This is a genomic window from Nocardia amikacinitolerans NBRC 108937, assembly GCF_001612615.1.
Classification (GTDB): Bacteria; Actinomycetota; Actinomycetes; order Mycobacteriales; family Mycobacteriaceae; genus Nocardia; species Nocardia amikacinitolerans.
On the sequence record NZ_BDAU01000012.1, the window covers coordinates 1 to 57,671 of the forward strand.

General features: G+C 69.6%; 37 protein-coding genes and 1 pseudogene (1 of these 38 running past the window's edge). 26 read left to right on the forward strand and 12 right to left on the reverse strand.

Annotated features, from left to right (window positions below; all coding sequences use genetic code 11):
- Positions 1 to 116 precede the first annotated feature (116 nt).
- Positions 117 to 485 carry a VOC family protein gene (locus tag NAM01S_RS12115; protein ID WP_067784007.1) on the reverse strand — a complete coding sequence of 123 codons (369 nt, stop codon included), beginning with the start codon at positions 483 to 485 and terminating at the stop codon, positions 117 to 119.
- Between the two features lie 86 nt (positions 486 to 571).
- Between NAM01S_RS12115 and NAM01S_RS12120 the strand changes: the two genes are divergently transcribed.
- The gene (locus NAM01S_RS12120; RefSeq protein ID WP_067784009.1) at positions 572 to 775 is read left to right on the forward strand and encodes a hypothetical protein; all 204 of its coding nucleotides are present in this window, start codon (positions 572 to 574) and stop codon (positions 773 to 775) included.
- 26 nt (positions 776 to 801) lie between these two features.
- Here the strand turns inward: NAM01S_RS12120 and NAM01S_RS12125 are convergent, their stop codons facing one another.
- Complete coding sequence (locus NAM01S_RS12125) at positions 802 to 1,293, reverse strand: SixA phosphatase family protein (RefSeq protein WP_067784011.1); 492 nt, start codon at positions 1,291 to 1,293, stop codon at positions 802 to 804.
- A 190-nt stretch (positions 1,294 to 1,483) separates the two neighbouring features.
- On the opposite strand from NAM01S_RS12125, the gene NAM01S_RS12130 reads away from it, so the two are divergent.
- Positions 1,484 to 3,154 (forward strand): FAD-dependent oxidoreductase, encoded by a 1,671-nt coding sequence (locus tag NAM01S_RS12130; RefSeq protein ID WP_067784013.1) that lies wholly within the window; start codon positions 1,484 to 1,486, stop codon positions 3,152 to 3,154.
- Between the two features lie 87 nt (positions 3,155 to 3,241).
- Here NAM01S_RS12130 and NAM01S_RS12135 read toward each other — a convergent pair whose 3' ends face one another.
- From NAM01S_RS12135 to NAM01S_RS12145, 3 genes are all read right to left on the reverse strand, one after another.
- The gene (locus NAM01S_RS12135) at positions 3,242 to 4,015 is read right to left on the reverse strand and encodes an acyl-[acyl-carrier-protein] thioesterase (protein ID WP_067784015.1); all 774 of its coding nucleotides are present in this window, start codon (positions 4,013 to 4,015) and stop codon (positions 3,242 to 3,244) included.
- A 192-nt stretch (positions 4,016 to 4,207) separates the two neighbouring features.
- Positions 4,208 to 5,347, reverse strand: coding sequence for a transglycosylase SLT domain-containing protein (locus tag NAM01S_RS12140; protein ID WP_067784016.1), 1,140 nt, complete (start codon positions 5,345 to 5,347; stop codon positions 4,208 to 4,210).
- Positions 5,344 to 5,670, reverse strand: coding sequence for a type VII secretion target (locus tag NAM01S_RS12145; protein WP_067784017.1), 327 nt, complete (start codon positions 5,668 to 5,670; stop codon positions 5,344 to 5,346). The genes NAM01S_RS12140 and NAM01S_RS12145 overlap by 4 nt, the downstream gene beginning before the upstream one ends.
- 111 nt (positions 5,671 to 5,781) lie before the next feature.
- On the opposite strand from NAM01S_RS12145, the gene NAM01S_RS12150 reads away from it, so the two are divergent.
- Both NAM01S_RS12150 and NAM01S_RS12155 read left to right on the forward strand, forming a co-directional pair.
- Positions 5,782 to 6,756, forward strand: a complete 975-nt coding sequence (locus NAM01S_RS12150; RefSeq protein WP_067784018.1) for an NADPH:quinone oxidoreductase family protein — start codon at positions 5,782 to 5,784, stop codon at positions 6,754 to 6,756.
- Positions 6,757 to 6,772: 16 nt separating this feature from the next.
- Positions 6,773 to 7,885: a winged helix DNA-binding domain-containing protein gene (locus tag NAM01S_RS12155; RefSeq protein WP_067784020.1), complete on the forward strand. Its 1,113-nt coding sequence runs from the start codon at positions 6,773 to 6,775 to the stop codon at positions 7,883 to 7,885.
- Position 7,886: 1 nt separating this feature from the next.
- Here NAM01S_RS12155 and NAM01S_RS12160 read toward each other — a convergent pair whose 3' ends face one another.
- Positions 7,887 to 8,411 carry an Lrp/AsnC family transcriptional regulator gene (locus NAM01S_RS12160; protein WP_067784021.1) on the reverse strand — a complete coding sequence of 175 codons (525 nt, stop codon included), beginning with the start codon at positions 8,409 to 8,411 and terminating at the stop codon, positions 7,887 to 7,889.
- A 161-nt stretch (positions 8,412 to 8,572) separates the two neighbouring features.
- Here NAM01S_RS12160 and hppD point away from each other — a divergent pair, with 161 nt between their 5' ends.
- The 11 genes from hppD (at position 8,573) to NAM01S_RS12210 (ending at position 17,772) form a co-directional block, all read left to right on the forward strand.
- Positions 8,573 to 9,748 carry a 4-hydroxyphenylpyruvate dioxygenase gene (hppD, locus tag NAM01S_RS12165; RefSeq protein WP_067784023.1) on the forward strand — a complete coding sequence of 392 codons (1,176 nt, stop codon included), beginning with the start codon at positions 8,573 to 8,575 and terminating at the stop codon, positions 9,746 to 9,748.
- A gap of 39 nt (positions 9,749 to 9,787) precedes the next feature.
- Positions 9,788 to 10,315, forward strand: a complete 528-nt coding sequence (locus NAM01S_RS12170) for a DUF3558 domain-containing protein (RefSeq protein ID WP_067784025.1) — start codon at positions 9,788 to 9,790, stop codon at positions 10,313 to 10,315.
- A gap of 10 nt (positions 10,316 to 10,325) precedes the next feature.
- Positions 10,326 to 10,880 (forward strand): DUF3558 domain-containing protein, encoded by a 555-nt coding sequence (locus tag NAM01S_RS12175; RefSeq protein ID WP_067784027.1) that lies wholly within the window; start codon positions 10,326 to 10,328, stop codon positions 10,878 to 10,880.
- 273 nt (positions 10,881 to 11,153) lie between these two features.
- Positions 11,154 to 11,528 (forward strand): 30S ribosomal protein S12, encoded by a 375-nt coding sequence (rpsL, locus tag NAM01S_RS12180; RefSeq protein WP_014353064.1) that lies wholly within the window; start codon positions 11,154 to 11,156, stop codon positions 11,526 to 11,528.
- Between the two features lies 1 nt (position 11,529).
- The gene (gene rpsG / locus NAM01S_RS12185; protein WP_011211611.1) at positions 11,530 to 12,000 is read left to right on the forward strand and encodes a 30S ribosomal protein S7; all 471 of its coding nucleotides are present in this window, start codon (positions 11,530 to 11,532) and stop codon (positions 11,998 to 12,000) included.
- A gap of 150 nt (positions 12,001 to 12,150) precedes the next feature.
- Positions 12,151 to 14,253 carry an elongation factor G gene (gene fusA, locus NAM01S_RS12190; RefSeq protein ID WP_067784029.1) on the forward strand — a complete coding sequence of 701 codons (2,103 nt, stop codon included), beginning with the start codon at positions 12,151 to 12,153 and terminating at the stop codon, positions 14,251 to 14,253.
- A gap of 127 nt (positions 14,254 to 14,380) precedes the next feature.
- Complete coding sequence (gene tuf / locus NAM01S_RS12195; protein WP_067784031.1) at positions 14,381 to 15,571, forward strand: elongation factor Tu; 1,191 nt, start codon at positions 14,381 to 14,383, stop codon at positions 15,569 to 15,571.
- 131 nt (positions 15,572 to 15,702) lie between these two features.
- Positions 15,703 to 16,059 (forward strand): hypothetical protein, encoded by a 357-nt coding sequence (locus NAM01S_RS12200; RefSeq protein ID WP_157107717.1) that lies wholly within the window; start codon positions 15,703 to 15,705, stop codon positions 16,057 to 16,059.
- A 63-nt stretch (positions 16,060 to 16,122) separates the two neighbouring features.
- Positions 16,123 to 16,341, forward strand: coding sequence for a DUF433 domain-containing protein (locus NAM01S_RS33975; protein WP_084482886.1), 219 nt, complete (start codon positions 16,123 to 16,125; stop codon positions 16,339 to 16,341).
- Complete coding sequence (locus tag NAM01S_RS12205) at positions 16,338 to 16,646, forward strand: DUF5615 family PIN-like protein (RefSeq protein ID WP_067784036.1); 309 nt, start codon at positions 16,338 to 16,340, stop codon at positions 16,644 to 16,646. Before NAM01S_RS33975 ends, NAM01S_RS12205 begins: the two co-directional genes overlap by 4 nt.
- 310 nt (positions 16,647 to 16,956) lie before the next feature.
- A complete protein-coding gene (locus NAM01S_RS12210) occupies positions 16,957 to 17,772 on the forward strand; it encodes an alpha/beta fold hydrolase (protein WP_067784038.1) in 816 nt (271 codons plus the stop codon).
- A gap of 41 nt (positions 17,773 to 17,813) precedes the next feature.
- Here the strand turns inward: NAM01S_RS12210 and NAM01S_RS12215 are convergent, their stop codons facing one another.
- The 4 genes from NAM01S_RS12215 to NAM01S_RS12230 form a co-directional block, all read right to left on the reverse strand.
- Complete coding sequence (locus NAM01S_RS12215; protein ID WP_067784040.1) at positions 17,814 to 18,224, reverse strand: type II toxin-antitoxin system VapC family toxin; 411 nt, start codon at positions 18,222 to 18,224, stop codon at positions 17,814 to 17,816.
- The gene (locus NAM01S_RS12220) at positions 18,211 to 18,429 is read right to left on the reverse strand and encodes a hypothetical protein (protein WP_067784041.1); all 219 of its coding nucleotides are present in this window, start codon (positions 18,427 to 18,429) and stop codon (positions 18,211 to 18,213) included. Before NAM01S_RS12220 ends, NAM01S_RS12215 begins: the two co-directional genes overlap by 14 nt.
- Positions 18,430 to 18,465: 36 nt before the next feature.
- Positions 18,466 to 19,122, reverse strand: coding sequence for a TetR/AcrR family transcriptional regulator (locus NAM01S_RS12225; protein WP_067784203.1), 657 nt, complete (start codon positions 19,120 to 19,122; stop codon positions 18,466 to 18,468).
- A gap of 73 nt (positions 19,123 to 19,195) precedes the next feature.
- Positions 19,196 to 19,567 carry an SPW repeat domain-containing protein gene (locus NAM01S_RS12230; RefSeq protein WP_067784047.1) on the reverse strand — a complete coding sequence of 124 codons (372 nt, stop codon included), beginning with the start codon at positions 19,565 to 19,567 and terminating at the stop codon, positions 19,196 to 19,198.
- A gap of 190 nt (positions 19,568 to 19,757) precedes the next feature.
- Between NAM01S_RS12230 and NAM01S_RS12235 the strand changes: the two genes are divergently transcribed.
- The 3 genes from NAM01S_RS12235 to NAM01S_RS12245 all read left to right on the forward strand — a co-directional run bounded on the left by NAM01S_RS12235 (position 19,758) and on the right by NAM01S_RS12245 (position 22,999).
- Entirely contained in the window at positions 19,758 to 20,954 is a 1,197-nt protein-coding gene (locus NAM01S_RS12235; RefSeq protein WP_067784050.1) for an NAD(P)/FAD-dependent oxidoreductase, read from the forward strand.
- 42 nt (positions 20,955 to 20,996) lie between these two features.
- Positions 20,997 to 21,758: a glutamate racemase gene (locus tag NAM01S_RS12240; RefSeq protein ID WP_067784205.1), complete on the forward strand. Its 762-nt coding sequence runs from the start codon at positions 20,997 to 20,999 to the stop codon at positions 21,756 to 21,758.
- 497 nt (positions 21,759 to 22,255) lie between these two features.
- Complete coding sequence (locus NAM01S_RS12245; protein WP_067784053.1) at positions 22,256 to 22,999, forward strand: DNA alkylation repair protein; 744 nt, start codon at positions 22,256 to 22,258, stop codon at positions 22,997 to 22,999.
- Positions 23,000 to 23,205: 206 nt separating this feature from the next.
- Here NAM01S_RS12245 and NAM01S_RS12250 read toward each other — a convergent pair whose 3' ends face one another.
- A complete protein-coding gene (locus NAM01S_RS12250) occupies positions 23,206 to 24,261 on the reverse strand; it encodes a ferredoxin--NADP reductase (RefSeq protein ID WP_067784054.1) in 1,056 nt (351 codons plus the stop codon).
- A 76-nt stretch (positions 24,262 to 24,337) separates the two neighbouring features.
- Positions 24,338 to 24,976, reverse strand: a complete 639-nt coding sequence (gene mftR2, locus NAM01S_RS12255; protein WP_245910086.1) for a mycofactocin system transcriptional regulator MftR2 — start codon at positions 24,974 to 24,976, stop codon at positions 24,338 to 24,340.
- Between the two features lie 260 nt (positions 24,977 to 25,236).
- Between mftR2 and mftA the strand changes: the two genes are divergently transcribed.
- The 8 genes and pseudogenes from mftA to NAM01S_RS12295 form a co-directional block, all read left to right on the forward strand.
- Positions 25,237 to 25,341 (forward strand): mycofactocin precursor MftA, encoded by a 105-nt coding sequence (gene mftA, locus NAM01S_RS12260; protein ID WP_067784055.1) that lies wholly within the window; start codon positions 25,237 to 25,239, stop codon positions 25,339 to 25,341.
- Between the two features lie 13 nt (positions 25,342 to 25,354).
- Positions 25,355 to 25,546, forward strand: a pseudogene (gene mftB / locus NAM01S_RS36530) (mycofactocin biosynthesis chaperone MftB); the annotation flags it as partial.
- Between the two features lie 213 nt (positions 25,547 to 25,759).
- The gene (gene mftC / locus NAM01S_RS12265) at positions 25,760 to 26,941 is read left to right on the forward strand and encodes a mycofactocin radical SAM maturase (protein ID WP_067784209.1); all 1,182 of its coding nucleotides are present in this window, start codon (positions 25,760 to 25,762) and stop codon (positions 26,939 to 26,941) included.
- Between the two features lie 230 nt (positions 26,942 to 27,171).
- On the forward strand, positions 27,172 to 28,575 hold the full coding sequence (gene mftF, locus NAM01S_RS12270) for a mycofactocin biosynthesis glycosyltransferase MftF (RefSeq protein ID WP_067784057.1): 1,404 nt from the start codon (positions 27,172 to 27,174) through the stop codon (positions 28,573 to 28,575).
- A gap of 71 nt (positions 28,576 to 28,646) precedes the next feature.
- Positions 28,647 to 30,119, forward strand: coding sequence for a mycofactocin dehydrogenase MftG (mftG, locus tag NAM01S_RS12275; RefSeq protein WP_067784058.1), 1,473 nt, complete (start codon positions 28,647 to 28,649; stop codon positions 30,117 to 30,119).
- A gap of 125 nt (positions 30,120 to 30,244) precedes the next feature.
- The gene (locus NAM01S_RS12280) at positions 30,245 to 31,615 is read left to right on the forward strand and encodes a GAF domain-containing protein (protein WP_067784059.1); all 1,371 of its coding nucleotides are present in this window, start codon (positions 30,245 to 30,247) and stop codon (positions 31,613 to 31,615) included.
- A gap of 427 nt (positions 31,616 to 32,042) precedes the next feature.
- Positions 32,043 to 50,408: a non-ribosomal peptide synthetase gene (locus tag NAM01S_RS36130; RefSeq protein WP_084482890.1), complete on the forward strand. Its 18,366-nt coding sequence runs from the start codon at positions 32,043 to 32,045 to the stop codon at positions 50,406 to 50,408.
- Positions 50,409 to 50,411: 3 nt separating this feature from the next.
- Positions 50,412 to 57,671: the beginning of a non-ribosomal peptide synthetase gene (locus NAM01S_RS12295; protein ID WP_084482891.1), read on the forward strand. It continues 18,906 nt past the right edge of the window; only the first 7,260 of its 26,166 coding nucleotides appear in the window; its start codon is at positions 50,412 to 50,414; its stop codon lies off the right edge, out of view.

Below are 57,671 nucleotides of genomic sequence, written 5' to 3' on the forward strand. Positions count from 1 at the left end.
TGAACTCACCCCTCTCGTCGAACACGGACGACGCTAATCACCTGGAGTGCACTCCAAGCAACACCGATTCTGCCGACCGTGCGTGGCGTGCGGCACGACGTGGGGAAGGGCGCGGGTCAGTTGTACTTCGGCAGTTCCTGGACGGCCCACTTGTTGCCGTCGGGATCGCTGAAGAAGGTGAACAGGCCCCAGCCCATGTCCTGCACGGGTGTGGCGTCCACGCCCGCCTCGATCAGCTGCTGATAGGCCTTCTCGGCGCTGGCGACCACCATCTGCATGCCCTCGACGCTGCCGGGGGCTGCCTCGGTGATGCCGCGGCCGATGCAGATCGAACAGCCCGAACCGGGCGGTGTCAGCTGCACGAAGCGGATGTCCTCGCTCGGCGAGTGGTCGTGGTCGGCGTTGAAGCCGATGCGGGTGTAGAAGTCCTTGGCCCGGTCGACGTCGGTGACGGGAATCGCGACGAGTTCGATTTTCCAATCCATCGGGTCAGCATCCCACCGCCCACCGACATGTCGGCCGATATCGGCGGTACCGAGTCGGCGGGCCGAAACGGGCTTACCCTGGTGGCATGCCTGGAAAGGAAATCGACCGGATCCGGGCCCGCTCGGCCTGGGCCACGGTCAAGGAGAGTCCCGTGATCACCGCGATCGCGGTGGCGCCGTTCGTCGTCGCGCTAGGCGTCGTCTGGTGGCTGACAAACGGATTCGTGGCGTTCCTGCTACTGATCCTGCTCGGCGTCGGCGTCGTGGTGGGCGGCAAACTGCTGAAATGACCGGCGTCCGCCGACGCCGGGGTAGCTCAGCGGGGAATGTGGAAGCGCACGAGTTCGCCGGTGCCCGCGTCGATGTCGGACCACGGGCGGTCGAATTCGAGCACGGCGAGCGCCGACGTCGGGAACTTCCTGCTCAGCTCGACAGCCTGATTCGAATTGCGATTGGCCGCGAGTTCCCATGCGGTCCACGGCATTCCGGGTGCGTGGCCGATCAGCAGCAGGGTCTCGACGTCGTCGTCGCTGAGCTGGATCAGTTCGATGAGGGTCCGCGGCGACGCTTCGTAGATGCCGCGTTCGTAGACGACAGGGGCGGTGATGCCGGTGGCGGCCAGTGTTTCGCGGGTCCGTACGGCGGTCGAGCAGCGCACCGCGTCGATCGGCGGCTGGGTCTCGCGCAGCCAGTCGCCCGCAAGCCCGGCCTCCCGTTGTCCGCGCGGCGCGAGCGGGCGCTCGTGATCGCCGACGCCGTCCGGGTAACTGGACTTGCCGTGCCGCATCAGGATCAGGGTCCGAACCATGGCAATACCGTAAGCCTCCGCCTGTGACCGGGGTGTGATAGGCACGTAGGCAGTCCGAAGAGAGGCGTACGCCACTCTCGAGGCACACTGAAAGCGGCGTCACATATCGCTATCCGCTCGCTGTGACACCGCGGCCCACCGCAACCCAGGGTGGCACCAGCCCACGTACATTTTCGAGGATCTGCACAATATGGCCTACGTAATCACGCAGCGTTGTTGCAACGACGCCAGCTGCGTCTCCGAGTGCCCGGTCGACTGCATTCGTCCCACGCCGGACCAGCCGGAGTTCGCGACGACCGAAATGCTCTACATCGACCCGGACACCTGCATCGACTGCGGCGCCTGTGTGGACGCGTGCCCGGTCGAGGCCATCTTCCCCGAGGACGATCTGGCGGCCTCGCTCGCGCGGTTCCGCGACATCAACGCGGCCTACTTCGAACGGCACCCGCTCGAATCCAACTTCGACCCGATCGTGCCGCCGCAGCGCCCGCCGAAGGAACTCGGCACCCTGCGCGTCGCCATCGTCGGCGCCGGGCCCGCGGCCTGCTACGCCGCCGACGAACTGTTGCGCCGCTGCGATGCCGAGGTCGAGATGTTCGACCGGCTGCCGACGCCGTGGGGTCTGGTGCGCGCGGGCGTCGCCCCCGACCACCCGGGAACCAAGACGGTCTCGGGCATGTTCGAGTCCGCGTTCCGCCGCGAGACCCTGCAGTACTACCTGAATGTCGAGGTTGGCACACACATCTCGCACGAGGAGCTGCTCGGGCACCACCACGCGGTGATCTACGCGGTCGGCGCGGCCAGCGATCGCCACATGAACATTCCCGGCGAGGACCTGCCCGGCAGCCACTCGGCGACCGAGTTCGTCGCCTGGTACAACGGCCACCCCGACTACGCCGACCGGCAGTTCGACCTGTCCGGCGAGCGCGCCGTGATCGTCGGCAACGGCAACGTCGCGCTGGACGTGGCGCGCGTGCTCACCGTCGACCCCGACGAACTCGCCAAGACCGACATCGCCGACCACGCGCTGGATGCCCTGCGCGGCAGCAACATCCGCGAGGTCGTCGTGCTCGGCAGGCGCGGTCCGCTGCAAGCGGCCTACACCTCGCCGGAGTTCCTCGCGCTCGCCCACCTGAAGGGCGTCGACGTGATCGTCGACGAGGCCGAACTCGACCTCGACCCGGCCAGCCAGGCGCTGCTGGACGACCCGGAGGTCGAGCCGTCGTTGCAGCTGAAGTACACCCTGGCGAAGGAGTACGCCGCCGGTCGCCGCGATCCCGCCAACAAGCGGATCGTCTTCCGCTACCTGGCTTCGCCGACCGCGGTCACCGGCGCCGAGCGCGTCGACGGCATCGAATTCGTGCGCAACGAACTGGTCGAGGAAGGTGGCCAGCTGGTCGCCCGCGCCACCGACCGGACCGATCGGCTGGACGCCTCGCTGGTGCTGCGCTCCATCGGCTACCGCGGCGAGCCCGTCGCCGGACTGCCGTTCGACGAGCGCCGCGCAGTAGTGCCGAACGAGCACGGCCGGGTGCTGGGTGAGGACGGCGTCCCGCTGCCCGGCGTGTACGTCAGCGGCTGGATCAAGCGCGGTCCGCGCGGGGTCATCGGTTCGAACCGCGTCGACTCCGAGGAGACCGTCGAGCAGCTCGTCGCCGACTTCATCGCGGGCAAACTCGCTGCGCCGCAGGGTGATCGGGGCGCGCTGAAGGCGCTGATCGCGCAGCGGCAGGCCGACCTCGTCGACCGCGCCGGTTGGAAGTCCATCGATCAGGCGGAGAAGGCGGCGGGCAAGGCCGCTGGCCGTCCGCGCGTCAAGTTCACCACCCGCGAGGACCTGCTCAAGGCGGCGCGGGGCTGAGCGCCGAGGCCGTCGGGCGGGTCCGCGTGATCTGCCCGGCGGTCGGATCGTCTGGCGTACGGGTTCGGCCGGAGGGCGTTCAGCGCGTCAGCCGGGCAGCGGCATGATGCGCACGACGGTCGTGGTCGTCCCGCCGACCACGAACCACAGCCGCAGCACCGGCCGCCCGTTGCGGTCGCCCGGTTCGTAGCGGCTGCGCACACTGATGTGCTGGCGCGCGAGCACCGGGGCGACGTACTCGATCACCGCGCGGTGCGGGCCCGCGACCAATTTCGGATAGTCCACGAGGAACTGCTCGACGGCCTGCCAGTAGCAGGCGTTGTTCACGTGGTTGTACTGGTCGATGTCGGTGGCCCGCACCGGAAATGGTAGGTCGGTGTCCGATTCCGGGGGAGTCGAGTCGGTCAGGTACGGCCGCCACCGCAGCCGGTGCTCGCTCGCGGTCCTGGCCAGGTAGGAAAGGCCCTCGTCGCTGATCCTGGTCGGCCGGTTGGTCGACTCGTTGATATTGATCCAGAAGCCCTCTGTCTCGATCAGCCCGCCGTTGTCGCTGGTGATCCGCACCCGCATGTTCGTCCACCTGGTCGACATGCTCGAACACCAGCGCAGCAGGTGTACCTGGTCCGGCCAGACGATCGGGCGGATGACGTCGATGACCGTGCGGCGAACGATCCAGCTCGGATCAGACCGGTGCAGGAACGTGTGATGCAACTGTTCCCAGGCGATATCCTGCAGGTATCTGGCGACGGCGTCGAACCTCAATCGGTCGTACGGATCCACATCGCCAGCCCGTACCGGCCACGCCGAGGCATAGCCCATGCCCTCCTGGGTCAGCGGGGCGAGTGGCTGATCGAGTGACACTTGTGCTCCTCGCGCTGCACGTTGTGCCGCGTCTTCTTGCGGTGCTGTTGTGAGACGACTTTACGGGGCGTACGTCACACCCTCGCGTCGAGCCGCCTGTACTCACTGGTATACGAACCCCCGCACCACACCCCGAATCGTCCGCGGGCCGGGCCGCCCGGTGAAACGCCCGAGCCGCGAAACCGCCGGTGATCAGTAGCCGACGTACCCCTCTCCCCGGCTCATCGCCGCGATACCTGGAACATTGCTGAGCGATCCGTAGCGCTCGATGGCGTAGCGCGTTCCGGCGATGATGTTGTCGACCGGGTTCCAGATGTCGTCGTGGCCGGGCAGCTTGTAGGAGTTGAACGTCGGGTCGATGGTCTGCATGATGCCCTTCGACGGAATGCCCGCCGCGGCGTTGCTGTCCCAGAGGTTGATCGCGTGCGGGTTTCCGCCGGATTCCTTGTCGATGATCATCGAGATGATCGCGGCGTCGCTGTCGCTGATGTCGTATCCCTTGGCGCGCAATGCCTGGATCGCCTCTTGGATCCACTTGGCCTTGTCCCCGGTCGGCATCGGGCCGGTGGGGGCGCTCGAACTCGGCCCGCCCGAATACGAGGAATCGGAGGGTGAGCCGGAGTAGCTGTTGTTGCCGCCGGACATCACGTAGTTCGGCTTGCTCGGGGATTGCGTGGTGGGTGGGGTTGTGGCGGCCGGGGTGGTGGTGGTCGATGGGGGCGGGATGAGGTTGGGGTCGGCGAGGCCGTCGAGGGCCGACTGGAGTTTGGTGATCGCGGTGTCGACCTTGCGTTGTGCTTCGGTGGCCACGTTCTCGGCGGTTTGCAGCGCGGTGGTGATCTGGGTTTCCCAGTTCGCGGCGTCGGCGCGGATGCGAAGGCGCAGGTCGTCGGCGGCTTGGCCGGTGAGGTCGCGGAGCAGCTCCTCGGTGCGCGCGGTGGCGTCGACGGTGCCGTTGTCGTTCACGGTGAACCCGGTGATCAGGCCCATGCCCGCGGCCGGGACCGGACCCGCGCTCGCCGCTTGGTCGCGCAGCCGCAGCACGTTGGATTTGGCTTCGTTCAGGTTGCCGACCTCGGCCTCGAAGGCGGTGGCGAGCTCGAGCAGGGCGGCGCTCACCGCGCCGGACCGGCTCTTCTCGGTGTCCATCCGCTGGTTGGCGGCGTCGGCGGCCGCGCCGGACCACACCTTGTCGGTGCCGAGCCGTGCGGTGTCGTCGGAGCCCTTGCGCACCGCGGCGTCGAGTTGCTCGGAGAGCTTGCGGGCGTTCGCCCCCGCGGTGCCGATCTGGTCGGGCTGCCATGCGGAGACGTTCGCGATGGTGAGCGTCATGGCAGCTCGAGTGCGATGGTGCGGAGGCGGGCCGCGAAGTCGTTCTCGGCGACTTCGTAGGCGCCTGCCGCGGTGCGGGTGCTCTGGGCGACCTTCTCCAGCCGGTCGGCGATGCGGTGCAGGCACTGGTTGGTCAGGTCGGTCGCGCGGCCCGCGGAGTTGCCGAAGGGGGTGCCTTGCAGGGCCGAGACGGCCGGATTGAATCCGTTGCCGATGTTGAGCCCGCGTATCAGCCCCGCCTCGGCGCCCAAATTGTTCGCGAACGTCTGTAGCGCTTGCGGATTCACCTGCAACTGTGCGGCAGGCTGTGCGCCGTCGACCATGGAAAAGCCCCCTTCTCCCCGACCTGAAAGTCGCGCCCAGCTTAGCGTTATGTTGGTCACGGTGTCATCGACGACGACCGATGTCGTCGAATCGGACAGAGAGGTCGGCACATGCGCGCAGCCCAGGTCAGCAAGCTGGAAGGACCGGAAGCGGTCGAGGTCGTCGAGATTCCCGAGCCCGCTTCGTATCCGGGCGGTGTGGTGATCGACGTGCACGCCGCGGGTGTCGCGTTTCCCGATGTGCTGATGACGCGCGGGCTGTACCAGATGAAGCCGGAATTGCCGTTCGTCGTGGGCGGCGAGGTCGCGGGCGTGGTGCGCGAAGCGCCCGCCGACGCGCATGTCGCGGCCGGTGACCGGGTTGTCGCGCTGACGCTGCTCGGCAACGCCATGGCCGAGGTCGCGGTGGCGCCCGCGCAGATGGTGTTCAAGCTGCCGGACAACATCTCCCTGGAGGCAGGCGCCGGCATCCTGTTCAACGATCTGACGGTGCACTTCTGCCTGCGCAACCGCGGCAGGCTCGCCGAGGGCGAGACGGTGCTCGTGCACGGCGCCGCCGGCGGCATCGGCACCTCGACGCTGCGGATGGCCGCGGCGCTTGGCGCGGGCCGAGTGATCGCGGTGGTGAGCACGCCGGAGAAGGCCGAGGTGGCCAAGGCCAACGGCGCCACCGACGTGGTGCTCACCGACGGCTGGCTCGCCGCGGTGAAGGAGCTGACCGGCGGCCGCGGCGTCGACATCGTGCTCGACCCGGTGGGCGGCGACCGCTTCACCGACAGCATCCGCTCGCTGGCCTCGGCCGGTCGGCTGCTCGTCGTCGGCTTCACCGCGGGGGAGATCCCGACGGTGAAGGTGAACCGCCTGCTGCTCAAGAACGTCGAGGTGACGGGCGCGGCGTGGGGCGAGTGGGTCATGACGCACCCGGGCTACCTGGCCGAACAGTGGGCCGAGGTGGAGCCGCTGCTGGCCTCCGGCAAGATCGCGCCGCCGCAGCCGGTGCTCTACCCGCTGGACCGGGCCGCCGAAGCCGTTGCCTCGCTGGACAACCGCACCGCGACCGGCAAGGTCGTCGTCACCCTGCGCTGATCGCTGCCACCGCGTCATGACGCTTTCCCACCGGGTGTTGAACCGGACCTTGTTGCAGCGCCAGCACCTGCTGGAGCGATCGTCGCTGACGGTGGCGCGGATGTGCGATCACCTGGTCGGCCTGCAGGCGCAGGATGTGCCGCCGCCGTTCGTCGGATTGTGGAGCCGCCTGGCGGATTTCGATCCCGAGGTGGTCTCGGCGGGGCTGGAGGACCGTTCGCTGGTCCGAATCACGTTGATGCGCGGCACCATTCACCTGGTGACGCCGCCGGACGCGCTGCGCATCGCGCCGCACATCCAGCCGGAGTTGGAGAAGGTCCCGTTCCGCAAGGGCTTCAACTTCGGCGCGATGGTCGGCCTCGACCCGGACGAGGTACGGGCTCGCGGTGAGGAGGCGCTCGGCGACGAGCCGACGCCCGCCGCCGAGCTGCGGGCCCGCGCCGCCGCGTGCTTTCCGGACCGCGATCCCGGCGCGGTGGTGCAGACCTGGCTGTATCAGCTGCCGGTCTTGCAGACGCCGCCGCGCGGGAAGTGGAAGGACAGCAGCCGTCCGGTGTGGTCGCGGGTGGAGCCGTGGCTCGGCGCGCCGCTGGACCCGGACTACCCGCTCGCGGAGCTGCTCGTCCGGTATCTGCGCGCGTTCGGCCCCGCGACGACCATGGACATGCAGACCTGGTCCAAGCTGACCGGGTTGAAGAAGGCCGTCGACGCGCTCGGCGACCGGCTGCGCACCTACACCGACGAGCGCGGCCGCACCCTCTACGACCTCGCCGACGCCGAACTGGCCGACCCGGACCTGCCCGCGCCGGTCCGGCTGCTCGGTTGGTACGACAATGCCGTTCTCTCGCACCAGGATCGGAGCAGGATCGTGCCGAACGGTGCGACGCCGACCCTGCGCGCGTACGCGACGGCGGTGGCTCCGGTGCTGGTCGACGGTTTCGTCGCGGGTGTGTACAAGATCTTCCCGCAGTCCGGGGTCGCGCGGCTGCGGATCAGCCCGAGTCGCGCGTTGTCGTCCGCCGAGCGCGCCGAGGTGGAGGCGGAAGCGCTTGCGCTGCTTGCCTTCCTGGAGGACGACAAGCGGCCGAGCGTGGAGATTCTCGAGGTCGGCGCGGACCTGCGGCCGTGAGTCAGCGCTCGTGGGAGTCGCGGTAGGCGGGGGCCTTGCTGCTTCCGGTCGGCGTCAGCGTGCGCAGCAGCGGCAATGTCCGGCGCGGCACCACCGTGGACAGCACGATGACGCTGTGCGACCGGTCCACCGAACTGGTCCGGTCGATGCTGAGCAGTACCGCTTGCAACCCGGCGTGCGAGTCGGCGCCGATGCGGCACAGCACATCACCCGATCCGGTCGTCGCGTACGCCTCGAGCACGCCGGGGATGGCGTCGAGTTCGGCGGCGACGGTGTCGAGCGCGCCCTGGGCGATCTCCAGCGTGACGAAGGCCTGTACGTCGAATCCCGCTGCGGTGACATCGATCTGCGGGTCGTAGGAGGCGATCACGCCGGCCTCCTCCATGCGCCCGATGCGCGACTGCACGGTCGCCCGCGCCACCCGGGTGCGCCGGGAGAGCTCCAGGATTCCGGCCTTCTGGTGCTCGTGCATCGCGGTCAGGATGGCGAGGTCGAGCTCGTCCAGCTTCGCCGGGGTGCGTGACATGGCGACCTCCTGTGGGGGCGCGGGCGGGGGCAGCGTGGTGTCCCGTGAGTACTATTCAAATTGTCCAGCATCTCGCGGGCTTTGCTAGCCGAATCCGCCACTGTGTCTACAGAAAATCGGAGCGGTTGCCTACCGGTCGGCGGCGGATATTTGCTTGATCCATGACCATCGAACTGCCGACCGACGGCGAGTTGCGCGGGCTCGTCGGACTCGTCGACCACGACGACAGCGTCGACCCCTTCCCAGTCATCGGCTGGGACGCGCTGGTCTGGGTGGTCGGCAACGCGACGCAGACCGCGCACTTCCTGGAATCGGCCTTCGGGATCCGGCTGGAGGCGTACTCCGGCCCCGAGACCGGCAACCGCGACCACAAGGCCTTCGTGCTGCGCAGCGGCGCGGCGCGGTTCGTCGTCACCGGCGCGGTGCACCCGGACAGCCCGCTCATCGCCCATCACCAGCGGCACGGCGACGGCGTCGTCGACATCGCGCTCGAGGTGCCCGACGTGGACCGCTGCATCGAGTGGGCCCGCACGCACGGCGCGACGGTCCTGGTCGAACCGCACGACGAGAGCGACGAGAACGGCACCATCCGCACCGCGGCGCTGGCGACCTACGGGGAGACCAGGCACACCTTGGTCGACCGTTCCAACTATTACGGTCCGTACCGACCGGGCTATGTGGCGCGGCGCTCCGGCTACCAGCCGCCAGAGGGCGCGCCGAACCGGCTGTTCCAGGCGATCGACCACGTCGTCGGCAACGTGGAGCTCGGCATGATGGACCGCTGGGTCGAGTTCTACCGCCGCGTCATGGGTTTCACGAACATGGCCGAGTTCGTCGGCGACGACATCGCCACCGAGTACTCGGCGCTGATGAGCAAGGTCGTCGCGAACGGAAACCACCGGGTGAAATTCCCGCTGAACGAGCCCGCCGTCGGCAAGAAGCGCTCCCAGATCGACGAGTACCTGGACTTCTATCGCGGGCCGGGCGTCCAGCACATCGCACTGGCCACCAGCGACATCCTGACCTGCGTCGACCACCTGCGCCGGGCGGGCGTCGAATTCCTCGAGACTCCCGACACCTACTACGAGGACCCGGAACTGCGCGCCCGCATCGGACGGGTGCGCGTGCCGGTCGCCGAATTGCAGCGCCGCGGCATCCTCGTCGACCGCGACGAGGACGGCTACCTGCTCCAGATCTTCACCAAGCCGCTGGCCGACCGACCCACCGTCTTCTTCGAACTGATCGAGCGCCACGGCTCCCTCGGCTTCGGCAAGGGCAACTTCAAGGCCCTGTTCCAGGCGATCGAACGCGAGCAGGCCGCCCGCGGGAATCTTTGACCAGGAGGCCGCGCCCGCCGAACAAGTAGAGTTCGAATCATGCGGATCGCGTCGGCGCTCATCACTTGTCTCGCCCTGACATTGACGCTGTCGGCGTGCGGTTCGGACGACGATTCCGGGTCGTCGAACACCCCGCTTCGCCCGCCGCCGAAGGTCGCGACGCTCGGTCCGTTCGTCGGCGAATGCGGGCACGTCACCGACGACGAGGTGCGCGAGATCGCGGGGCTCGGCCAAATCTCGACCGTGTTCAAGAACTCGGTCGGCTGCAACTACCAGTCGGCCGGATTGGCTTCGCCCAGCGTCACCTTCGCGTCCTACCGTGGCAGCCCGATCGACCGGGAGAAGGCATGGGTGGCGAGCGTCGGCCGGGAGCCGGACAAGATCGAGGTGGGCGGCAAGCCGGGATTCCAGGCGCTGGATCCCAGTGGCACGGTCTGCGATCTGGCCGTGCAACTCGACGACGACTTCTTCGAATGGTCGATGTCGTACGGGGCGTTCGCGCCCGCGGGGAATCCGTGCGAGAAGACGCGCAAGCTGGCCGAACTCACCGTGCAGCGGCTGAAGTGAGGGGACGGGCATGAGTGCACATTCGAAGACGCGCAACGCGGTGCTCGCCGCGACGGCCGCCGCGCTGGCGCTCACGATGACGGGCTGCGGTAAGACCATCGAGGGCGAGGCGTTCCCGGCGGGCGGCAGTCAGCAGATCAACACGAATTTCGACAAGCTGCTGCGCGAATGCGAGGTGGTGGAGCCAACCAAGATCGGCAAGGCGGTCGGCGACGCGCGGTTCGTGCAGGGCTCGTTCAACGGCGCGGTGTGCATGTGGGACGTCGAGGACGCGCCCGGCGGGCGGGCCATGGTCACCCTCAACTGGTACGAGATCGGCTCGCTGAACAACGAGAAGGCGACCAACGACAAGCTCGGCTACCTCTCGGAGAACACCACCGTCCAGAGCAGTCGCGCGTTGCAGACCCGCCGCCCCGGCGACCCCGATTCGTGCGGCGTCAGCGCGAGCGCGGCCGACAGCGGCGTGGTCGGTTGGTGGATCAACTACCGCGCGGGTTCGACGCATCCCGATCCGTGCGCGGCGGCCAAGCAACTGGTGGAGCTGACCCTGAATCTGGCCAGGTAAACGCGCCCACGCCGGACCCCGCTTTGACCCTTCGCGAAGCCCGCGAGTATCGTGGATCGCTGTGCCCGGAAGCATGCGGGCAAGTTCGTGCGTTCGACGTAGGCCAGCGAAAGCGGCCGACCTCCCCGGCGTGCCCGGAATCAGGGTCCTGTCTCACGCACGACACGCCCGACCTCGGGACGCGAGAAACGTGGTTGGACGTGCGAGTGAAGACTCGATGAATACAAGACATAAGTTCCAGACACCGCGTTAGACAACAAGGAAAGCCGGTCTATGCCAACCATCAACCAGCTGGTCCGCAAGGGTCGCCGTGACAAGGTCGCCAAGACCAAGACCGCGGCCCTCAAGGGGAGCCCGCAGCGTCGTGGCGTGTGCACCCGCGTGTACACCACGACCCCGAAGAAGCCGAACTCCGCGCTGCGTAAGGTCGCGCGTGTTCGCCTGACCAGCGCGGTCGAGGTCACGGCTTACATCCCCGGCGAAGGCCACAACCTCCAGGAGCACTCGATGGTGCTCGTCCGTGGCGGTCGTGTGAAGGACCTCCCCGGTGTCCGCTACAAGATCATCCGTGGCTCGCTGGACACCCAGGGTGTGAAGAACCGCAAGCAGGCCCGCAGCCGCTACGGCGCGAAGAAGGAGAAGAGCTGATATGCCGCGCAAGGGCCCCGCTCCCAAGCGTCCGTTGATCAACGACCCGGTCTACGGGTCGCCGCTGGTCACCCAGCTGGTCAACAAGATCCTGCTGGACGGCAAGAAGTCCACCGCCGAGCGCATCGTCTACGGCGCGCTCGAGCAGGCGCGCGAGAAGACCGGCACCGACCCGGTCGTCACCCTGAAGCGCGCGCTGGACAACGTCAAGCCGTCGCTCGAGGTGAAGCCTCGCCGCGTCGGTGGCGCCACCTACCAGGTTCCGGTCGAGGTTCGTCCCGGCCGTGCCAACACCCTGGCGCTGCGCTGGCTGGTCAACTTCGCCCGCGCGCGTCGCGAGAAGACCATGGTCGAGCGTCTGGCCAACGAGCTGCTCGACGCCAGCAACGGCCTTGGCGCTTCGGTGAAGCGTCGCGAGGACACCCACAAGATGGCCGAGTCGAACCGGGCGTTCGCGCACTACCGCTGGTGATTGTCGGCCGGCCCGTCGCTCCGTGTCGGCGCCGGAAGGCTCACAGTCGAGAGGCGGCACTTCGGTGCCCCTCCCGGCGTTGACATAGTGATGACCCGACAGGGTCTGGAACCCGAAGATCCCAACTAGCTACGAGCGGGGAAGATTTCCGTGGCACAGGACGTGCTCACCGACCTGAACAAGGTCCGAAACATCGGCATCATGGCGCACATCGATGCCGGTAAGACCACCACTACCGAACGCATCCTCTTCTACACCGGCATCACCTACAAGATCGGTGAGGTCCACGATGGCGCGGCCACCATGGACTGGATGGAGCAGGAGCAGGAGCGTGGTATCACCATCACCTCCGCGGCTACCACGTGTTTCTGGAAAGACAACCAGATCAACATCATCGACACCCCCGGGCACGTCGACTTCACCGTCGAGGTGGAGCGTTCGCTGCGCGTGCTCGACGGCGCCGTCGCGGTGTTCGACGGCAAGGAAGGCGTCGAGCCGCAGTCCGAGCAGGTGTGGCGTCAGGCCGACAAGTACGACGTGCCGCGGATCTGCTTCGTCAACAAGATGGACAAGCTCGGTGCGGACTTCTACTTCACCGTGCGCACCATCAAGGAGCGCCTCGGCGCCAAGCCGCTCGTCATCCAGCTGCCGATCGGCGCGGAGGACACCTTCGAGGGCATCGTCGACCTGGTCGAGAACAACGCCAAGGTGTGGCGCGGTGAGACCAAGCTCGGTGAGCAGTACGAGGTCACCGAGATCCCGGCCGAGCTGAAGGAGCAGGCCGAGCAGTACCGCCAGGAGCTGCTCGAGACCGTCGCCGAGTCGGACGAGGCGCTGCTGGAGAAGTTCTTCGGCGGCGAGGAGCTCACGGTCGAGGAGATCAAGGGCGCCATCCGCAAGATGACGGTGAACTCCGAGCTCTACCCGGTGCTCTGTGGTTCCGCGTTCAAGAACAAGGGCGTGCAGCCCATGCTCGACGCGGTCATCGACTACCTGCCCTCGCCGCTGGACGTGGAGGCCACCACCGGCCACGTGCCCGGCAAGGAAGAGGAGCTGCTGACCCGCAAGCCGAGCGCCGACGAGCCGTTCGCGGCGCTGGCGTTCAAGATCGCGGTGCACCCCTTCTTCGGCAAGCTGACCTACGTCCGCGTGTACTCCGGCAAGGTCGACTCCGGCGCCCAGGTCATCAACTCGACCAAGGGCAAGAAGGAGCGTCTGGGCAAGCTGTTCCAGATGCACTCCAACAAGGAGAACCCGGTCGGTGCGGCCTCCGCGGGCCACATCTACGCGGTCATCGGCCTCAAGGACACCACCACCGGTGACACCCTGTGCGATCCGCAGAACCAGATCGTGCTGGAGTCCATGACCTTCCCGGACCCGGTCATCGAGGTCTCCATCGAGCCCAAGACCAAGTCCGACCAGGAGAAGCTGGGCACCGCGATCCAGCGTCTCTCGGAAGAGGACCCGACCTTCTCGGTCAAGCTGGACGCCGAGACCGGCCAGACCGTCATCGGCGGTATGGGCGAGCTCCACCTCGACATCCTCGTCGACCGCATGAAGCGCGAGTTCAAGGTCGAGGCGAACGTCGGCAAGCCGCAGGTCGCCTACCGCGAGACCATCACCAAGACGGTCGAGAAGCTCGAATTCACCCACAAGAAGCAGACCGGTGGTTCCGGTCAGTTCGCGAAGGTGATCATCGCCCTCGAGCCGTTCGTCGGCGAGGACGGCGCGCACTACGAGTTCGAGAACAAGGTCACCGGTGGCCGCGTGCCGAGGGAGTACATCCCTTCGGTCGACGCCGGTGCCCAGGACGCCATGCAGTACGGTGTGCTCGCTGGCTACCCGCTGGTCAACCTGAAGGTCACCCTGCTCGACGGTGCCTACCACGACGTCGACTCGTCGGAAATGGCATTCAAGATCGCAGGCGCGCAGGCCCTGAAGGAAGCGGCCCGTAAGGCCGGTCCGGTGATCCTCGAGCCGATGATGGCTGTCGAGGTCACCACGCCCGAGGATTACATGGGCGACGTGATCGGCGACCTGAACTCCCGCCGTGGCCAGATCCAGGCCATGGAGGAACGCAGTGGTGCCCGTGTCGTCAAGGCGCTGGTTCCGCTCTCGGAGATGTTCGGTTACATCGGTGACCTGCGGTCGAAGACCCAGGGCCGGGCGAACTACTCCATGGTGTTCGATTCGTACGCGGAGGTTCCGGCCAACGTGTCGAAGGAGATCATCGCCAAGGCGACCGGCGAGTAAATCGTTTGGGGCCAAGTGGCACACTTGGCCCCAGCCGGGCGTCAGTACTACCAGATCCCCGCATCCGCGGGGATGACCCACGCACTGCTGCAAATGCACGCACCAACAAGTCCAGGAGGACCCAAAAGTGGCGAAGGCGAAGTTCGAGCGGACGAAGCCGCACGTCAACATCGGCACCATCGGTCACGTCGACCACGGCAAGACCACGCTCACCGCGGCGATCACCAAGGTGCTGGCTGACAAGTACCCGAATCTGAACGAGAGCTTCGCGTTCGATCAGATCGACAAGGCGCCTGAGGAGAAGGCTCGTGGTATCACGATCAACATCTCCCACGTCGAGTACCAGACCGAGAAGCGCCACTACGCGCACGTCGACGCTCCTGGTCACGCTGACTACATCAAGAACATGATCACCGGTGCGGCCCAGATGGACGGCGCCATCCTCGTGGTCGCCGCCACCGACGGCCCGATGCCGCAGACCCGTGAGCACGTGCTGCTCGCCCGTCAGGTCGGCGTGCCCTACATCCTGGTCGCGCTGAACAAGTCGGACATGGTCGACGACGAGGAGATCCTCGAGCTCGTCGAGATGGAGGTCCGCGAGCTGCTGGCCGCCCAGGAGTTCGACGAGGACGCGCCGGTCGTGCGTGTCTCCGGTCTGAAGGCGCTCGAGGGCGACCCGAAGTGGACCCAGTCCGTGCTGGATCTGATGGACGCCGTCGACGAGTCGATCCCGGACCCGGTCCGTGAGACCGACAAGCCGTTCCTGATGCCGGTCGAGGACGTGTTCACCATCACCGGTCGTGGCACCGTCGTCACCGGTCGCGTCGAGCGTGGCGTGATCAACGTGAACGAGGAAGTCGAGATCGTCGGCATCCGTCCGGAGAAGACCAAGACCACGGTCACCGGTATCGAGATGTTCCGCAAGCTGCTCGACCAGGGCCAGGCGGGCGACAACGTCGGTCTGCTGGTTCGTGGTATCAAGCGCGAGGATGTCGAGCGCGGCCAGGTCATCGTGAAGCCGGGCACCACCACCCCGCACACCGATTTCGAGGGCCAGGCGTACATCCTGTCGAAGGACGAGGGCGGCCGCCACACCCCGTTCTTCAACAACTACCGCCCGCAGTTCTACTTCCGCACCACCGACGTGACCGGCGTCGTGACCCTCCCCGAGGGCACCGAGATGGTCATGCCGGGCGACAACACCGAGATGAGCGTCAAGCTCATCCAGCCGGTCGCCATGGAAGAGGGCCTGCGCTTCGCGATCCGCGAGGGTGGCCGCACCGTCGGCGCCGGCCGCGTCACCAAGATCATCAAGTGATTCCCTGAATCACCGATCTCCCAACGGCGCCGCTCCACCAGGAGCGGCGCCGTTCGGCGTTTCGGGGGAGTGTACTGGATCAGGTTCGCGCACTTCGCCTTCGGCGCAGGAATGCCGACGATCTGGCGCTGATGCGCGTCTCGCAATTGGACGCCGAAGGCACGGTCGTCGATTTCACCGCACGTTTGCTGGCGGGGTTGACCAGGCGGCTCGGTGTCGACGCGGTGCGCGAGGTGCTGCCCGACGCCGTGCCGTGGGTGACCTTCCTGCCCGCGGAGGATATCGACCAGTTCCTCGTCGAACTGGTTGCTGTAGCTCAGGGTTCGGCAGCACTCGAGAACCTCGCGCCCCTGGCGACTCTGCTCACTCAATGGCGCCACACCGCCGAGGTTCACGCCGACCCGGCGCTGCTGGAGTTGGTCGCTGCCGAGCCGGGAGGCGATTTCGGCGCGGTCGAGCCGCCCGAGCCCGGTGAGCCGGACCTGTGAGCCCGAAGCGTGGCGTCGGCACGCTCCCGGCCAGCGATTGTGGCTGACGGGTACACTTGGCCGGTGTCCAGGATTACGTTCGATCCGAACCAGTGCGGTGGGCGGCCTTGTATCCGCGGCATGCGCATCAGGGTGAAGGACGTGCTCGAGCTCTTGGCTGCCGGTGAGACCGAAGAGTCCATCCTCGCCGACTATCCGTACCTCGAACTGGAAGACATTCGCGCCTGTCTGGCGTTCGCTGCCGCCGAGATCGATCATCCGATCCTGCGGACCGCCTCTTGAAGTTCCTTGTGGATGCGCAGCTTCCGCCCGCATTGGCGCGGGCGCTGGCCAGTGAGGGGCACGATGCCGTCCATGTCTGTGATCTCGACATGACCTCTGCCTCGGACCCGGAAGTGTGGAACGAGGGAATACGTCGAGGCGCGGCCATCGTCACGAAGGACGAGGACTTCATCCTCCTCGGCCGCGCCAAGGGGGACCTCGACCGGCCGACGATCGTCTGGATCAGGATTGGAAACTGCGCGGAATCCCGATTCTCTACGGCATGCCCGCGCCTTCTGCCCGCGCTCTGGCGGCGGCCGGATTGATATCGCTCGGCGGGTGCGTCGTCGTAGCGGGCAACCCGGACTGGAGTTGTCGGGCCTGTGGGCATCTGTGGAGTGATCCGGAGGGGGCCGCACGAGCGCTGAAACTGATCTTCCAGCGGCATCTAGCCCCCGCAGACCGGACAGAGGCTCGTTAGGGGCGGTTGCGCATCGCGGCGAGCGGTGTCCCGAGGGCAGCTCGGTACCCGAGGTCGAGCCGACAGGTTTCCGACGCGGGGCCCGCCTTCGGCGTTTTGTCGGAGCCTGCCGATACGGTCGACATGTCGAGCCGTCGCCGTCATCGGAGGGAAACATGAGCAGGTCCGCGCACACCGATCTCGATATCGTCGAGGGTGCGCTCGAGCACGGAATGCCTTATCTCGCCATGGGTTCCGGCCGTCCGCTGGTGTTCCTGCGGTGGTTCACTCCCAACCACGCCAACCCGACCGGGTGGATGCGTGAGTCCGAGATCAAGACTCTGACGCCGCTGGCCAGGCACTTTCGCGTGTACGCGGTGAACAGGGCGCCCGGCATGGCGGCGGGAACCACGATGTCCGAGATCGCCGCCCACCACGCCCAGGCGCTGCGCGCCGAATTCGACACGCCCGTGGACGTTCTCGGCATCTCCTCCGGCGGGTCGCTCGCGCTGCAATTGGCCGCCGACCATCCGGATGTCGTGCGCAGGCTCGTCATCGGCGCCTCGGGCTATCGACTGGAGGACGCGGCGCGCACCGCGCAGCTGAACTACGCCGAAGCGGCGGCCGAGGGCCGCAGAGCGCTGCACCACATGATTCCCGCGCCGTCCGGTTTCACCGACCGCCTCATGAAGGGCGCGATGTGGCTGCTCGATCCGTTCGCACGCCCGGCGAACCCGTCCGACACCCTCGCCTTCGTCCGCGCCGAGGACGCCTTCGACGTCTCCGACCGCCTCGGCGAAATCACCGCCCCCACCCTCGTCATCGGCGGCGAACGCGACGAGTTCTACTCCACCGCCACCTTCCGCCACACCGCCGACGGCATCCCCGACTCCCGCCTCCACATCTACCCCGGCGCCTCCCACATGGGCACCGTCAAACACCCCCGCTTCGCCCCCGACGTCATCGAATTCCTCACCGACCACGAGGATTAGCGCCATTCAGCGGCACCGAACGTGTCGACTCCGCAGGTGCCTCAGGGCAGGAGCTTGAAGCCCGGCGTGTGCCTCAATGTCACGGCGTGAAAGTGGCGATGATCCAGCGTGGCGATCTCGACCGCATCGAGGCGCTCGGCGACGGCGATGACCGAGGCGTCCGCCACGCCGAGCGGAAAGCCACGGTACTGCGTCATCAATTCGGCCATCCGGTGCAGGTCGGCATCGGTGATTTCGACCTGTGTCAGGTCGCCCGCCGCGATCGCTTCGACGAGATTGATCTCGGCCGCCGCGCCGACGTACTTGCAAACCAGGTAGCAGGCCTCGGTGACGACATAAGGCGTCAGCAGCAACTCGTCGGTTCGTCCGGTGAAGAGTTCGGCGCAGCGCTGGTGGTCGTTGTCGTGGCGGTTGAGGTAGGCGACGAGTGGCCCGGTGTCAACGATCAGCATCTGATTCGCCGATTTCGTCGCGCAGGACGTCCTTGGCGCGCGCGCCGAGGTCTGTCGACGGACCGTCGAATGTTCGGAGGACCGAGAACCGCTCGGAACGGGGCTGGACCAGTCGCAGCACGTGGCGACGCACCTCGTCGGCCTGGCTGGGATTCAGCTGGTCGATGAGCGCGTGGAGCTCGGAATAGTCGCGCGCGGCGGTCACGATTCCATGCTACGACAGCCACCACGCGGACCGGCGTCAGCCGAGTTGGGTCATGCCTGCGGCGACGACTTGGGCGACGTTGAGGATTTCGTCGGTGGTGGGGAGGGGGATGCCGTCGAGGGCGTGTAGGCGGTCGGTGCTCGCGATGGCGAACATGGCCGAGACCCAGGCGGCGGCGCAGGCGCGCAGGGTGCCGGGGCGGACGGGGGCGGGTGCGCTGGCCTGGAGGACGCGGGCGGTCACGTCGAGGAGCTGGTCGCGCAGGTGGCGGAGTTGGCGGCGCACGTCGGGATGGGTGTCGGCCTCGCGCCACATGATCACCCGCAGCACCGAGGAGTGGTGGTCGCGCAGGTTCAGCGCGGCGTCGAGGTTGACCAGGCTCGTGGCCGGATCGCCGGGGGCTACGACGGCGCCGATGTCGTCGATCGGCTGGGTGGGCATGCGCTCGGCCATGAGCGCGGACAGGATCGAATCCTTGGTCGGGAAGTAGTAGAAGACAAGGCCTTTGGGGACGCCGGCGCCCGCGGCGATGGCCGCCGTCGCGGTGGCGTCGAATCCCTGTGCCGCGAAAAGGTTTTCGGCGGCGTCCAGGATGAGTTGCCGGGCGTCGCCGTCGATCTTGGCGCTGCGGCGGCGCCCGGTCCGGGCGGGATCGTCCGGTCGCCGGACCAAGTGGCGACCGGGTTTGGGCATCTGCATCAGTGGTGCGTCCTCGTTGCCGTCCGGCCGAAGACCGGTTCGCGGTTCAGGATTCGCACGTCACGCATCAGAGGTGCGGAGCAACTCCGCCGCTCGTCGTCCGGTGCATGCGCGCCGTGACCGCGGGCAGCGCAGCGATCGCGACGACAACCGTGACCACGCCGACGACCCATGAGGTCCAGGATGCACCGCGGAACTCGGTGTAGTCCATCGCCCATGGCGCGATGAACAGCAGTGCGCCGAACAGCGCCATCGCGTAGTCGGCCATAGCCATGGCCGGTCGGGCCATCTGGGCCAGGCCGGTGAGGGCGATCAAGACGCCGAGGACGATCATCGTCCACATTGCCCTGTCGTTCGTGTCCACCCAGATGGGGGACAGCGCGGTGAAGGCGCCGAGGATGACGGCAAGCAGGTCCTGCGCGCGACTCTCGGTGAACATGGTGTGCCTCCTAGGGCTCGAATTATGTTCTGACCTCGGTATAGTCCTGATTGACCGCCCGATCAATATCGGTACGGACACGATTGCGTGGCGATCCCCGGCCCCTTTCGAGAGTGACTGCCGACACATCCGAACTGAACCAAGCAGACGCTAGGGTGAGGGTCGTACCGACGGATGAAGGGATTGCCGCATGACCGCGCCGATCGTGATCGTGGGGGCCGGACTCGCCGGGCTGCGCACCGCCGAGGAACTGCGCCGCGCCGGATACGCCGGCGAGCTGGTCCTGGTCGGCGACGAGGCGCGATTGCCCTACGACCGCCCGCCGCTGTCCAAGCAATTCGTCCGCGGCGAGACCGACGACACCACGCTGCGCCCCGCGGAATTCTTCGAGGAGAAGCGGATCGAGCTGCGCCTGAACGCCACGGCGACCGCCGTGGACACCGCGGCGCGGCGGATCACCCTGGCCGACGGCGGCGCCATCGACTACGACCAGCTCGTCATCGCGACGGGTCTGCGTCCACGCCGCCTGCCCGGCCTCCCCGAACTGACGGGCGTGCACGTGCTGCGCGGACACGCGGACGCGGCCGCGCTGCGCGACGAATTACGCGGCGCCACAAGGGCGCTCGTGGTCGGCGCGGGCTTCATCGGCTGCGAGCTCGCGGCCAGTTTCCGCGCGAGCGGCGTCGAGGTGACGCTGATCGAACCGCAACCGACGCCGCTGGCCTCCGTCCTCGGCGAGCGGGTCGGCGAGCTGGTCGCGCGCATGCACCGCGCCGAGGGCGTCGACCTGCGCTGCCACACCGGACTGGACACCTTCCTCGCCGACGCCGCGGGCCGGGTGCGCGGCGCGGTGTTGTCCGACGGCACGGAGCTGCTCACGGACCTGGTCGTGATCGGCGTCGGCTCGCGACCGGTGACCGAATGGCTGAGCGATTCCGGGATCGCCCTCGCCGAACCCGCCGACGGTGGCGGCGTGCTCGCCGACGAGGTCGGCCGGACCTCCGCGGATCGGGTGTGGGCCGTTGGCGATGTCGCCGCGTGGCGGCACGAGACGGGCGAGCGCAAGCGGGTCGAGCACTGGACCAACGCGGGCGAACAAGCCAAACTGCTGGCCTGCGCGCTGCTCGGCGCCGAGCCGCCGAGCGCGGCGCGGGTTCCGTACTTCTGGAGCGACCAGTACGACGTGAAGATCCAGGCCCTCGGCACCCCGAGCGCCGCCGACGAGGTCACCGTCGTCACCGACGACGGCCGCAAGTTCCTCGCCTACTACGCCAAGAACGGCGTCCTCACCGGCGTCGTCGGGGCGGGGATGACGGGCCAGGTCATGAAGGCCCGCGCCAAGATCGCCGCGGCGGCGCCGGTCGCCGACCTGCTCGCGTCCACCTGAGACGGTTCGGCCGGGGGATGCGCCTGTAATACGGTGGTCGATGTGATCGTCGCGCTCATCGACTCGGGGCTGGGTTTGCTGCCCACGGCCGCTTGGCTGCGCAAGCTGCGGCCGGACGTGGACCTGCTGCTGCAACTCGATCCGGACGGCGCTCCCTGGGGCCCGAAGCCGGAGCGGTGGACCGTCGATCGCGTGGTGAGCGCGGCACGCACGTCGGTCGAGTCGGGCGCCGAAGTGATCGTGCTGCCCTGCAATACGGCCAGCGTCACCGCGCTGGAACACGTGCGCGCCGACGTCGGCCCCGGCATCCCGGTGATCGGCACCGTGCCCGCCATCAAGCCCGCGGCCGCGGCCTGCCGCTCGGTCGCGGTGTGGGCCACCGCGGCGACCACCGCGAGCAAGTACCAGGCCGACCTCATCGCGGAGTTTGGCGGCGACGCCAAGGTGGTCGGCGTCGCCTGCCACGGCCTCGCCGACGCCATCGACCGAGGCGATCTCGTGGCGGCCCGCGATTCCATCACCCGCGCCGCCGAGCAGACGCCCGACGACGTGGAGGGCGTCGTCCTCGGCTGCACGCACTACCCGCTGGTCATCGACGCCATCGTGGCGGCGCTGCCGGTCGGTGTCCGCCTGTTCGACAGCGCGCAAGCCGTTGCCGCGCAAACCATTCGGCGGATGGACGCGCTCGGCAGGCCGACCACCGGCAACGGCGTCGTGCGCGTCCTGAACAGCGGCCGCCCCGGCACACTCCCCGCCAGCGCCGCGGCCTTCGAATCCGGCCGCATCCTCGGCGCCCAGCCTTGATTGTCGTTCGCCGGTCGTCTCCGGAGCAGCAGTCCGCAGGCTCGAGTCCGTCGAGGGCGGTTGGGTGCGATTAACACTGTTCAGCTGGACAGTGTCAAGTATCATCGGACAGGTCACGCGAGTGATGCCGAGCGGGTGGGACGCCGCGCCAACGACGCCCCACCCTGATGGGTTCAGCTGGCCCACACTCGGCGGACCAACAGGAGCGCCCCGGCGATCACGGCAGCCCCGCACAGGACAATGCCGTAATCGACCGGGGTCGTGCTCTTCTTCCGGCGATGTTTCGCCAACCCGTCACCTCCTTTCCCGGCGCGATACGGACCGGACCAACGGTGTCCGCATCGCCCCTGAGCTGGAGGTGGGCCAACCTAGTCGAGCCGGGCGACTGGAATGGCAAGAACCGCAACGGGTACCGCGACTAATGGTTCGGCGGCTCGTGCTGAAATGGGTGTGGTCGAGTGGATCCCGCGCTATGCCGAGGAATCGGAGGGCTGTTCATGATCGAAACCGCGCCGACCGCGGCGGATGTGCGGCAGGCGCTCGCCGAGGTCGCCGACCCCGCCGATGCGATCCATCTCCAGCGCTTCTTCAAGACCGGTCCCGGTGAGTACGGCGAGGGCGACGTGTTCATCGGGGTGCGCGTCCCGACGACCCGCGCGGTCGCCAAACGCTTTGCCGCACTGGACCTCACCGAGATCGACGACCTGCTCGACAGCGCCGTGCACGAGGAGCGCCTCGCCGGTCTGGTCATCCTGAACGCACGCTTCGCGAAGGCGGCCAAGCCGCGCACGCTCGACGTGGCGGGACAGGAGAAGATGGTGCGGCTGTACCTGGACGCCGTGCGCCGCGGCCGGGTGAACAACTGGGACCTCGTCGACGTGTCCGCCGAGAACGTCCTCGGCCCGTGGTTGCTGGACCGGCCGCGGGATCTGCTCTTCGAACTGGCCGCCGCGGATTCGCTGTGGGAGCGCCGCGTCGCCCTGCTGACCACCTTCGCCTTCATCAAGGCGGGCGACCCGAGCACGACCTTCCAGCTCTGCGAACAACTCCTGACCGACCGCCGCGACCTCATCCAGAAGGCGGTCGGCTGGATGCTCCGCGAGGTCGGCAAGCGCATCGACCGTGCACTGCTGACCGGCTTCCTGGACGAGCACGCACCCCGAATGGGCCGCACCGCGCTCGGCTACGCCACCGAACACCTCGAAGCATCCGAGCGCAGCGCCTACCGAGCCGCGCGCTGACCACCTAGCCGTCTGCGCCGCCCGGCGACCGGACCGCATCGAGCGCCGCGCGGCCCGGAGATCGCACGGTCCTCAGCGCCCGACAACCTAGCGGCCGGGGGACCGCATGGTGCCGGCCACTCGGCCGCTGGGTCGAGTGCGTGGCAAAAAGATCGCATCGCGCAGGGGCCCGCGTCGCTCGAGCACCACGCGCACCCACGCTTCGCTCAGAACTGGATGCGCAAGCGATCCGTGACCGGCCGCGCCTGGCAGCCGAGGATGTACCCGTTCTCGATGTCCTCGGGGTCGAGGATCTCGGCGTTCTCCATCTCGACCTTGCCCTCGAGCACCGTGCAGGCGCAGGACCCGCACTCGCCCTCCTGGCAGGAGTAGGGCACGTCGAGACCCTTGGCGAGCATGATGTCGACCAGCGTCTGCTTGCGCGGCCAGCTCAGCTCGTGCACCTCGCCGTCGAGTTCCACCTCGACGGTCGCCGCGTCGGCGGCCTCCTCGTCGCTCACCTCGACCGGCGCCTGGTCGGCGAACGGGTCTCCGGCGAGGGAATTGAACACCTCGGCGTGCGTGCGCGAGCGCGGAACGCCGAGGCTGCCGAGCGCGTCGTGCACCCGGTCCATGAACGGCTTCGGCCCGCACATGAACGCCTCGTAGCCGGTGTAGGGCGCGACCAGGGTGGCGAGCGTGTCGGCGGTCGGCAGGCCGAGCAGCGGCTCGAGCCAGTGGATCACGGTGAGCCGCTGCGGGTGCTTCTCGACGAGCTCGCGCAGTTCGCGCGCGAAGATCACGGTTTCCGCGTCGCGGTTGGCGTAGACGAGCACGATCTTGCCGTTGCCGCGGGCCAGCGCGGACTTCAGGATCGACATGACCGGCGTGATGCCGCTGCCCGCGCCGAACAGCAGCAGATCCTCGTCGAGGTTCTTCGGTGTGAAGACGCCGGAGGGCGGCAGCACCTCGAGCTGATCGCCCGCTTTCACGTTGTCGCACACCCAGTTCGAGCCGTACCCGCCGTCGGTGCGCTTCACGGTGACCTTGGGCTGGTCGTCGGTGTGCGGCGAACTGGCCAGCGAGTAGCAGCGGGCCACCGAGCCGGTCAGGTCGCTGGGGATGCGCAGCGTGAGGAACTGGCCCGGCTTGTACTGGAACTTCTCGCGCAACTCGTCGGGGACGTCGAAGACCAGCGAATTGGTGTCGGCCGTCTCGGCGATGACCGCGGCAACCCGCAGCACGAACGAGCGCGAGCCGTGGGGAACTTCGACGGTTGTCATGACGTCCTCTCGAATCCGGCACCGTCGGCGGCCGCTGGTCCGGCGGCCACCGACAAAACTAGAACGTGTTTCAGTTTCATCGTACGTCGCGGTCCGGCTGGTGGACAAGCTGGGCCTCGAGACCGGCGATCAGCACCTCCATGCCGAAGTCGTAGGCGTACTTGCCGCGCAGGTCGGATATGTACTTCGTGGCCCGCTCCACCGACTCCGGCAGCGCGACTTCCGACAGCGGGGCACGGTCGCGCGGGTTCACCCGGCTGCGGCCGAACAGGTAGGTGTGGATCGTCGCGTAGGCGGCGAGCACGTTGCGGTCGGAGAACCCCGCCTCGAACAGGATCTCCATGATGGCTGCGATCAGATCGAGCTGTTTGCCCAGCATCTGCTCGATGAGCACATCGCCGAGCCCGGGGTGCTTGCGCAGTTTCTCATCGATCTGATCGATGAGTTCGCGCAGGCGCTGCTGCCAGGGCCCGGATTCCGGCGGTGGCTTGCGCACTCCGGTGAGTGCGGCGCTGGCGACGAGGTCGAGCAGCTCGCGCTTGTCGGCCACGTAGTAGTACGGCGCCATGGGGGAGACGCCGAGTTCGCGGGAAAGTCGCCGCATGGACAGCTTTTCCACGCCATCCGCGCGAACCACGCGCAGCGCGGCCTCGACGATCTCGGACTCCGACAGTGTGTTTCCGCCCCCGCTCGCCTGCATTCGACCGACTCCCATGCCACCTCTACTGCCGCGGGCATGTGCCGCCCGTCACGTTCTGTTCAGCTGCGCTACACCCGAAGTCTAGAGTGCGGCGCTGTCGACCGGTGGGGGTGCGGCCGGTGCCCGCGCGACCGGCGGTTGGGGCGCACTGGTGCGGCGATAGGGAAGGGTGGGTCCCATCGATTGGAACGTGTTTCACTTTTGCGGGGCTTGTCGCTATGGTGTGACAGGGACTACACAGGTGGTCGCGTTCCGTCGTCAACTCGGAGGTTCTCATGCCGCATCAGTTCATCGCACCGAGCGACACCGACGAAGCGGAGCTCGTCGAGGAGAGCCTCATCGAAGAGGTGTCCATCGACGGCATGTGCGGCGTCTACTGACGGGGCGACCGGCATGCTCGATCTCGATGCCCGATGGCAACTCCATCCGAGGGTGGCGCTGCGGCCCGAACCCTTCGGCGCGCTGCTCTACCACTTCGGCACGCGCAAGCTCTCGTTCCTGAAGAGTCCGCGCGTCGTCGAGATCGTGCGGTCGCTGCCGGAGCACGCGTCGGCACGTTCGGCCCTGCGCGCGGCAGGTGTGGCCGACGAAGGCGCCGCGCCGTACGTGCGGGCGCTCGCGCAACTCGCCGAAGGTGACATGATCATCGGCGCGCCGGTGCATTCGGCCGGCGCCGCGGGAGCCAAGCCCGCGCTGGCGCAGGCCGTCCGGCCGGATGCGGGGGTGGTCCCGCGGTCGGGCGGCGCTGCATCATCGAGCGCCGCGTCCGCCGGTGCCGCGTCGCAAGCCGATCGGGCGGTGCGGCTCGTCGATCGTTTCGAGAGCGGCCTCGCCGCGCCGATCTGCCTCACCTGGGAACTCACCTACGCCTGCAATCTGTCCTGCGTGCACTGTCTTTCGTCGTCCGGGCGTCGCGATCCGCGCGAGCTCAGCACCGAGCAGTGCAAGGCGCTGATCGACGAGTTCGAGCGCATGCAGGTGTTCTACGTCAACATCGGCGGCGGTGAACCCACTGTGCGCCCGGACTTCTGGGAGCTGGTCGACTACGCGACCGCGCACAACGTGGGAGTCAAGTTCTCCACCAACGGTGTTCGCATCACGCCGGATGTCGCGGCCCGGCTGGCCGCGAGCGACTATGTGGACGTGCAGATCTCGCTGGACGGCGCGGACGCGGCGGTCAACGACGCGGTGCGCGGACCCGGCTCCTACGACATGGCTATCCGGGCGCTGGAGAACCTGTCCGCCGCCGGTTTCAAGGATGCGAAGCTCTCCGTCGTGGCGACCAGGCACAACATCGGCCAGCTCGACGAGTTCCGCGCGATCGCCGAAAAGTACGGCGCGACATTGCGTCTCACCCGCCTGCGGCCCTCCGGTCGCGGCGCGGACGTGTGGGACGAGCTGCATCCCACGCCGGACCAGCAGCGGGTGCTCTACGACTGGCTGTTGCGCAACGGCGAGGGCGTGCTGACGGGCGACTCGTTCTTCCACCTCTCGGCCTTCGGGCAGGCGCTGCCCGGTCTGAACATGTGCGGCGCGGGCCGCGTGGTCTGCCTCGTCGACCCGGTGGGCGACGTGTACGCCTGCCCGTTCGCCATCCACGACCGCTTCCTGGCCGGAAACGTGGTGTCCGACGGCGGTTTTCGCGCCGTGTGGCAGACCTCGCAGCTGTTCTCCGAGCTGCGCGCGCCGAGCGGCGGCGGCGCCTGCTCTGGATGCGCGCACTACGACGCCTGCCGCGGCGGCTGCATGGCGGCGAAGTTCTTCACCGGACTGCCCGCCGACGGACCGGACCCGGAGTGCGTGCAGGGCTACGGCGAGGCCGCGCTTGCCGACACCGGACGGACCATTCCCCGCTCCACGGTGGACCACTCGCGCCGGGCGGCGCCGCGCCGAGGCACGGCACGCAAGGCGGGGCCGATCCCGCTCACCCTCTCGGCCCGGCGTCCGTCGCGCGCCTGTGACGAGAGTCCCCTGGCATGATCACCCGCCGGTTGCCAGCCGTGCGCTGCCAGCCGGCGAGCGCAGCGGATCGAGGGTCGGTCGATGAATAGCCGACATGTTGCTACACAGTGCGATCGAGGTGTCCGCAACTTCACCGCAACACGCCGCGGTGCGGGCGGCGCACGGTCACGGGCCTATTCGCGCGGAATTCGATCCTTTTTTCGGGACCGATGATGCCCGCGCGCGAATCTCCGCCTAGCATGCCAGGAATGCGCCATGATCGACTGCCCGACGGCTTCGGGGTACGGATCGATCCACGGGTACGCGCATACTCCGGGGGACGCATCCTGATCGGGGGCTCACCCGCCAGGTTGCTGCGACTTGCCCCGGAGGCCGCCGAGATGATCGGCGACGGGTACCTCGAGGTCACCGACCCCAAGTCGGCGGTTGTTGCCAGACGGCTGCTCGATTCCGGAGTCGCCAACCCGCGGCCGCAACTGCTGCCTTCGCCCGACGACGTGACCGTCATCGTGCCGCTGCACAACAACGCCGACGGCCTTGCCCGGCTGTTGGCTGCGCTGCGCGGCCACAACGTGATCGTCGTGGACGACGGCTCCGACCAACCGGTGCGGATTCCCGAATCGCGGGGCACCCGCTGCCGGGTCACCGTGCTGCGCCACGACCGGCGGCAGGGTCCCGCGGCGGCCCGCAATGCCGGGCTGCGGGCGGCGACAAGCGAATTCGTCGCCTTCCTCGACTCCGACGTGGTGCCGCGCAGCGGCTGGCTCGAGGTGATGCTCGGGCACTTCAGCGATCCCGAGGTCGCGCTCGTCGCACCGCGCATCGTGGCGCTCGATCCGGAGTCCAACGCGCTGGCCCGCTACGAGCACACCCGCTCCTCGCTCGACCTGGGCAGGCGGGAAGCGGCCGTGCAATCCCGCGGCCTTGTCTCGTACGTGCCGAGCGCCGCGCTGCTGGTGCGGCGGCAGGCGCTGCTCGCCGAAGGCGGCTTCGACGAGACCATGCGGGTCGCCGAGGACGTGGACCTGTGCTGGCGGCTGGAGCGGGCGGGCTGGCGGCTGCGCTACGAGCCCGCCGCGCACGTGGCGCACGATCACCGCGTCTCGTTCCCGTCCTGGTTCGGGCGAAAGCTGTTCTACGGCACCGGCGCGGCGCCGCTCGGCGAGCGGCACGGCAATGGCATGGTCTCACCGCTGTCGGTGCCGTCCTGGACGGTGCTCGCCGCGGTGCTGTTCGGGACGATGACGAAGTGGGGCCTGTTCGGCGGCATCGTCACCCTGGCCACCGCGCTCGCGCGGCTGCGCCGGGTGTTCACCGCGCTGGACAACCCGACGCGCATCGCGGCCATCTACCTCGCCCGCGGGTTCTTCGCGGGGCTGTGGCGGCTGGCGTCGGCGATGTGCAGGCACTACTGGCCGGTGACCGTGCTCGCGATGCTGGTCTCCCGGCGTATCCGGCGGATCGCGGTGACCATGGCGGTGGCCGACGGCCTCGCCGACTGGTTCACCCACCGCGACGCGGGCGGGCTCGACCCGTTCCGCTACCTGGCCTACAAGCGCCTCGACGACATCGCCTACGGCACCGGGCTCTGGCTCGGCGCCTACCGGGCGCGCAGCGTCGAGTCGCTCAAACCCACGGCGCCGTCGCGGTGAAATCCACCGCGCCACCGCGCTGATCGTTGTTTGCCGGGCCGACGGCCCGCCCGTCGGATGAGCTGGTTCCTATGGTCGACACCCTGATCGTCGGTGGCGGCACCGCGGGCTGCGTGCTCGCGGCAAGGCTGAGCGAACAGCCGGACCACACCGTGCGCCTGCTGGAGGCGGGCCCGGTGTGGTCGGCCGCGGCCGACATGCCCGCGGCGCTGCGCGATGCGACGCGGCTGCCGATCGGGCCGGAGTCGCGGTGGCTGTGGCGGTATTCCGCGACGCTGGCGGCGAGCTCGGACGACGCTCGCGCCGTCGAGGGAAACCTGGTGCGCGGGCGGGCGCTCGGCGGCTCGAGCACGATCAACGGCAGCTATTTCGTGCGCGCGCCCTCGGCCGATTTCGCGGCGTGGAGCGCGGCGCTCGGCGGGGCGGCGGAATGGTCCTTCGAGTCCGTGCTGCCCGCCTATCGCAAGCTGGAGGACGACCGCGACTACGGCGACCGGCCCGGCCACGGTCGCGGCGGCCCGATCCCGGTGCGCCGCACGGCCGTACCGACGCCGGTGAGTCGCGAGTTCGCCGCGGCGGCGCGCGCCGCGGGCTTCGCCGAGGTGCCCGATTTGAACGCGCTGCCGGGGACGGGTCCCGCCGAAGGCGTTGGCCCGGTGCCGTGCAATGTCGACGGCGGTGCGCGGGTCGGCACCGCGTCGGCTTATCTGCTGCCTGCGCTCGGCCGTCCGAATCTGACGGTGCGGGGCGGAATTGTGGTGTCGCGCATCCTTTTCCGCGGTACCAGGGCGGTCGGCGTCGAGTACAAGCTCGGCGAGACCACCGGCACGACGACGGCCGATCGGATCGTGCTGTGCGCGGGTGCCGTGGAGTCGGCGGCGTTGCTGCTGCGGTCCGGGATCGGTCCGCCGGACCAGCTCCGGGCGCTCGGCATACCGGTCGTCGCGTCGTCGCCTGTCGGCGCCCGGTTCGACGATCATCCCGAGATCGGTCTCGAATACCAGCTCGACGTTCCGACGCCCGCCGCGGTGCCGCTGGAGTACGTGCTGAGTCTCGACGACATCGAAATCCGGCCTTACACAGTCCCGTTCGCCGGTGACCGGCACCGCATGGGCGTCGCGCTGATGCGTCCCGAGTCCGCTGGTGTGTTGCGATTGCGCGGCCCCGATCCGCTCGCCCCGCTCCGGATCGAGCACCGCTACCTCGCGGGTTCGGCCGATCGCGCGCGGTTGCGGGAGGCCGTCGCACTGGCCGCGGATGTGCTGCGACGAATACCGGGTGCGTACCCGTGTCGCCCGCCGCCGGAGGGCGGCGACGACGCCTGGCTCCGCGCGAATCTTTCCACCTCGCAACATCTCTCGGGAACCTGCCGGATGGGCGGCGAGCGGGACGAGCACGCGGTGGTCGACGCGCGGTGCGCGGTGCGCGGGGTGAGCGGCTTGTCCGTGGTGGATCTGTCGGTGGTTCCGGTGCCGCTGAGTCGAGGACCGCAGGCCACGGCGGTGATGCTCGCCGAACACGCCGCGGGCTGGCTCACATCGTGAAGTGAAAGACGAATGGGTCACAAAATGAGGAGGTCCGCCCCGGGTGTGAGCTGGCGGACAAACCGGAATAACCGCCCTTACCCCTGAATACGCGCCGGTACAGTTTGTGGCGGAAAGAAAGGCAAATGGTCAGCAATCTTGCAGGTGGGCGGTCCCCACGGCACGGCGTCGAACCCGGCACGCAACTCGGCGCTTTGGAAGCCTATGCCGCACAAGCACACGGATATCTTAGCGCGGGTGGCGAACAGCTGTCGCAGCTAGCCGGTCTGCTGCGTCCGCTCGTGCTGGAATCCTGGCTGCGCAGCCTGCGTAGCGGCGTCGATCCAATGGACGTGCTCAGCGAGCGCGGCCTGCGCGGCGCCGATCTGCAACGCTACCGCGACGCCCATCCAATGGCCGCCCTGATGCCGCTCGTCGACAAATTGCTCGTCGAGGACGCGGCCCGCACCTGCTTGATCGTTTTGATCGCCGACCAATTCGGCCGAGTCCTTTGGGTGCACGGCAAACCCGAGCAAGTCGCCGCCGCCGCCGAAATCGGTTTGCGCGCGGGCGACGATCTGAGTGAGCGCCGGGTCGGCACCAATGCCGTCGGCTTGGTGGTCCGCACCGGCCGCGCCGCCTGGATCCACGGTCCCGAGCACTTCCTGCACCGCATGCACCAGATCACCGGCGCCGCGGCGCCCGTGCACGATCCGGACGGCAGGCTGGTCGGTGTCCTGGTGATAGCCGGCGGTGTGCGGGTGGCGAAGCCGGAGATACTGGCGCTGGTCAAGGCGACGGCCACCGCGGCGGAGATGGACCTCCTGCTCAGCGCGATGCGCTCGGGCAGGCACGGCGGGCCGGGACGGGACCGGCCCGAACCCGCGGCGCCCGCCGAGTCGCGCGGGCTCGGACTCGACGTGCTCGGTCTCGGCCAGCCGCAGTTGACCATCGCGGGCGACCGAGTTCCGTTGTCGCAGCGGCACGCCGAGATCCTGCTGCTGCTGGCCGAACATCCGGAAGGGCTCGGAGCGGACCACCTCGCGCTGCTGCTGGACGACACCGACCTGGACAACGGAACGATCCGCGCCGCCATGTCCCGGCTGCGCTCGGTGGTCGGACCGACCGTATTCGGCTCGCGCCCATACAAGTTGCGCGTCCACGTCGCAACCGATGTGGAGGCGCTGCGGGCCGCGCTGGATTCCGGTGATGTCGATTCCGCATTACGTCTCTATGCCGGTCCGGTGCTGCCGCGTTCCACCGCTCCGGGAATTATCGATATTCGTGACGAACTGCGCGTCCGGTTGCGCGCCGCGGTTCTCGGTTCGCGCGAGGCCTCGGTGTTGCGGCGGTGGACCGCGGGCGCGGAGGGCCGCGACGACGCCGCGGCATGGGCCGCGTACCGGTCGGTAGTAGATCGCGATTCTCCGCTGTATGCGCAGATCGAGGCCAAGATTCGGGTGCTCGATCGCCGCCTCGGCGCCGATGCAACGCGGATGCAACGTTCCGGCTCATAGTCTGCACATCCGAAAGTGCGGTAGCTCACATAGCGACCTTGATTGTGGTCGCGCGCACAAATCTGCTCGGAGTTAACTGTCTTCCGAGATTGAGATGGACAAGCGTCCAGATTTTTTTAGCTGAACTTGTTCCTTTTTATTTCCTGACCGCCTAATGTTCGCAATGCGCGGTGACATCCGTGTGATGTAGGAAACACCACCGGGGGCGTGGACCGACCCCCCGGCAGCGGAGTTGGAGGAACGATCAAGAGTTAGGCCCGGTGGCTCTCCGGCCGCCGATCTCGTCTCACCAATTGTTGGATCTCGCGGGGTGACGCCGTCACCGTCCGCGCTCTCGCCGAATCGCCTTACGGCGGCACCATGCCGCTCTATTCGTGCTGCCCAAAAGCGCTCGGCCAGCTGTTGTTTCGCTAACGAGGAGGCTCTGGTGCACGGTACGGAGTTGGGTGGGTTCAGCGCGCGGCCGAACGGGAACGCGGCGAGCCATACACCGTCCCCCACACCGTTTTCGCTAGCTCCCGCGCAGCTCGGCCTCTGGTACGCGCAGCTGCTCGAGCCCGAGATCCCGATCAATGTCGCGCAATACGTCGACGTCCATGGCGAGCTGGACGCGGCTCTGCTGCAAGAGGTTTCGCGCGAAGCGGCACTCGACTACGGGTCGACGCTGGTGCGGCTCGGCGAGGAAGGCGGCACGCCGTACCAGTGCGTCGATCCCGATTTGTCCATCGAGGTTCCGCTGATCGACTTCCGCTCGCACGCCGATCCGATCGCCGCCGCGACGGAGTGGATGCGCGCCGACGCCAGCGCACCGGTGGACCTGGTGCGCGACCGGCTGTTCGCAGGCGCGGTGCTGCGAGTCGCCGACCGGCGCTACTTCTGGTACCTGCGCGCCCACCACATCGTGCTGGACGGCTACGGCGCGCTGACCAACACCATGCGGGTCGCCGAGCGCTACACCGCGCGGGTCCTCGGCACTGAGCCGGAAGCGATCCGGCCGGGCAGCCTGGAGGCGCTGGTCGAGGGCGAGATCGCCTACCGGGAGAGCGGGCGCTACCAGACCGACCGCGCGCACTGGGCCGAACGGGTTGCCGGGTTGGACGGCGTGACCAGCCTGGACCCGCGTACCGCGCCGCGTGCGGCGAGCAACCTGATCGTCGGACGCGGACTGCCCGACGAGTTGGTCGAACGAATGAACGCGGTTGCCGAGAGCCAGGATTCGACGATCGCGGTCGTACTGCTCGCGGCCTTCGCCGGTTACCTCGGCCGCCTGACCGACCGCGACGACGTGGTGCTGAGTCTGCCGGTCACCGCGCGCACCACCGCCGCGATGCGGCGCTCGGCGGGCATGCTCTCCAATATCGTGCCGCTGCGGATGACGTTGGGCGCCGCCACCTGGGGCGACCTGCTGCGCGCCACCCGCGTGGAGGTCGCCGGGGCGCTGCGGCACCAGCGGTATCGGCACGAGGACATCCGCCGCGACGCCGAACACGACGGCCGCCCGGCCCGGCGCGCGCTGTTCGGGCCGCTGGCCAACATCATGCTGTTCCGCAGCGACCTCACGCTCGGCACCACGACCGGCCGGTACCACGTGCTCTCGACCGGGCCGGTGGAGGATCTGAGCCTGAACGTCTACTACGGCGAACGCGACCGCGTGCACGTCGACTTCGAGGCGAACCCGAACCTCTACGCGGCCGACGATCTGGCTCGCCACCACGCCCGCTTCCTCCAGTACCTGGAGCGCTTGGTGGCCACGGACCTGGACACGCCGCTTGCCGCGATCGACGTGACGACCGAGCTGGAAGTCGAGGTGAGCACCCGGCTTTGGAACGCCACCGGCTGCGACGTCGACGCGTTGCTCGCCGCCCACGCCCCCGGGGCGCATTCCCCCGCGACTCTGGTGTCGATGTTCGAGGCGCAGGTCGCCCGCACTCCGGACGCGGTCGCGCTGCGTTTCGCGGGCGTGCCGGAAGGCACCGTGACCTACCGTGAGCTGGCCGCCCGGGTGAACCGGCTGGCCAGGTATCTCATCGAGCGCGGTGTCGGGCCGGAAAGCCTGGTCGCGCTGCACCTGCGCCGGTCGCCGGAGCTCGTCGTCGCGATGTACGCGGTGCTTACCGCTGGCGCGGCCTATGTGCCGCTCGACCCGGATCATCCGGCCGAGCGGACTTCGCACATCCTTGCCACCGCGCGTCCCGTCTGCGTCCTCGGCGCCGAGGACCTGGAGCTCGACGCGCCGACGGTGCGGCTGGATCGCCTGGACCTCGCCGGGTACCAGGAGGGCCCGGTGTGGGAGCGCGAACGGATCGCGGCGCTGCGAAAGGACCACCCCGCTTATGTGATCTTCACCTCTGGTTCCACCGGCAAGCCCAAGGGCGTCCTGGTGACCCACGGCGCCATCGTGAACCGGCTGGTGTGGATGCAGGAGACCTACCGGCTGACACCCGCCGACGTGGTGTTGCAGAAGACCCCCGCGACCTTCGACGTGTCGGTGTGGGAGTTCTTCTGGCCCTTGCAGATCGGCGCCGAACTGGTGCTCGCACAGCCCGACGGACACCGGGACCCGGCCTACCTGCGGGAAGTCATCGCCGAATACCGCGTCAGCGTCGCGCATTTCGTGCCGTCGATGCTGGAAGCCTTTCTGGCGCAGCAGGACATCGCGCGCGAGGCGACGCTGCGCGCGGTGTTCGCGTCCGGCGAGGCTTTGCCCGCGTCGCTGGCCCAGCGACTGCGGGTGCTGACGGGGGCCCGACTGCACAACCTGTACGGTCCCACCGAAGCCGCGGTGGACGTCACCTTTCACGAGGTGACCGATACCGATACCCTCTCGGTGCCGATCGGCGCGCCGGTGTTCAACACCCGGCTCTATGTGCTCGACTCGCGGCTTCGGCCGGTTCCGGTCGGGGCTCCGGGTGAGCTGTATCTGTCGGGGGTACAGCTCGCCCGGGGTTACGTGGCCAGGCCCGGCCTGACGGCCGAGCGTTTCCTCGCCGACCCGTTCGCCGGTCCGGACGGCCCCGCCGCGCCGGGCGAGCGCATGTACCGCACCGGCGATCTGGTGCGCTGGACCACCAACGGCGAGCTGGAATACCTCGGCCGCACCGACTTCCAGGTGAAGCTGCGCGGCCTGCGGATCGAGCTCGGTGAGATCGAGGCCGTGCTCGGCACGGTCGACTCGGTGGTGCGCGCCGTCGTCGTGGTGCGCGACGACGCGGGCACCGGCGAGCAGCTGGTGGCCTACGCGGTCGAATCCGAGCCCGGCACCGTGCGTCCCGAGCAGCTGCGCGCCGCGGCGGCCGCGGCACTGCCCGGCTACATGGTGCCCGCGGCCTACGTGGTGCTCGATGCCCTGCCGGTCAACGCCTCGGGCAAATTGGATCGCGGCGCGTTGCCCGCGCCGCTGCGCGGCACCGGCGCATACCGCGCACCGGTCACGCCGGTCGAGCAGGCGGTCGCCCGCGTGTTCGGCGAGGTGCTCGGCCGCGAGTCGGTCGGCCGCGACGACGACTTCTTCGCACTCGGCGGCAACAGCCTGGTGGCCACGCAGGTGGCCGCCCGGCTGGCCGCCGACTTGGGCTGCCCGCTCGGGGTTCGCGAATTGTTCACCGCCACCACGGTGACCGATCTCGCCGAACTGATCGAGCGGGCGGGCGGAACCGGCGGCGCGTCCGCGCCCCGCCTGCTGCGGGTGGTACCGCGGCCGCCGCTGGTTCCGCTTTCTCTCGCGCAGCAGCGGATCTGGTTCCTGAACCGATTCGAACGCTCCGCCGACTACAACATGCCGTTCGTGGTGCGGCTGCGCGGCGACGTGGACGTCACCGCGCTGCGGCTGGCTGTGTCCGACGTGATGGCGCGGCATGAGGTGCTGCGCACCGTGTTCCCCTCGGTGCTCGACGAGTCCGGCGTTCCAGCCGAGCAGATCGTGCTGCCCGCCGACGAGGTCGAGGTGTTCGCGACGGCCGAGCCGATCGGCGCGGACGAACTGGACGCGGAACTCGCCGGATTCGCCGCCACCGGATTCGACCTGGAGCGGGAGATCCCGCTGCGCGCCCGGCTGTTCGCCGTGGACGCCGACGGCTACGCGCTGGCGCTCGTGTTGCATCACATTGCCGCGGACGGACTTTCGCTACGCGTGCTGGCCCGCGACGTGGCGACGGCGTACCGGGCCCGCCGGACGGGCGCCGCTCCGGACTGGGCGCCGCTCCCGGTGCAGTACGCCGACTACGGTCTGTGGCAGCGGGAGTCGCTGGGCGCGGCGTCGGACCCGGACGCGCCGCTGGCCCGTCAGCTGGCCTACTGGACCGAGGCGCTGGCCGATGCCCCAGATCTGCTGGAGTTGCCCACCGACCGGCCGCGTCCCGCGATCGCGACCGGACGCGGCGCGGTGTACCGCTTCGAGGTGCCCGCCGCGGTCGCCGGGCGCGTCACCGCGACCGCGCGCGCCAACGGCCTCTCCGAATTCATGGTGCTGCACGCCGCGCTCGCGGTACTGCTCGCCCGGGTGTCGGGGAGTGCGGACATCGTCATCGGCACTCCCGTGGCCGGACGCGGCGAACGCGAACTCGACGACCTGATCGGCATGTTCGTCAACACGCTCGTGCTGCGGACCAGGGTCGACGCCGCGGTGACCGGCGCCGAGTTGCTCGCCGGAGTGCGCTCGGTCGATCTCGCCGCCTTCGGCCACGCGCAGGTTCCGTTCGAGCAACTGGTCGAGACGCTGAACCCGCCGCGCTCCCAGGCCAGGCATCCGCTCTTCCAAGTGCTGCTCTCCGTCGACAATGCCGCCGACATCGAGTTCGCGCTCCCCGGAATGTCGGTGCGCACCGGTACCCTGGACACCGGGGTGACCAAGTTCGATCTCCAGCTCACGGTCACCGCAGGCTTCGCCGGTGCCGGACTCGGGGAAGGTTCGGCACCGGCGGGGGTTCCGGCCGAATTCACCTACGCCACAGACCTGTTCGACGAGGCGTCCGTCGCGGACTTCGCGCGGTGGTATCTGCGGGTGTTGGCAGCTCTGACCAGTAGTCCGGAGACCGCGGTCGGTGATCTGCCGCTGCTGGACACCGCCGAATTGCGGTGGGCGATCGAGCTGGGTACGGCCGTGGAGCCGTATCCGTCGGTGGCGCAGGACTTCCCGGTGGAACTGGGTTCAGACGCGCCGGGTTCGCCGGTGGACCCGAGGTCGTCGGCAGCGTTGGGTTCGTTCGGCGAGCTGGACTCGTCGGCGGGGCGGGGCTTGTCGGCGGAGCGAGGCTCGTCGTGGGCGCTGGGTTCGGCGGTCCCGGTCTCCGCGCTCGCGGAGCTCACCGCGGGGGAAACCGTGCTCGCGGGTTTCGAAGCGCAGGTCAGCCACAGTCCCACCGCCGTCGCGGTGATCGACGGCGAGCGCACCCTCACCTACGCGGAATTCGCGGCCAGGGTGCATCGGTTGGCCCGACACCTCATCGACGCCGGTGTCGGCCCGGAGACGCTGGTCGTGCTGGGCATGCGGCGTAGTGCCGACTTCGTCATCGCCGCCTACGCGGTGCTGACGGCGGGCGGCGGGTACGTCCCGGTCGATCCGGATCAACCGGCGGCGCGGATCGCCCACGTGCTGGCCGCCGCCCGTCCGGCGTGCGTGCTGACCCGATCCGTCGACGGTTGGGCGTCCGACGATGTCCCGGTCATCGAGGTGGACGCGCTCGACCTGACGGCATACGCGGACTCTCCGGTGCTCGACGGTGAACGCAGGCGACCGCTGCGCGCCGCCAACACCGCCTACGTGATCTTCACTTCCGGCTCTACCGGACGCCCGAAAGGCGTTGCGGTGCAGCACGGCTCGATGGCCAACCAGATCCGCTGGATCGTCGGCGAATACGGCGTCGGCCCCGACGACGTCGTGCTGTTCAAGACACCGGCGACCTTCGACGTCTCGGTCTGGGAGCTGTTCGCGCCGTTGACGAGCGGCGCCCGGCTGGTGGTCGCGGAACACGACGGGCACCGCGACAGCGCCTACCTCGCGTCGACCATCGCCGCGCACGGCGTCACGATGACCTCCTTCGTCCCCTCGATGCTCACGGTGTTCGCATCCGCCGCGCCCGCCGCCTCCCTCGCCTCCCTGCGCACCGTCCTGGTCGCGGGCGAGGCGATGACCGGCGAGGCCGTGGCGGCATTCGCTGCCGTCAGTCACGCCGAACTACACAATCTCTACGGCCCAACGGAATTCACCGTGCATGCGACGCACGCGCCGGTCGTCGCGACGGCGGGCCCGACCCCGATCGGGCGGCCGGTGCGCGCTAGTCAGGTGCTGGTGCTCGACGGTCGGCTGCGCCCGGTGCCGGAAACTGTTGTCGGCGAGCTGTATCTGTCGGGGGTACAGGTCGCGCGCGGTTACCACGGCCGCGCCGAGCTCAGCGCCGAACGGTTCGTCGCCAATCCGTACGGACCCGCGAGCGCGCGGATGTACCGCACCGGAGATCTGGTGCGGCGCAACCGGAACGGGCAGCTGGAGTACCTGGGGCGCAGCGACTTCCAGGTGAAGCTGCGCGGCCAGCGAATCGAACTCGGCGAGATCGAGGCCGCACTGCTCGCAGCCGCGGATGTGCGGGCCGCCGCGGTGCGGGTCTTCGCCCATCCGGCCGGTGAGCTGCTGGTGGCGTACGTGGTGACCGACCTCCCGGAGGACGAGGTGGCCGCGGCGTTGACGAGCAGGCTGCGCGCGACGCTGCCGTCCTACATGGTGCCGACCGCTTACGTCGCGCTGACGGCCATGCCGCTAACCCCCTCGGGCAAGCTGGATCGCAAGGCGCTGCCCGATCCGGTATTGGCGGCCAAGGAATTCCGCGCTCCAGTTACCGCGGCCGAACGCGCGGTGGCCGAGGTGTTCGCCGAAGTGCTCGAACTCGATCGCGTCGGCCTGGACGACGACTTCTTCGCCGTTGGCGGAAACTCGTTGGTAGCCACTCGAATCGCGGCGCGCCTCGCCGCACGCGCCGAAGTCGACGTGCCGGTCCGGCTGCTCTTCGAACACCCCACCGTGGCCGCGCTGGCCGCCGCGCTCGCCGACGCGCAGACCGCACGCACCCGTCATCCGCTGGTCGCCGTCGAGCGCCCCGATCTCGTGCCGCTCTCCTACGCGCAGCAGCGCATGTGGTTCCTGAATCAGTTCGACGCGGCGTCCACCGCGAACAATCTGACCGCCGCGGTGCGCCTGACCGGCCCGCTGGACCGGGCGGCGCTGGCCGCAGCCGTCGGCGATGTCGTCGCCAGACACGAGGCGTTGCGGACCAGGTACCCGGCCGTCGACGGCATCGCTCGGCAAGAGGTGCTGCCCGCCGAGCGAGGCCCCGTCTTGGCGATCGACGAGGAAGCCGGTGACCTGCTCGAACGGGTACATGCTCTGGCCGCAACGCCTTTCGTGGTGACCCAAGCGCCGCCGGTGCGGCTGACACTGTTGCGGCGCTCCGATGACGAGCACGTGCTCGTCGTCGCCATGCATCACATCGCCGCCGACGGCTGGTCCATCGCGCCCTTCACGCGAGACCTGTTGCGCGCGTACGCCGCTCGCCGCGACAGCCTCGCGCCGGAGTGGTCGCCTCTCCCGGTGCAGTACGCCGACTACACGCTGTGGCAGCGCCGAACCCTTGGCTCGGCGGACGATCCCGGCTCGCTGCTGGCCGAGCAGCTGCGCTTCTGGTCCGCCGAACTGGCCGACCTGCCGGATCTCCTCGCCCTGCCCGCCGACCGGCCGCGCCCCGCCGCCGCTTCTGGGCGCGGCGCTCGGCACACCTTCCACATCTCCGCCGCGACCCACCGCCGCCTGCGCGAGATCGCCGAGTCCGCCAACGCCTCGCTGTTCATGGTGCTGCACGCGGCCTTCGCCGCGACGCTGGCGAAGCTATCCGGTCAGCGCGACATCGCGATCGGCACGCCGGTCGCAGGCCGCGGCGAGCAGGCGCTCGACGAGCTGGTCGGCATGTTCGTCAACACCCTAGTGCTGCGCGCCGACGTGCGTCCCGAGGCCAGCTTCGCCGAGCTGGTCGCGGCCGCGCGCGACGGCGACCTGCGCGCGTTCGCCAACGCCGACGTGCCGTTCGAGCGGCTGGTCGAGGCGCTCGAGCCCGAGCGTGCGGCGGCCAGGCACCCGCTGTTCCAGGTGATGCTGGACTTCCAGAACACCGCGAGCGCCGCCGTCGAGCTGGCGGGCCTGCGCGTCGACCGACTCGACATCGACACGCACACGGCGAAATTCGACCTCCAGCTCACCCTCGCCGAGGCGGCCGACGGCCTCGACGCCGCTTTCGAGTACGCGACCGACCTCTTCGACGCCGAGACCGTCGCCTCGTTCGCGGCCCGGTTGCAGCGCGTGCTCGACGCGGTCTGCGCCGACACCGGGGTGCTCGTCGGCGACATCGACACGTTGTCGGCCGCCGAACGCACCCGGCTGCTCGGCACGTGGAACGCCACCGCGCGCGCCCTCGATCCGTTCGCGACGCTGGTGTCGCTGTTCGAGGCGCAGGTGCGGCGCACGCCGGACGCGGTCGCGGTGAGTTTCGATGGGGAGACGCCGGTCCTTCCGTCACCCGGCCACCACGCGGCATCGAGTCACTACGCCGCGCAGGCCAACGTGTTGCCGGACAACGACCCGGCATCGAGCCGCTACGCGGCGCAGGCCAACGCGGCGTCGGAGGACCACGCGGCATCGAATCGCTACGCGGCGCCGACCTACGCGTCGCCGGACGACGACCCGGCATCGAATCGCCACGCGACGCCGCCCACCGCGTCGCCGGATGATCACCCGGCACCGAATCGCTACGCGGCGCTGGCCCACGCGTCGCCTGAGGACCACTCGGCACCGAATTCCAACCCGACGCTGTCCCACCCGTTGCAGGGCGACCACCGGGCATCGAATCGGTACGCGACGCTCGCTGATCCGTCGCCCGACCACCACCCCTCGGCGAGTCGCTACTCGCTCACCTATTCCGAGTTCGCGGGCCGGGTCAACCGCCTGGCTCGGCTGCTGGTATCCATCGGCGTCGGCCCCGAGACGACCGTCGCGATTGGCATGCGCCGCTCGCTGGACATGGTCGTCGCCATGTACGCCGTGCTGACCGCGGGTGGCGCCTACGTCCCGGTGGACCCGGATCATCCGGCCGAGCGCATCCAACACGTGCTACGCGGGGCGCGGCCGGTGTGTGTGCTCAGCCGCACGGACGACGGACTGGATCTCACTTCGTTCGAGGGCGGTTCGCGGGAATGGGCGGTGCTGGACGTCGACCGGTTCGACTTCACCGACTATTCCGACGCCCCGCTGACCGACGCCGACCGGCTCGGCGCGCTCGTCCCGGCCAACGCGGCCTACGTCCTGTTCACCTCGGGGTCGACCGGCGAGCCCAAGGGCGTCGCGGTGTCGCACGCGGCGATCGTCAACCGGCTGCTGTGGATGCAAGCCGAGTACGAACTCACGGCCGAGGACGTCGTCCTCCAGAAGACGCCCGCGACATTCGATGTCTCGGTGTGGGAGTTGTTCTGGCCCTCGCAGATCGGCGCCAGATTGGCGGTGGCGCGCCCGGACGGCCATCGCGACCCGCGCTACATGGCCGAGGTGATACGTCGGGAGCGGGTGTCGGTGGCGCACTTCGTGCCGTCGATGCTCGCGGTGTTCGTCGCGGAACCCGAAGTGGCGCGGTGCGATTCGCTGCGGATGGTGTTCGCCTCCGGCGAGGCGCTGCCGCCGGGACCCGCGCAGCGGCTGCGTACGCTGACCGGCGCCCGGCTGCACAACCTGTACGGGCCGACCGAGGCGGCCGTGGACGTCACCTATCACGAGGTGGTCGACACGGACACCGACAGTGTGCCGATCGGCGTTCCGGTGGCCAATACCCGCGTCTACGTGCTGGATTCGCGACTGCGTCCCGTCCCGGTTGGCGTGCCGGGCGAGCTGTACCTCGCGGGCGCGCAGCTGGCGCGCGGCTACGTGGGGCGGCCCGACCTGACGGCGGATCGGTTCGTGGCCAACCCGTTCGCGTGCGCCGAGCGCATGTACCGCACCGGCGATCTCGTCCGATGGGTGCCCGCATCGCGAGGCGATTCGATGGGCGGCCGGTCGACGGGTCAGCCTGAGCACGGGGAGCTGGAATACCTGGGCCGCACCGATTTCCAGGTCAAGCTGCGCGGGCTGCGTATCGAGCTCGGCGAGATCGAGGCCGCGCTGACCGCGTTGCCGGAGGTCGACCAGGCCGTGGTCGTGGTGCGCGACGAGATCCAGCTCGTCGCCTACCTGATCAGCTCGTCCGTCATCGACGCCGACACGATCAAAGCCGCATTGGCGCAGCGTATTCCGGCCTACATGATCCCGTCGGCCTTCGTTCCGATGGACGAGTTCCCGCTCAACGCCTCCGGCAAGCTCGACCGCAAGGCGCTGCCCGCGCCGGTGTTCGAGGCGGCGGCCTTCCGCGCGCCGGAGACGCCCGCGCAGCAGATCGTCGCGCGCGTCTTCGCCGATGTGCTCGGCGTACCGCGCGTCGGTCTCGACGACGACTTCTTCACGCTCGGCGGCAATTCGCTCACCGCGACCAGGGTGGTCGCCAGGCTCGGCGCCGCGCTGGACACCCAGCTGCCGGTCCGGCTGCTCTTCGACGCGCCCACCGTGCTGACCCTCGCGCCGCGAGCCGAAGCGCTGCGCGGCCGCGGCGGGCGTCCGGCGCTCACCGCGCGGCCGCGGCCGGAGCGGTTGCCGCTCTCGCCCGCGCAGCAGCGGATCTGGTTTCTGAACCGCTTCCTCGCCGACGCCGACGGGCCGGGTGACGCGGTGAGCAACATTCCGGTCGCGCTCCGGCTCGACGGTGACCTCGATGTCGAGGCGCTCACCGCGGCGCTCGGCGATGTCGTCGAACGGCACGAGGCGCTGCGCACCGTCTACCCGGCCGGGCCGGACGGCGCGGAACAGGTGATCCTGCCGCGCCGGACGCCCGTGCTGCGCCGCGAAGCGGTGGCGGAGTCGGCGCTGGCCGAACGCCTCGCCGCCTGCGCCGCAGTCGCTTTCGACCTCACCGAAGAGACGCCGCTGCGCGCCCACCTGTTCGCGCTGACCGGGACCGAAACGGCCGAACACGTGCTGCTGCTCGTGCTGCACCACATCTCGGCCGACGGATTCTCGCTCGGCCCGCTGGCCACCGACCTGATGACCGCCTATGCCGCCCGCCGCGACGGCGAGGCGCCGGGGTGGGCTCCGCTGCCCGTGCAGTATGCCGACTACACCCTGTGGCAGGCCGAAATCCTCGGCGACGCCGACGATCCCGAGTCGCGTGCGCACCGCCAGCTGGAGTTCTGGCGGCGCGTCCTCGACGACCTGCCCGATCAGCTGGAGTTGCCCGCCGACCGCAAACGTCCGGCCGTGTCCACCCACCGCGGCGCGACGCACCGGCTGCGCATCGACTCCGACCTGCACAGCGAACTGCGCGAGCTGGCACGCAAGCGGGAGACGACGCTGTTCAGCACGGTGCACGCGGCGCTCGCGGTGCTGCTCGCCCGGCTGTCGGGCAGCGCGGACATCGCCATCGGCACCCCGGTCGCCGGGCGCGGCGAGGCCGAACTCGACGGCTTGGTCGGCATGTTCGTCAACACCCTGGTGCTGCGCAGCCGCATCGATCCGCGCGCGCGGTTCGAGACCGTCCTGGACGAGGTCAGGTCGCGCGACCTGGAGGCGCTCGCGCACGCCGACCTGCCCTTCGAGCGGCTGGTCGAGCTGGTCGCCCCGAATCGGGCGCGCAACCGCCACCCGCTGTTCCAGGTGGCGCTCACCATGCAGAACTTCACCGTTCCCGCGCTCGAGCTCGCCGGGCTTCGGGTGCGTCCGGTCGAGCTGGACGCGGTCGCGGCCGAGTTCGACCTCCAGTTCACCGTGCTCGCCGCCGACGACGCGGACGGCCGCGCCGATGGCATCGACATCGAGATCACCTACGCCACCGACCTTTTCGAGCCGGACACGGTCGCGGTGCTGGCCCGCCGGTTCACCCAGGTGCTCGCCGCGGTCGCCGCCGACGCGACGGTGGTGGTCGGCGACATCCAGCTGCTCTCCGCGGAGGAGCAGCGGCGGGCGCTGGTCGAATGGGCAAGTACCGGACCCGATCTGGCGGCGGCCGGCGAGACGCTGGTGGACCGCTTCCGCCGCGCCGCTGCGCTCGACCCGGCGGCCGTCGCCGTGCGTGCGGGCGAGGACACGCTGACCTACGGTGAGCTGTCCGCCAAGGCGAACAGGCTGGCCCGGCGGCTGATCGCCGCGGGTGTGGGTCCGGAAAGCCTGGTGGCGGTGGCACTTCCGCGTTCCGTCGAGCTGGTCGTCGCGCTGCTGGCCGTCCTGGAGGCGGGCGGCGCCTACCTGCCGGTCGATCCCGACTACCCGGCCGACCGCATCGAGTACATGATCGACGACGCGCGCCCGATCTGCGCCGTCGGCTCCGCGACGACGGGCCTGCCGCCCGACTGGTTCGGCGGCCCGGTGCTGGACGTGGACGCGGACCTCGAGTCGGTGAGCGCCGAGCCGCTGACCGACGCCGACCGCCGCGCGCCACTGCACCCGGCGCAGACCGCTTACGTCATCTACACCTCCGGGTCCACCGGCCGCCCCAAGTGTGTCGTCGTCCCGCACCGCAATGTGTTGCGGCTGCTGGACAACACCCGGCGCCACTTCGAGTTCGGGCCTTCGGACGTGTGGACGATGTTCCACTCCTATGCCTTCGACTTCTCGGTGTGGGAGCTGTGGGGCGCGCTGCTGTACGGCGGCGAACTCGTGGTGGTGGACTACTTCACCTCGCGGTCGCCGGAACAGTTCCGCCGCCTGCTCGTCGAGCGCAAGGTGACGGTGCTGAACCAGACACCGTCGGCCTTCTACCAGCTCATCGCCGCCGACGCCGCGGTCGAGCCCGCCGAATTCGCCTTGCGCCACGTCGTTTTCGGCGGTGAGGCGCTGGAGCCGCAGCGGCTCGCCGGCTGGTTCGCGCGGTATCCCGACGGGCCGCGCCTGGTGAACATGTACGGCATCACCGAGACCACGGTGCACGTGTCGTACCGTCCGATCGAGCCGGGCGCGGGCTCGGCGAGCGTCATCGGCGGTGCGATTCCCGGCCTCGCGGTGCGGGTGCTCGACGCGCGGCTGCGGCCGGTTCCGGTGGGTGTCCCCGGCGAGATCTACGTCTCCGGCGGCCAGCTCGCCCGCGCCTATCTCGGCAGGCCCGCGCTCACCGCGAGCCGCTTCGTCGCCGACCCCTACGCCGCGGACGGCTCGCTCGCCTACCGCTCTGGCGACCTGGCGCGCTGGACGGCCGAGGGCGACCTGGAATACCTCGGCCGCGCCGACCAGCAGGTGAACCTGCGCGGCTTCCGTATCGAGCTGGGCGAGATCGAGGCGGCCGTGCTGGACACCGGAGCGGTCCGCGAGGCCGCGGTGGTGGTGCGCACCGATCTGGTGGACGAGGCGCGCATCGTCGCCTACGTCGTCGCCGACGGCTCGGTGGACGCGGCCGCGCTGCGGGGAGAGCTGGCGCGGACGCTGCCCGAACACATGGTGCCCGCCGCGATCGTCACGCTGGAGCGAATCCCGTTGACGGTCAACGGGAAACTCGATCGCGCGGCGCTGCCCGCGCCGGTCTTCGCGTCGACCACCTACCGCAAGCCGGTTACGGTCGTCGAGGAGATCGTCGCCGGTGTGTACGCCGACGTGCTCGGTCTGACCGCCGAAGCGCGCAGGGTCGGCGCCGACGACGACTTCTTCGCCCTGGGCGGCAGCTCCCTGCTCGCCGCCAAGGCCGCCGCCCGCATCGGCGCCGCGCTGGGCAGGCCGGTCGGCGTGCGCGCGCTGTTCGAGGCGCCGCGGGTCGCCGAACTCGCCGCGACCGTCACCGCGGGCGAGGCCGGAACCGCGCGGCCGCCGCTGGTGGCCGGTGCGCGACCGGAGACGCTGCCGCTCTCGCCCGCGCAGCGGCGGATGTGGTTCCTGAACCGCTTCGACGGCGCGTCCGTCGCCTACAACATCCCGCTGGCACTGCGGCTGACCGGCGACGTGGACGTACCCGCGCTCCAATCGGCGCTGGCCGATGTCATCGGCAGACACGAATCGCTGCGCACCACCTATCCCGAGCTGGACGGCGTGCCGTCGCAGCGCATTCTCTCTGCGGCGCAAGCGGTTCCGGCGCTGTATTCCGTCGATGTCGCCGAAGCCGAATTGCCGCAGCGTGTTCGGGAGTTGGCGAGCACCGCCTTCGACGTCACTGCCGAGATCCCCGTGCGCATGCGGTTGTTCCGCGTCGGCACCGGCGATTTCGTGCTTGCGGGCGTGCTGCACCACATCGCCGCCGACGGATCCTCGATCGCGCCGTTCGTGCGCGATCTGATGACGGCTTACACCGCCCGCCTCGACGACCGAGCGCCGTCCTGGTCGCCGCTGGCGGTGCAGTACGCCGACTACGCGCTCTGGCAGCGGGAACTGCTCGGCGCGGAGGACGATCCGGACTCCCGCGCCGCCGAGCAGATCGCCTACTGGACCGAGGCGCTGGCCGGACTGCCCGATCAGCTCGCGCTGCCCACCGACCATCCGCGCCCGGCGCGGCAGAGTCTGCGCGGTGCGAAGACGACCCGGCCGGTGCCGCCGCGGCTGCACGAGCAGCTGATCGGTCTCGGCCGCGCGCACGGTGCGACGCTGTTCATGGTCGTGCACGCCGCGTTCGCCGCGCTGCTCGCCCGGTTGTCCGGCACCGGCGACATCGCCGTCGGCACCCCGATCGCCGGGCGTGGCGAGGCCGAACTGGACGACGTGATCGGCATGTTCGTCAACACCCTGGTGCTGCGCACCCGCGTCGAGGGCGCACAGCCCTTCGCCGAGTTGCTCGGGCACGCCCGCGCCGCCGACATCGCCGCTTTCTCGCACGCCGACGCCCCGTTCGAGCGGCTGGTCGAGGTGCTCGAGCCGAACCGCTCCACCGCGCGGCATCCGCTGTTCCAGGTCGGCTACTCGTTCCAGAATCACGAGCGCGGCGAACTGCGGCTGCCCGGCCTCACCGTGTGCGAGCTCGAATTCGACAACGGCGTCGCGCAATTCGATCTGCACCTGTTCGCCGTCGACCGCTACGCCGCCGACGGCACGCCGGAGGGCATCGAGCTGACTCTCGGCTACGCGACCGATCTGTTCGAGTCCGGCACCGCCGAGCGGGTGATCAGCCGACTGGTGGATGTACTGGAATCCGTTGTCGCACAGCCCGACATGCTGGTCGGTGACCTGGATCTGCTCGGTGACGAGCGTGTGCGTGTGCTGGGGGAGTGGAACGCCACAGCCCATCCGGTCGAGCCGGTGACACTCGCCGACCTGGTGGACCGGCAGGCGGCGCGGACGCCGAACGCTCCGGCGTTGATCGATGCTGATTCCGGAAAGTCGTTGAGCTACGCGGAGTTCGATGCCCGCGTCAACCGGCTGGCGCGGGCGTTGATCGGTCACGGGGTCGGCCCGGAGCGCACCGTGGTGCTGGCCATGCGCCGGTCCGTCGAGCTGGTGATCGCCATGTACGCGGTGGTGCGAGCCGGTGGCGCGTACGTGCCGGTCGATCCGGATCATCCGGCCGATCGCATCGCCTACATCGTCGACACCGCCGCTCCGGTCTGCGCGCTCACCACGGTGGCCGACGGCATGCCGATCGAGACTCCGGTGCGCGTGCTCGAGGTGGACTGGCTCGAGGCGGCGCACCGGTCGGCGGCGCCGATCACGGACGGCGAGCGGATTCGGCCGCTGCGCCCGGAGCACCCGGCCTACGTCGTCTTCACCTCCGGCTCGACCGGGCGGCCGAAGGGCGTCACCGTCCCGCACGCCGCGATCGTCAACCAGTTGAGTTGGCTGCGTGCGCGTTTCGCGCTCGGCCCGGCCGACCGCACTTTGCTGAAGACGCCCGCGACCTTCGACCTCTCGGTGTGGGAGTTCTGGTCACCGCTGGTCACCGGTGGCGCGCTGGTGGTGACCCGGCCCGGCGACGAACGCGATCCGGACCGGCTGCGCGCGCTGATGGCGCGGCATGGCGTGACGGTGCTGTACGCGGTGCCGTCCCTGGTCGGCATGCTGCTCGCCGCGGCACCGGACGACCCGCTGCCCGCCGGGTTGCGGCAGGTACTCGCCATCGGCGAGGCGCTGCCGCCCGCGACCGCGGCCGAGTTCCTCGAGCGGGCGGCAGGCGCGCGGCTGTACAACCTCTACGGACCGACCGAGGCGGCGGTCTCGATCACCGCGCACGAGGTGGTCGACATACCGAGCCGTGCGGTGCCGATCGGCGCGCCCGCCTGGAACAGCCGGGTTTACGTGCTGGACGGCAGACTCCAGCCGGTCCCGGTCGGCGTCGCGGGCGAATTGTATTTGGCGGGCGCGCAATTGGCGCGCGGCTACCAGAGCAGGCCCGGACTGACGGCGGATCGCTTCGTGGCCGACCCGTTCGCGGGCGGGGTGTCGCGGATGTACCGCACCGGCGACATCGTCCGGTGGCGCGCCGACGGCGAGCTCGAATACCTGGAGCGCGCCGATTTCCAGGTCAAGATCGGCGGCTTCCGCATCGAGCTCGGCGAGGTCGAGACGGCGCTGCTGCGCCTGCCCGAGGTGCGGGCCGCGGTGGCCGTCGCCAAGGCGGACGAGCGGGCGGGTGCGCGGCTGGTCGCGTACGTCGTCCTGGGAACCGGGCATGCCGCGTCCGCCGCGGACCTGCGGGCGACGCTCGCGACGCGGCTACCGACGTACATGGTGCCCGCCGCCATCGTCGTGCTGGATGCGTTGCCGCTCAACGTCAATGGCAAGGTCGATCGGGCGAAGCTGCCCGAGCCGGTGTTCGCCGAGGCGACCTTCCGCGCACCGGCCACCGACTTGGAGCGACTGGTCGCCGCCACCTTCGCCGAGGTAATCGACGGCGCGCACGAACCCGAGGCGAGCCGGGTCGGCGCCGACACCGACTTCTTCGCCCTCGGTGGCAATTCCCTGCTCGCGACGCGGCTGGCGGCCAGGCTCGGCGCCGAACTCGGCGTGCGGGTGCCGGTCGCCGCGGTGTTCGAGGAGCCGACGGTGGCCGGGCTCGCCCTGCGGCTCGCCGATCTGGACGACGCCGAGGCGCGACCCGCTCTCGTGCGGCGCGACCCCATCCGCCCGACCCGGCTCGCTCCGGCGCAGCAGCGCATGTGGGTGGTGAACCGGCTCGCGCCGGACTCGGCCGCGTACAACATCCCCGCGGCCATCCGGCTCACCGGCGCACTGAACCACGACGCGCTGACGGCGGCCGCGCGGGATGTCCGTGCGCGGCACGAGGCGCTGCGCACCCGCTATCCGGACCTACCGGAAGGTCCGGTGCAGGACGTGTTGGACGCCGCCGCGGTGGCTTTCGACCTGACGCCGATTCCCGTGCCGCCCAACGAGGTCGACACCCGCATCGCCGAATTCGTCGCCGTCGGGTTCGACGTGACCGCCGCGCCTCCGGTCCGTGCCGCACTGTTCACACCGGCCGCCGACGAGCACGTCCTCGTGGTAGTCATGCACCACATCTGCGCCGACGGCTACTCCATCGCACCGCTGACCAGGGACCTGGTTCGCGCCTACGTCGATCGCGCGGCGGGCCGTGCGCCCGGCTGGGCCCCACTCGAGATCCAGTACGGCGACTACAGCGAATGGCAACACGCCATGCTCGGCGCTGCCGACGACCCCGACTCATTGCACGCACGGCAACTCGACCACTGGACAACGGAATTGGCGGGCGCGCCCGAAGTCTTGGCGCTGCCGACCGATCGCCCACGCCCGGCGCACCGCGATATGCGCGGCGCGGCTGTCGATTTCGAGATCGATGCCGAGCTGACCGCGAAACTCGAGCTGATCGCGCGCGAGCACGGCACCACGCTGTTCACCCTGATGCACAGCGCGCTCGCGGTGCTGCTCGCCAAGCTGTCCGGCGCTTCCGACATCACCATCGGCGCACCGGTGGCCGGGCGCGGCGCGGCCGAACTCGACGACCTGATCGGCATGTTCGTCAACACCGTCGCGCTGCGCACCGAGATCGACCCGCGCTCCGGCTTCGCCGATCTACTGCGTCAGGCCAGGGATCGCGATCTGGCCGCGCTCTCGCACGCGGACGTGCCCTTCGATCAGGTGGTCGAAGCCATGGGCCGCACCAGATCCAGTGCCTACACGCCGCTGTTCCAGGTGATGTTCACCTTCCAGAACATGCCAGCCGGCCGCGTCGAACTGCCCGGCCTCGCGGTCGAAGTCCTCGACCCCGCGCCCGACGAGGCGAAGTTCGACCTACAGCTCACCGGTATCGAGCGCTTCGACAGCGCCGGTGCGCGATCCGGGCTCGCGCTCCGATTCGGTTACGCGACGGACATTTTCGACAGATCGACCGTCGAGCGGTACGCCGAACGGCTGCTGCTGGTGCTCACCGCCGTGGCTGCGGACCCGACCGTCGCGATCCGCTCCATCGACATCCGCACCGACGACGAGCAGCGCCCCTCGGCAGCGCCGACAGCCACGATCGCCGATCTGCCCGACCTGATCGCCTCGGCCGCCGTTGTCGCCCCAGACGCGTTCGCCTTCGGTCACGGCGAGCACCGCGTGTCCTACGCCGATCTCGCCGCGAAGCTGGCCACCGTCGCCAAGGCCATGGGCGCGGCGGCGACGCCGGAAGTCCTCATCAACGTCTCGCTCGCCGGGCTGGTGCCCGGCGTGCTCGCGGCGCTCGGCGGCGATGGCCTCGCCGCCGCGCTGCACCGCCTCCTCGCCGAGGCTCAGGCCGTGGTCTCCGAAAGGAATTAGCTGATGTCTCACGCAGAATCGGTCGCATCCAGCGGGCTCGGCAACCGCAACCACCCCCGACATGCCATGCTGCGCCGGGCATACGGCGTCGAGGACCTACCCGGCCTCATCGAGACCGTGGCCGACCTGGCGCCCGACCGGATCGCGCTGCGGCACGGCGACACCGCTATCGCCTACGCGGCGCTGGCCGCCGAGATCGCCGCACTCGGCGCGGCCATGGGCGGTGGTCTGAGCTCGGACGCCCTTGTCTCCGTGGTGATCTCCGGACAACTGCCCGAGCTGCTCGAATCCGGCGACGGCGCACTCGGCGCGGTCCTCGACCAACTGCTCGACGACGCGCTGCTGATCGCCGCCGACGTGCTGCCGACCGCCTTCACCCCCGTCGAGACGCTGGTCAGCGAATTCGAGGAGCAGGTGCGGCGCACCCCCGACGCCGTCGCGCTGCAATACGGCGACGCCACCCTCACCTACGCCGAGTTCGACGCGCGCGCCACCGCGCTGGCACGGCGGCTGCACGAGCTCGGTGTCGGACCGGATGCCCTGGTCGGGCTGGCCGTGCGGCGCTCGTTCGAACTGCTCGTCGGCATGTACGCGATCCTGAAGGCGGGCGGCGCGTACGTGCCGATCGACCCGGAGCATCCGGCCGAGCGCATCGCCTACGTGCTCCAGACCGCGGCGCCGATTCTGGTGCTCACCACTACCGCCGACCAGCCGGAGTCGCTGGCCGACAGCCGGGTGCTGCGCATCGATGAATTCGAGGCCGCCTTCCGCGCAGCGGGTAGACAGCCCGGCGCAGCGGGCGGGCAGATCGGCGCAGCGGGTGGACAGCTCGGTGCCGCCGGTCGACCCGACAACGAGATCCTGCCGCTGCCCGCCGCGGACAACACCGCCTACGTCATCTTCACCTCCGGCTCGACCGGCCGCCCGAAAGGCGTCGTGGTCTCGCACCGTTCGATCCTGGCGAATCTGCGGTGGCGCCAGCGCCTGTACCGACTGTCCGAAGACGATGTGGTGTTGCAGAAGACGCCGTTCACCTTCGACGTGTCGGTGTGGGAGTTCTTCTGGCCCTTGCAGATCGGCGCGCGCCTGGTGATCGCCGAACCCGACGGACACCGCGATCCGGCCTACCTGGCCCGCGCGATCACCGAATACGGCGTCACCGTCGCGCATTTCGTGCCGTCGATGCTCGCGGTGTTCGTCGCCGAACCCGAGATCGAGACCGCCGTGGACAGCCTGCGCCTGGTGTTCGCCTCCGGCGAGGCGCTGCCCGCTGCGACCGCGGCCGCCTTCCGCGACGTCAGCGGCGCGACCCTGCACAACCTGTACGGGCCGACCGAGGCCGCGGTGGACGTGACCGCGCACGAGGTGACCGCCGCCGACACCGCGAGCGTGCCGATCGGCGTCCCCGCCGACGACACCGAACTGCTCGTGCTCGACGACAACCTGCGCCCGGTCCCGGCGGGCGTGGTCGGTGAGCTCTACCTTTCCGGCGTCCAGCTGGCCCGCGGCTACGTCGCCCGCCCCGGCCTCACCGCGGACCGGTTCGTGGCGAATCCAGAGGGCGCGCCGGGCGAGCGGATGTACCGGACCGGCGACCTCGTCCGCTGGACGCCGGGGGTGGATGGCGGGCCGTCCGAGCTGGAATACCTGGGCCGCATCGACTTTCAAGTCAAGCTGCGCGGGCTGCGCATCGAACTCGGTGAGGTCGAGGCCGGTCTGCTGCGCGACGAGCAGGTGGCCCAGGCCGCGGTGGTGCTGCACCGGCACGCGGGCGGCGATCACCTGGTCGGCTACGTGGTCGCGGCGGGCGGCGTCGTCGACACCGCGGCCGTCTTGGAAACCGCGCGTGCGCACCTGCCGGAATACATGGTGCCCGCGCTGGTGCAGGTGCTCGACGAGATGCCCGTCAACGCGAACGGCAAGCTGGATCGGCGCGCGCTGCCCGAACCCGACTTCGGCGCCGCCGCAGTCGAATACCGCGAACCGGCCACCGAGGCCGAGCGCCTGGTCGCGGAGATCTTCGCAGACTTGGTCGCCGCGCCGCGGGTCGGCGCGGACGACGACTTCTTCGCGCTGGGCGGCAACTCCCTGCTCGCGACGCGGGCGATCGCCAGGGTGTCGGCCGCGCTCGGCGTCGCGATCGACGTCAGGGACTTCTTCGATCGGCCCACGGTGGCGGCGGTTGCCGCGCTGTCGGGTTCCTCGGCACCGCGTCCGGCGCTGGCCGCGGGCCCGCGTCCGGCGCACATCCCGCTCTCGCCCGCGCAGCGGCGCATGTGGTTTCTCAATCGGCTCGGCGCGGATTCGAGTCCGGACCGCACCGCGCACAACGCCGCCGTGGACAACATACCGGTGGCGCTGCGCATGCGGGGCGCGCTGGACGTCTCCGCGCTCTCGGCCGCGATCACCGATCTGGTCGCGCGCCACGAGATCCTGCGCACCGTCTACCCGCAGACCGAGGCGGGTCCGGCGCAGGTGGTGCGGTCGGTGCACGCCGTCTTCGATCTGACGCCCTCGGAGATTCCCGCGGAGCGGCTCGCCGACGCGGTGCGGGCCGTGGCGAGCCAGGGCTTCGACGTCGCCGAGGAGATCCCGGTGCGGGTGCGCCTGCTGCGCAGCGGGCCACAGGACCACACGCTGGTGCTGGTGGTGCACCACATCGCCGCCGACGGTGTCTCGATGGGTCCGCTGATGCGCGACCTGGTCACCGCCTACACCGCGCGCCGCGCGGGTACGGCCCCTGGTTGGTCGCCGCTCGCGGTGCAGTACGCGGACTACGCGCTGTGGCAGCGCGCGGTGCTCGGCGCCGAGGACGACCCGGACTCGGCGGCGGCGCGTCAGTTGAGCTTCTGGCGGAGCGAATTGGCCGAGCTGCCAGCGCAATTGGACCTGCCGTCGGATCGCCCGCGCCCCGCCGTCGCGTCCTACCGCGGCGCCACCCACGAATTCGCGCTCGACGCCGACCTGCGCGCCGCCGTGGAACGGCTGGCCGCGCGCTGCGGCGCTACCCCGTTCATGGTGCTGCACGCCGCTTTGGCGGCGTTGCTCGCTCGGCTCTCGGGCACCTCCGACATCGCCGTCGGCACCCCCGTCGCGGGCCGCGGCGAGCTCGCGCTCGACGACCTGGTCGGCATGTTCGTCAACACCCTCGTGCTGCGGACCGAGGTGTCGGCCGCCGCTAGCTTCACCGAGCTGGTCGGGCACGCGCGCGAACGCGATCTGCGCGCCTTCGCCCACAGCGACATTCCGTTCGAGCAGTTGGTCGAGGCGGTGAACCCGGCGCGCTCGCGGGGTAGGCATCCGCTGTTCCAGGTCGCGCTGTTCATGCAGAACATGGCGCCGGTCGCGCTGGCCATGCCCGAGCTCGACACGGAGCTGGTGGATTTCGAATCCGGGTTCGCCAAGTTCGATCTCCAGCTCACGCTGTCCGATCCTGTCGTCGTCAACGCCAACACCGCCGTCGACGGTGCCGCCTCCGCCACGGCCACCAACGCTGCCGCCTCCGCCACGGCCATCGGCAGCGCAGCTCCCAATGCCGCCGACAACGCCGCCACCGATGCCAACGCTGCCGCCTCCGCCGCCAACGCTGCCGTCACCAACGGCTACCGCGCCGAATTCACTTACTCCACCGACCTTTTCGACGCCGCGACGGTGCGCGAGTTCGCCGCGAAGTTCGTCCGCTTGCTGCGCGCCGCGGTCACCACGCCGGACGCACCGGTCGGCGATATCGAACTGCTCGACGCGGGCGAGTTCGACTACGTGACCGCGAGCTGGAACGCCAGCGGCCACCGGGTCGCCGACCGCTTCCTGCACGAGGGCTTCGACAACCAGGTCCGCCGCACCCCGGGCGCGGTCGCCCTCGTCGCGGACGGTGGCGCCGAACTCACCTACACCGAGCTCTCCGACCGCGCGAACCGGTTGGCACGGCTGCTGATCGCCACGGGCGTCGGCCCGGAATCGCTTGTGGTGCTGGCCATGCCGCGCTCGATCGTCCTCGTGGTCGCGATGTACGCGGTGCTGCGGGCCGGCGGCGCGTACGTGCCGGTGGACCCTGCGCACCCCGCCGAACGCATCGGCCACATCATCGACACGGCCGCGCCGCACACCATCCTGACCACCCGCGCCGCCGGTTTCACACCGCCCGAGACGGTGCCGTCGACCGTCCTCGTGCACCATCTCGATGAACTGGACCTCGCCGAATACCCGGCCACCAAGATCGCCGACGCGCATCGGACGTCGCCGCTGCATCCCGAGCACCCGGCCTACGTCATCTTCACCTCGGGCTCCACCGGGCGGCCCAAGGGCGTTTCGATCAGCCACCGCGCCATCGCCAACCAGCTGGCCTGGATGCACGACGAATACCGGGTCCGCGCGGACGACGTGTACTTGCAGAAGACCGCGACGACGTTCGACGTCTCGCTGTGGGGCTACTTCTTGCCGTTGCGCGCGGGCGCGACCCTGGTGCTCGCCGCACCCGACGGCCACCGAGACCCGCGCTACATCGCGGAAACCATTGCCCGCCACGGTGTCACGCTCACCGACTTCGTGCCGTCGATGCTCGCCGTATTCGCGGCGCACGCCGAGGCCGACGAATTGCGCTCACTGCGTGACGTCTTCGTCATCGGCGAGGCGCTGCCGCCGGAGACCGTCGCGGCCTTCCACGCGGTGTGCGACGCCGGACTGCACAACCTGTACGGCCCCACCGAAGCGGCCGTGTCCATCACCTACGGCGAGGCCACCGCCGACGACACACCTCTGGTGCCGATCGGTGAGCCGGAATGGAATTCCCAAGTCTACGTGCTGGATTCGCGACTGCGACCGGCGCCGATCGGGGTACCCGGCGAGTTGTACCTGGCGGGCGAGCAGCTGGCCCGCGGCTATCACGGCCGCACCGACCTGACCGCGGACCGCTTCGTGGCCAACCCTTTCGGCGGCAACGGCGAACGCATTTACCGCACCGGCGATCTGGTGCGGTGGAGCCGGGACGGTGAGCTCGTCTACCTCGGCCGCGTGGATTTCCAGGTGAAGTTCCGCGGCCAGCGCATCGAGCTCGCCGAGATCGAGACCGCGCTGCTCGCCGCGCCCGAGGTCGGTCAGGCCGCCGTGCGGCTGGTCGACGCCGAGAGCGGCGACTATCTGGCCGGGTACGTCGTCGCGGCGCCCGGCGCGGAACTGGACCTGGACGCGCTGAAGTCCGGCCTCGGCCGGGCACTCCCGGCGTACATGGTGCCGACCGCGCTGGTCGAGCTGACCGAATTCCCCCTGAACACCAGCGGCAAGCTCGATCGTGCCGCGCTGCCGCTTCCGGTGTTGCGGGCCAGCAGTTTTCGCGCGCCCGTCGACGCGACGCAGCGGCTCGTCGCGTCCGTGTTCGCCGAGGTGCTGCGAGTCGATCGCGCCGGACTGGACGACGACTTCTTCGCGCTCGGCGGCAGCTCGCTGGACGCCACGCAGGTCACCGCGCGCACCGGCGAGGTGCTTGGCGCCCGCGTGCCTGTGCGCACCCTCTTCGAAGCCTCGACGGTCGAGTCCTTCGCCGCGGCCGTGGCCGAGCTGGCCGAGGCGGGCGTGACCCGGCCGACCCTGGCGCGGCGCGAGCGGCCGGAGCGTATCCCGCTGTCGCCCGCCCAGCAGCGGTTGTGGTTCCTCAATCGCCTGGAGAGCCAGGACGATTCGCCCGGCGTCTACAACTTGCCGGTGGTGCTGCGGCTGACCGGCAGGCTCGACGTACGCGCGCTGGAGCGCGCTGTGCTGGACGTGCTCGCCAGGCACGAATCGCTGCGGACCAGCTATCCGGAGAGCGAGGACGGCCCTTACCAGTCGATCATCGACGCCGACGACATCGGCCTGAGCCTGAATCCGGTGCCGGTCGAGCGGGCCGAGCTGGCCGCCACCGTCGCGGCCATCGCGGGCGGCGGCTTCGACGTCACCACCGAGCTGCCCGCACGCGTCGCGCTGCTCGCTCTCGACCGGGTCGATTACGCGCGCGGCGTGCCCGCCGACGAATACGCGCTGGTGTTCGTCGTCCACCACATCGCGGCCGACGCCCTCTCGATGACGCCGCTCGTCACCGATCTGATCCGCGCCTACCGCGCCCGGCTGATCGGTCACCGGCCCGACTGGGCCGAATTGCCGGTCCAATACGCCGATTACAGCCTGTGGCAGCGCGAGCTGCTCGGCTCGCCGGAACGGCCCGGCGATCTGGCGCACCGGCAGCTGCGATTCTGGCGCGACGCCCTCGACGGCCTGCCCGCCGAGCTGCCGCTGCCCACCGACCGGCCGCGTCCGGCACAGCCGAGCCGGCGTGGCGCGGCCGTCGATTTCGCGATCGATGCCGAGGTGGCCGCCGGGTTGCGGGCGCTGGCCGCGCGGTCGGGCGCGACGCTGTTCATGGTGCTGCACGCCGCCTTCGCGGCCACGCTGGCGCGTTCGAGCGGCGCCGACGACATCGTGGTCGGCTCGCCCATCGGCGGGCGCGGTGAACGCGCGCTCGACGACATGATCGGCATGTTCGTCAACACCCTCGCGCTGCGCACAAGGGTCGCCTGGGACACCGCCTTCGAGGACTTCCTCGCCGAGGTGCGCGATGCGGATCTGGCCGCGTTCGCCAATGCCGAGCTGCCGTTCGAGCAGCTGGTCGACGCGATGGACGTCGATCGAAGCACCGGCGCGCATCCGCTGTTCCAGGTGCTGCTCAGCTTCGGCGCGGCCCCGCGCGCGCTGCCGGCCGTCGAGATCCCGTCGCTGACCGTGGAGCCGATCGACATCCCTGACGACGGCGCGAAATTCGACCTGCACCTGGTGCTCGCGGAACGTCCGGACGGTCTGGGCGGCAGCCTGCGCTACGCCACGGATCTGTTCGACGCCGCGACGGTCGCGGCGTTCGTCGCCAGGCTGCGCCGGATGCTCGTCGCGGTGGCCGCCGATGCCACGGCGCGCGTCGGCGAGATCGAACTGATCGACGCCGAAGAGCGCGCACTCGTGCTCGACCGGTTCAACGAAACGGAACATCCGGTCGACGAAACGGCCACGCTCCCCGCGCTTTTCGCCGCGCAAGTCGCGCGCACCCCTGATCGCCCAGCCCTCACCTTCGACGGTGAAACGCAGGCCCACCCGTCGCCCGGCCACCACCCCTCACCGAGTCGCTACGCGACGCTTGCCCACCCGTCGCCCGGCCACCACCCCTCACCGAGTCGCTCCGCGACGCTCACTTATAGCGAGCTTTCCGCGCGGGTCAACCGGCTGGCGCGCTGGCTGATCGCG

What these genes read in the sequence shown, in the direction of transcription:
- NAM01S_RS12115 (WP_067784007.1), bottom strand. Translation starts at nt 485, where the DNA reads ATGGATTGGAAAATCGAACTCGTCGCGATTCCCGTCACCGACGTCGAC.
- NAM01S_RS12120 (WP_067784009.1), top strand. Translation starts at nt 572, where the DNA reads ATGCCTGGAAAGGAAATCGACCGGATCCGGGCCCGCTCGGCCTGGGCC.
- NAM01S_RS12125 (WP_067784011.1), bottom strand. Translation starts at nt 1,293, where the DNA reads ATGGTTCGGACCCTGATCCTGATGCGGCACGGCAAGTCCAGTTACCCG.
- NAM01S_RS12130 (WP_067784013.1), top strand. Translation starts at nt 1,484, where the DNA reads ATGGCCTACGTAATCACGCAGCGTTGTTGCAACGACGCCAGCTGCGTC.
- NAM01S_RS12140 (WP_067784016.1), bottom strand. Translation starts at nt 5,347, where the DNA reads ATGACGCTCACCATCGCGAACGTCTCCGCATGGCAGCCCGACCAGATC.
- NAM01S_RS12145 (WP_067784017.1), bottom strand. Translation starts at nt 5,670, where the DNA reads ATGGTCGACGGCGCACAGCCTGCCGCACAGTTGCAGGTGAATCCGCAA.
- NAM01S_RS12150 (WP_067784018.1), top strand. Translation starts at nt 5,782, where the DNA reads ATGCGCGCAGCCCAGGTCAGCAAGCTGGAAGGACCGGAAGCGGTCGAG.
- NAM01S_RS12155 (WP_067784020.1), top strand. Translation starts at nt 6,773, where the DNA reads ATGACGCTTTCCCACCGGGTGTTGAACCGGACCTTGTTGCAGCGCCAG.
- NAM01S_RS12160 (WP_067784021.1), bottom strand. Translation starts at nt 8,411, where the DNA reads ATGTCACGCACCCCGGCGAAGCTGGACGAGCTCGACCTCGCCATCCTG.
- hppD (WP_067784023.1), top strand. Translation starts at nt 8,573, where the DNA reads ATGACCATCGAACTGCCGACCGACGGCGAGTTGCGCGGGCTCGTCGGA.
- NAM01S_RS12170 (WP_067784025.1), top strand. Translation starts at nt 9,788, where the DNA reads ATGCGGATCGCGTCGGCGCTCATCACTTGTCTCGCCCTGACATTGACG.
- NAM01S_RS12175 (WP_067784027.1), top strand. Translation starts at nt 10,326, where the DNA reads ATGAGTGCACATTCGAAGACGCGCAACGCGGTGCTCGCCGCGACGGCC.
- rpsL (WP_014353064.1), top strand. Translation starts at nt 11,154, where the DNA reads ATGCCAACCATCAACCAGCTGGTCCGCAAGGGTCGCCGTGACAAGGTC.
- rpsG (WP_011211611.1), top strand. Translation starts at nt 11,530, where the DNA reads ATGCCGCGCAAGGGCCCCGCTCCCAAGCGTCCGTTGATCAACGACCCG.
- NAM01S_RS12200 (WP_157107717.1), top strand. Translation starts at nt 15,703, where the DNA reads ATGCGCGTCTCGCAATTGGACGCCGAAGGCACGGTCGTCGATTTCACC.
- NAM01S_RS12210 (WP_067784038.1), top strand. Translation starts at nt 16,957, where the DNA reads ATGAGCAGGTCCGCGCACACCGATCTCGATATCGTCGAGGGTGCGCTC.
- NAM01S_RS12215 (WP_067784040.1), bottom strand. Translation starts at nt 18,224, where the DNA reads ATGCTGATCGTTGACACCGGGCCACTCGTCGCCTACCTCAACCGCCAC.
- NAM01S_RS12225 (WP_067784203.1), bottom strand. Translation starts at nt 19,122, where the DNA reads ATGCCCAAACCCGGTCGCCACTTGGTCCGGCGACCGGACGATCCCGCC.
- NAM01S_RS12230 (WP_067784047.1), bottom strand. Translation starts at nt 19,567, where the DNA reads ATGTTCACCGAGAGTCGCGCGCAGGACCTGCTTGCCGTCATCCTCGGC.
- NAM01S_RS12235 (WP_067784050.1), top strand. Translation starts at nt 19,758, where the DNA reads ATGACCGCGCCGATCGTGATCGTGGGGGCCGGACTCGCCGGGCTGCGC.
- NAM01S_RS12245 (WP_067784053.1), top strand. Translation starts at nt 22,256, where the DNA reads ATGATCGAAACCGCGCCGACCGCGGCGGATGTGCGGCAGGCGCTCGCC.
- NAM01S_RS12250 (WP_067784054.1), bottom strand. Translation starts at nt 24,261, where the DNA reads ATGACAACCGTCGAAGTTCCCCACGGCTCGCGCTCGTTCGTGCTGCGG.
- mftR2 (WP_245910086.1), bottom strand. Translation starts at nt 24,976, where the DNA reads ATGGGAGTCGGTCGAATGCAGGCGAGCGGGGGCGGAAACACACTGTCG.
- mftA (WP_067784055.1), top strand. Translation starts at nt 25,237, where the DNA reads ATGCCGCATCAGTTCATCGCACCGAGCGACACCGACGAAGCGGAGCTC.
- mftF (WP_067784057.1), top strand. Translation starts at nt 27,172, where the DNA reads ATGCGCCATGATCGACTGCCCGACGGCTTCGGGGTACGGATCGATCCA.
- mftG (WP_067784058.1), top strand. Translation starts at nt 28,647, where the DNA reads ATGGTCGACACCCTGATCGTCGGTGGCGGCACCGCGGGCTGCGTGCTC.
- NAM01S_RS12280 (WP_067784059.1), top strand. Translation starts at nt 30,245, where the DNA reads ATGGTCAGCAATCTTGCAGGTGGGCGGTCCCCACGGCACGGCGTCGAA.